A 57,671-nucleotide genomic window follows, 5' to 3' on the forward strand; every position below is an offset into this window, starting at 1 on the left:
CATTTTTTGACACGCTAGCTGAGATGCCACATATAGGGAGGGAATACCCATCTGTCCCAGGTGTAATGCGGGTTGAGTTTCACCGCCACACGGTTTTCTATACTATCCGGGATACCGATATTCTGATTGCGCGTATCCTTCATCAACAGATGAATCACCCCCGTTATCTCCCTTGAGCGGGCGGGAGCTACGTTGTGCTATGCATCAAGCCAGCGTAGCTGTCTCGTCCTGCGAGTTGCCATTGCTGATCGCAATGCTTTGTTGTTAGAACAAGCATTTTATATTACAGGAGAAGTGAAAATAACGTCCCAGCAGGGGATTAGACCGGGTTAATGAGGAAAATGGAGACATTAATGAAAGAAACAAACCCCGTTATTTTCAACGAAGTTTGTCAGCAGTTTGAAACCCTTCATATATGTATGAGGGGTTATAAGCCCTTTACGGGAAAAATTTTTAACAAAGCCCCTCGGCCATGCCAATATACAACAAACTATGGCGTATGCTCATCTGGCACCCGACTATTTGCAATTTGCAATCACGTTAAACCCACTGAATGGCGGCATGGAAATTTAGCAATCCTAAGCAACCGTAGCACTCAAAAGTGTCCACACTAGTGTCCACACTTGAAAATTTCCACGCTACTTACAGTTGCTTGTAAAACTTTTATCTGATTGATTTTAAAGTGAATTAATCTTAGCCAGATAAAAAAATCCCGCCATAAGGCGGGGGAAAAGACAGGGATGGTGTCTATGGCAAGGAAAAATTCTCGTTTGCTACTACTCTACTGCTATGGGTATTACAAATCAGTTCGGTAACTGGGACATACGCTGCCGATAATGCTGTTCCAATTGTGCTTGTTGCTCAGGCGTCAACAGTTGGTACATCAGATGATGGATACGGACCATTTCTACCTGACGTTCCACATTACATCTGAGCATCTTTTCAATCAGGGCTTTTACTGCTACCTCGTCAAAATCTTTCGCAGTGACTAGCTTGCGCATCTCTTCTCGCTCTGCGCGGCTCATTGACATCGATGAACGCGGTTGGTGTTTCTGCCCTACCAAATCACGCATCTGTTGACGCTGCTGCTCAGTTAAAGTGATACCGCTGAACATATGGTCGTTGTCACCAATATCATTACGATAATGATAGTTTCCTACATTTTTATAATCGCAAGGTGCACAATTGTCGGGTACCGTAGCAGCGTGTATTGTACTTGCTGTCCCAGCTAAAGATGCTACTGAGCCAAGAACAAACATTGACGCTAAAACTAACGCTGCTATGTTACGCATTAAACAACTCCTCGTTTCCCCGAACGATGCTATTAGGTCCAATGTGGACAACTATACCTACGCGGCTGCAAACTAGCGTCAAAGGCTTGTAAAAGAACGTAAAGTCGTGGAATAGCAAAGTTTGTTATCGTATTTTTGTTCTTGGAGGAAGTAATCGATGCATAAAATCCTATTAGTTGATGATGACCGTGAACTGACATCACTATTAAAAGAATTACTTGAAATGGAAGGATTTAACGTTGTGATCGCTCATGACGGAGAGCAGGCATTAAAATTCCTTGACGACTCAATCGACTTACTACTACTCGATATTATGATGCCACGTAAAAATGGCATTACGACATTAAAGGAGCTTCGTCTGCACCATCAAACTCCAGTCATTATGCTGACAGCGCGAGGAAGTGATTTGGATCGTGTTCTGGGCCTAGAATTAGGGGCGGATGACTATCTTGCCAAACCATTTAATGATCGTGAGTTAGTGGCGCGTATACGTGCTATTCTTCGCCGCTCAAACTGGAGTGAGCAACAACAAACAGACAGTGGCTTACCTACGCTTCAGGTCGATAACCTGCAATTGAACCCTGGCCGACAGGAAGCCAGCTTCGCTAATCAGATCCTCGATTTAACCGGTACTGAATTTACCTTGCTCTATTTATTAACCCAACATTTAGGCCAAGTTGTTTCCCGCGAACATTTGAGCCAGGAAGTATTAGGTAAGCGGCTCACCCCGTTCGATCGAGCAATCGATATGCATATCTCTAACCTACGCCGTAAATTACCTGAGCGGGAAGATGGTCAACCTTGGTTTAAGACTTTACGTGGACGAGGATATTTAATGGTGTCTGCGACATGATAAACAGTTTAACGGCACGCATCTTCGCAATTTTCTGGTTTACTCTGGCATTAGTCCTCATGTTGGTATTAATGGTGCCGAAACTGGATTCCAGACAACTAACCTCTCTGCTGGAAAATGAATACCGGCAGGGAGTTATGCTGGAACAACATATCGAAGCAGAATTAGCTCAAGATCCCGCTAACGATTTACTTTGGTGGCGCCGTTTATTTCGCGCGATTGAAAAATGGGCTCCCCCAGGTCAGCGCCTGATACTAGTCACCAGCGAAGGGCGAGTTATTGGTGCACAAAGAAGTGAAATGCAAGTTGTCCGCAACTTTATTGGACAATCAGATAACGCCGATCACCCGAAAAAGAAAAAATATGGCCGCTCTGAAATGTTAGGGCCCTTTTCCATTCGAGATGGTGAAGATCACTATCAACTTTATTTAGTACGTCCAGCGAATAGTCCACAATCAGATTTTATTAATCTGATGTTCGACCGGCCACTATTACTATTAACTGCCACGATGTTAATCAGTGCTCCCCTCCTATTATGGCTGGCATGGAGTTTGGCTAAACCTGCCCGCAAATTAAAAAATGCCGCCGACGATGTTGCTAAAGGTAATTTACGCCAACATCCAGAACTGGAAGCCGGCCCACAAGAGTTTCTGGCCGCCGGTAACAGCTTCAACCAAATGATCAGTGTATTGGAAAGAATGGTCACTGCACAGCAACGGCTAATTTCTGATATCTCCCATGAACTACGTACACCTCTCACCCGCCTACAACTTGCCACAGCATTACTCCGTCGACGTTATGGTGAGAGTAAAGAGCTGGAAAGAATTGAGACAGAAGCCCAACGGCTAGACAGCATGATTAATGATCTGTTAGTGCTCTCCCGCAGTCAGCATAAAAATGAACTGTTGAGAGAAAACATCAAAATGACAGATTTATGGAACGATATTCTTGATAATGCCCGCTTCGAAGCTGAACAGATGGATAAAACCCTTGAAGCAACCTTACCACCGAGTTCTTGGGCAATTTACTGCAATCCATTAGCACTTGGCAGTGCTTTTGAAAATATCGTGCGTAATGCCTTACGCTACTCCCACCACCATATTGCGGTCGCATTTCACACTGATAATCAAGGGATCACCATTACCGTTGATGATGACGGTCCGGGCGTCAACCCGGAAGACCGCGAACACATATTCCGCCCTTTCTACCGTACAGACGAAGCCCGTGATCGGGAATCCGGCGGTACTGGCCTTGGTTTAGCAATTGTTGAAACCGCGATTAACCAACATCGCGGTTGGGTACGTGCTGAGGACAGCCCACTCGGTGGCTTACGCTTGGTTATTTGGCTACCGCTTCATGGCCGGTAATACAGATTTCCACTAAGCTTATTATTAAAATTTATTAAATAAATAAACTTTATTTATGCTTGACCCAATAAGTCTGACGGTTTAACCTCCCCTATTATTCATTAAAAACATTTATCTTTAATTGCTTTTCTATTACAACATACAAAAGCACTGACAAATCAAAACAGTAGATAAAATTATAAGATTCTATAGAGTTCTGGGAACCAATAACCTAGTGCGGTAGCTTTGTTATTACCTTATTTATTATTTCAGAAATATATCTTACACAATCTATTTAAAATAGCCTGTTAAAGTTTCACTTGCCAAATAAAACTTATGAAAATAGATAGCATACTATTAAAAACCAAATGTAATGTATTTTCACAATTTCATTTTTAAGTCATCATCTTAAAAGGCAAAATATGTCCTCACTCAACATTCTCACCGAGAAATTTGATAATAAAACCGCCACCATTGCCATTGTTGGTCTGGGTTATGTTGGCTTACCGTTAATGCTCAGATATAACGATATCGGTTTTAACGTCATTGGTTTCGATATCGATCAAGAAAAAACAGATAAATTAAATCACGGCCAAAGTTACATTGAACATATTCCCGCGGCCAAAATCAGCAAAGCGATAAAGACCGGTTTTGAAGCCACCACGGATTTCACCAAAATCGCGCAATGCGACGCCATTATTCTTTGCGTTCCAACGCCGTTAAATAAATACCGTGAACCCGATATCAGTTTCGTGATTAACACCACGGACAGGGTGAAACCGTATTTAAGAGCCGGACAAGTCCTCTCCTTAGAAAGCACTACCTATCCGGGCACCACGGAAGAAGAGTTACTCCCCCGGGTTGAAGAAAGCGGATTAAAAGTAGGTGAAAATATCTTTCTGGTCTATTCACCCGAACGGGAAGATCCCGGCAACCCCGATTTCGAAACCCGCACCATTCCTAAAGTCATAGGCGGTCATACTGAAAACTGCTTAAAAGCCGGTATCGCCGTTTATCAACACGCCATTGACCAGGTTGTTCCCGTCAGCTCAACCAAAGCCGCCGAGATGACAAAACTCCTGGAGAATATTCATCGGGCGGTCAATATCGGCTTAGTCAACGAAATGAAACTGGTTGCCGATAAAATGGGGATTGATATCCACGAAGTGATTAGAGCCGCGGCAACCAAACCCTTCGGCTTCGTTCCCTATTATCCCGGCCCCGGATTAGGCGGCCACTGTATTCCGATTGATCCCTTCTATTTAACCTGGAAAGCCCGAGAATATGGTATCAATACCCGCTTTATTGAACTCTCCGGTGAAGTCAATTCCTCCATGCCCGATTATGTGGTCAATAAAACCGTATTAGCCCTTAATAAAGCGAATAAATCCATTAATGGCAGCCGCATTTTAATCCTCGGCATCGCCTATAAAAAGAATGTGGATGATATGCGAGAAAGCCCCTCCGTGCATATTATGGAAAAATTAAGAGGATTAGGAGCCAATATTGAATATGCCGATCCGCATGTTCCGGTCTTCCCAAAAATGCGGGAACATCATTTTAATTTAATCAGCCACCCTGTCACTGAAAAGAGTCTCAAAGACTTCGACTGCGTTATTTTAGCCACCGATCACGATAAATTTGATTATGAATTAATTATTAATAACGCCAAATTAGTCGTCGATACCCGTGGCAAATATGCACCCCATCACAGAAACATTATCAAAGCTTAACTTAGGAAAAGATATGCTGAGTATTATCAAAGACAGAAAGATAAGATTTGCTTTAGTCGGTTGTGGGCGGATCGCTAAAAATCATTTCAACTCTCTGGAAATACATCAAGACACGGCTGAATTAGTGGCCGTCTGTGATAACAATCAAAACGCATTAAATGCGGCGGTAGAAAAAACCGGTGTTCCGGGTTTTAGCGACTTAAATACGATGCTGGATAACATCACCGCCGATATCATTATCCTGACCACCCCCTCCGGCCTGCATCCAGAACAGGCGATGGCCTGCTTTGATAAAGGCTTTCATGTTGTCACCGAAAAGCCGATGGCCACCCGGCTGGCTGAGGGGGAAAACATGGTTAAAGCCGCGGACAAAGCCGGAAAACACCTCTTTGTCGTCAAACAAAACCGCTTAAATGCCACCCTGCAATTACTGAAACGGGCGGTTAGTGAAAAACGGTTTGGCAAAATTCATCTGGTCCACCTCAATGTTTTCTGGACCCGTCCCCAAGCCTATTACGACCAGGCCGCCTGGCGGGGCACCTGGGAATTTGATGGCGGCGCCTTCATGAATCAGGCGAGCCACTATGTGGACTTAATTGAATGGTTAATCGGCCCGGTCAAAGATGTTCAGGCCATGACCTCGACCCACTTAGATATCGAAACGGAAGATACCGGGGTACTCAATATCCGCTGGCGGGATGGCACATTAGGCTCAATGGCTGTCACCATGTGTACTTATCCTCAGAATCTTGAAGGCTCCATCACCATCTTAGGGGAAAAAGGCACAGTCAGAGTGGGGGGATTAGCCGTCAATGAAATCCAGGCATGGCATTTCGCTGACGAAAAAGAGTATGACCAGCAAGTCAAAACCGCCAATTACGAAACCACTTCGGTGTACGGATTTGGTCATCCGCTTTATTATAAAAATGTCATTGAGGTGATGAAAGGCGAAGCCAAACCGATAACCGATGGCCGGGAAGGACTAAAATCATTAGAACTGCTTATCGCGGCCTATCTCTCAGCCAGAGATAATAAAACCGTTTCTTTGCCTTTAACCTATTAAACCTGTGGAACCGGTCTCATGTCAGCGGAACACGTAATGATACATCCCAGTGCCATTGTCGATGCCGGGGCACAAATTGGGAAAAACAGCCGTATCTGGCATTTCACCCATGTTTGTTCTGGCGCCCAAATTGGCGAGGGTTGCTCCTTAGGACAAAATGTCTTCATTGGCAATCGAGTCACCATCGGCAATCACTGCAAAATACAAAATAACGTCTCGGTTTATGACAACGTTCATCTGGAAGACGGGGTATTTTGTGGCCCCAGCATGGTATTCACCAATGTTTATAATCCGCGTTCATTGATTGAAAGAAAAAGTGAATATAAAGATACGCGAGTAAAAAAAGGCGCCACCTTAGGCGCCAACTGTACCATTGTTTGTGGCGCCACCATTGGCGCCTATGCCTTTATTGGCGCCGGCGCAGTAGTGAATAAAGATGTTCCCGATTACGCCCTGATGGTCGGTGTGCCGGCCAAACAAATTGGCTGGATGAGTGAATTTGGCGAACAATTAGATTTACCGCTACACGGACAAGCCACCGCCACCTGCCCGCACACCCATCATATTTATCAACTCAATAACAACATTGTCGTGCGCATTAAATAATCAAGGACCAAGGCATGCAATTTACCGATCTGGCAGCACAGCAGCTTAAAATTAAAGATAAAATTGACGCGAATATCCAGAAAGTATTAGCACATGGAAAATATATTTTAGGGCCCGAAGTCGCCGAATTAGAAGACAGACTCATTGAATACACCGGGGCGCCATATTGCATTACCTGCGCCAATGGCACCGATGCGCTACAAATTGCCTTAATGGCGATTGGCATCAAACCGGGCGATGAAGTGATTACCCCGGGCTTTACCTACATTGCCACCGCCGAAACCGTTGCGCTACTGGGCGGGGTTCCGGTTTATGTTGACGTCAAACCCACGACGTATAACTTAGATCCGGCGCTACTTGAAGCGGCGATTACCCCGAAAACCAAAGCCATCATCCCGGTTTCCTTATTTGGTCAATGTGCCGATTTTGACGAAATCAATGCCATCGCCGAAAAATATCACCTGACCGTAATAGAAGACGCGGCCCAGAGTTTTGGCGCCACGTATAAAGGGAAACGCTCCTGTAACCTCACCACAATTTCCTGTACCAGTTTCTTCCCCAGCAAACCGTTGGGCTGTTACGGTGATGGCGGGGCGATTTTCACCCACGATGAAGAACTGGCAAAAACTATTCGTCAAATTGCCCGTCATGGCCAAGACAGACGATACCACCATATCCGAATCGGGGTGAACAGTCGTTTAGATACCCTGCAAGCGGCTATTTTACTGCCCAAACTGGAGATATTTGATGAAGAAATGGCAATGCGTCAGCAGGTGGCAGAAAACTATAATCAAGCGTTAAACAACATCGGCATCATGACCACGCCGTATATTGAGCCCCACAATCTTTCGGCCTATGCGCAATATACTCTCCGGGTTAAAAACCGCGATGAATTGCAACGCAGATTAAAAGAACAAGGCATTCCAACCGCAGTGCATTACCCAATTCCCCTGAATAAACAACCCGCGGTGGCGAGTAATATTACCCTGCCTATAGGAGACGAAATCGCACAAGAAGTCATTAGCCTGCCCATGCACCCCTATTTATCCATAGATTTAATTAATAAAATTGCTAGTTCAATTTAAAATCTATGAATTACAAACTATTGAGGAATATATCTGGCTTATTACTCTCATCATTATTCAGCCAGATATTATTATTACTATCAACGCCGATATTAACCCGACTATTCTCACCTGAAGAATTAGGTACTTATGCTTCATTTTCATCGCTTTTAAGTGTTTTTGCCGTCGGTGCTTGTCTTCGTTATGAATTTTCAATCAGTGCATCAGGAAAAACACGTGAAATTAATTCCTTAATTACATTATCTTGCATTATTCCAATAACCATTAGCTTAATAGTTATCACTGCTTTTGCGATATCTAATATCTCAGAAAAGATAATTATAGGAAACTATATATACTATATCCCACTGGGTATTATCACCTATGGGTTTTATCGTGCAGTGAGTTTCAATAGTATAAGAGACCGGCAATACCATGCACTCTCTATCACTAAAATAACACAAACCGTCGCCATGATTAGCACTCAAATCATGGGTGGCATTACTCATTTAGGCGCAAGCAGTCTCATCTTAGGTCAAATATTAGGCCAATCATTAGGTGTTCTATTTCTAAGCAAAAGATCCAAATATCGTTTAATTATTAACAAACATGAATTTAGAAAAATAAAGCTGCTTGCTCATAAATATTATAAATTTCCTGTTTATGATTTTCCTGCATCTCTAATTAACACATTGAGTAATGAACTACCTCAATTATTTATCATGTCCACTTATGGGCTAAGATCCGCAGGATTTTATTTAATTGCCTCTAGAATATCAGGCGCCCCCATTACATTATTAACCCAAACCGTTTCGTCTATATTACAAGGATATTTAAAAGACACGATTACATCACCTTTTTTAAAGATAAAAAAAACATTTTATTGCCTAACACTCATTGCTGTTTTATTTGCTATAGTGACATATTTCACAGGCATACCCATCATAACCTTTATCTTCGGTGAAGAGTGGCATGAATCAGGAAAATATCTATTATGTTTAATACCGCACTTATGCGGGCAAATAATATATTCATCGTTATCGATATATTTATCCATTTATGAACATCAGAAAAGCAATTTATTTATTCAAACAATATCGATTATATTAAGATTAATCGCTCTCCTTGCCGGATATCTATTAGGCGATATTTATCTTACCCTGTTATTATTTTCACTCACAAGTTTTATTCTTTATATGACAAGTACGGCTTATATTTTAAAATTATCTTTCATACGTAAAGAAGGTTAAAATGAAGAAAAGCAAAAATATAATAGAAATAATTCCCTATATCATTATTGTAATGATTGTAAGCTATACATTTAATAAATATGCTTATGAGCTGGATGAATTCAACGGTAATGTGAGAACTTTCGTCATGAAAGGTAAATTCACTCAACGCGAATTTAATAGCAATGGTTTTCCTTTATCACACTCACCTCATATTCCAGAGCCATTCTTATCCCCATTTTATGTTGTCCACTATGGCCTGATATACTCTTCTTTAGGCTTAAATAAAGATAATATCAATATATTATGGCGAACTGATTCATCTTTACCCGGATGGAATATACCGCCTCCGAAATTCAGTCAAAAAGAATTGGTCGCTAACTTTAAATTTTCAGCCGACTGGTTATTAAACAATATAAAATTATTTCATGGTGAAAGTCATTACTTATATGATTTTGACTGGTCATATAAAGGCTACAAAAATAATAAACTCTTTGCCCCCTGGTGGTCTGGGCTAACAGATGCCTATGCCATTATTCTCTTATTAAGAGCTTATGACTATTTTGGTGATGATAAATATTTGCTAACTTCGAAACGACTCTACCAATCATCACTAGCACCTATCCATAAAGGCGGCAGTTTAACAACGTTAGACAATATGCCGTGGATTGAAGAATATGTTGATCCTCAAGCCAACTCAGACCAATTGGCTTTTGTATTAAACGGCATGATCTACTCTACTTATGGCATTGAATCCTTTGAGAATTATTTAAATATAGATGAAAATGCCAGAATATCCGATAAATTATATAAATCAATCAGTCACAATATATTTAAGTTCGACATAAAAAATGAATGGTCCAGCTATGATTTAATTGGTAATCCAAATAACATTAAATATCATAGAATACATACCCTTCTTTTAAAAGATTTGATAGAGAGAAATCAAAATTTCAAAAACAAAGAAATAATAGATTTATATAATAATTGGAATAAATCCGTCGTTAATAGTGGGTATTATTACATAAAACATGGCCCTACGAGTTGGGCATACTATCAATTTATCACTATGTATTTCTTATCTATCTTAGTATTATCACTCATTTACTTCTTTATCAGAAAAAATGCAAAATAATATTAAAATAATCCTGAAAATATTTATCTATCAGGTTATTATCTACCTGAATTCAGTGCTTATATTAGACACATTCCATGAGGTAAGAGGCTATAATATTACCCCTCAAGGTTACTTAAGTATTTTTTTCTGCTGGATATCATTCTTACCGCTCATTTTACTCAACAACCAAAAAAATCCCGTGATGGTCTTTTTATGGTTAATCTATATCACTTACATTATACCGGTATCAATTATATTTCCATTGATTAATTCAGCCTCTATCAACTCAATCATTTTCGTCTGCACAATAAACATATTATTTTTCTCATCAATATTATTCTTTCGGATAATAGATAGAATAACGATGCCAAAACTAAAAATCCCGTGGGATTTATATAAAATACTGATAATAGGGTGTGGTATTATTGTACTCTTATTCGTTTTGAGTAATCCTGGATTAAGTTTAATACCCCCTAACATATTTAAAGTTTATTCGGTGAGACAGCACTTTAAAGACAACACACCGCTGCTCACTATGTACATCATCACCAATGGGGGATATGTTATCTCACCATTACTACTATTAGCTTCACTCTATATAAGAGGTCCAATTAAATATCTCCTCATTACAATAAGTATTTTTATTTCCTATTTAATCTACAGCTCCTCAGGATTAAAAAGCATCGCATTCATGAATCTCGCGGTTATCATTCTATACTTCTATATAAAAGGAACAAAATCGATAAGCAATTCGGTGATAAATATCATTCTCTATTTATTTCTTGCTGCCGGGGTATTATATTTTATTTTCGATTTTTATGATCCACTGATACATTGGCTACGCAGAGTATTCTTCACACCCACATTAAATACCTATTACTTTTACGATTATATCTACAATAACAATAGTGAATTTACGACAGAAGCGCCTCAAATAGTGTCTCAATTATATTATGGTACATCAGGTTCGGCTAATACCGGCTTTATTGGAGATGGCATCGCCAGATATGGCACACTGGGTTTAATCATAAACTTTTTTATATTTAATATATTACTCTTTGCCATGAACCTGAGCTCAAAAAAGGTTCCATTTGAATTTTCAACGACACTCTATTTACCCTTTGTATACACAATATCAAACTCAGCGATTACAGCATTACTACTGACCTATGGGCTGCTGGCATTAAGCATATTATTATTTTTATTCCCGACAAAAACTAACAAAATATCCTTATGAAAATCACACACATGACCTCGGTACATCCACGTTTCGACACTCGTATTTTTCTAAAAGAATGTTCTGCCTTACAAAAAGAACAGGAGGTCTCCCTTATTGTCGCAGATGGTAAAGGTAATGAAACCAAGAATAACATTGCTATCATTGATGTCGGTATATTACCCGGCCGATTAAACAGAATTTTTAAAACAACCGATAAAGTTTATAAAAAAGCATTAGAATTAGACGCCGACATATATCATTTTCACGATCCAGAACTCATTCCTGTTGGACTAAAACTGAAAAAGAGAGGTAAAACAGTCATTTTTGACTCCCATGAAGATGTCCCTAAGCAAATTTTTAGCAAACCTTACTTAAATAAATTTACCCGGGTTATTATCTCTAAACTATTCGCCCTCTACGAAAAATATTCTGCGCCTAAATTTGATGGGATTATTACAGCCACTCCATCAATAAGAGACAAATTCTTAAAACTCAATAACAACACCATAGACATTAATAATTATCCCATATTAGGCGAATTACATAATAAACATGCCAACTGGCATGAAAAAGAAAAACAAGTCTGCTATGTCGGCGGTATTTCTGATATTAGAGGTATAGCCGAGATGGTTGAATCTCTCTCTTACCTCACAACAAATACAGCAATGAAATTAGCGGGCAATTTTTCTGAAAAAACTTTAGAGAATAAAATAAAAAGTATGAAAAATTGGCACAAAATAGATGCGCTGGGATTTTTAAACCGCATAGAAACCAAAGAACTTTTATCTCAATCTATTGCAGGTATCGTGCTATATCACCCACTCCCCAATCATATCGATGCCCAACCCAATAAGATATTCGAATATATGAGTGCGGGTATCCCAGTCATCGCTTCAAATTTCACATTATGGAAAGATATTGTTGTAAAAAACCATTGTGGCATTTGTATCGACCCATTAAACCCTAAAGAAATAGCTAATGCGATAGATTACTTGTCAAATAACCCTGATATCGCGGAAGAAATGGGTCGCAATGGGCTTATAGCAGTCAATGAAAAATACAATTGGGATATTGAACAAAATAAACTTCACAAATTCTACCAACACATTGGACGTTAATCGATATGAAAAAAATCATTACCGTATTAGGCGCCAGACCACAATTCATTAAAGCCAGCCCAGTCTCTCGCGCTTTAAAAAATCATAATAAATTTAAAGAGATTATCATTCATACAGGTCAACATTTTGATGCTAATATGTCTGATATATTTTTTAATGAATTAGCTATTCCCAAACCGGATTACACCCTCAATATTCATGGCGGCTCGCACGGTGAAATGACCGGAAAGATGCTAATCGAAGTTGAAAAAGTACTTATCACAGAAAAACCGGATGCCGTTATGGTATATGGTGATACAAACTCGACTTTAGCTGGTGCATTAGCCGCATCTAAATTATATATTCCCATTATCCATGTTGAAGCCGGTCTACGCAGTTTTAATATGCAGATGCCAGAAGAGATCAATAGAATATTAACCGATAATGTGAGTTCAATTTTATTCTGCCCAACAGACACCGCCGTCAATAATCTACAAGCAGAAGGCTTCGGCTCAAAACCCGTTCATATCAGAAAAGTCGGTGATGTCATGGAAGATGCGGCTTTATATTTTAGCCAAATGGCCAAAAAACCCGATGGGCTGGATTCCATACAAAACTTCATATTAACCACACTCCATCGTGCTGAAAATACCGATAACCAGGCACGTTTAACTGAAATAGTCAACGCATTGAATGATATACACAGAAGAATTGCTACTGTTGTTATACCGATTCATCCAAGAACTAAAAAAATGTTAGCACAATACGGCTTGCATTTAGATGTCCACTTAATTGAGCCCGTGGGATATTTAGAGATGATCTGGCTACTCAAAAACACCGCTCTGATTATTACCGATAGCGGCGGATTGCAAAAAGAAGCTTTCTTCTTCCGTAAACCTTGTATCACCGTGAGAGATCAAACTGAATGGATAGAATTAGTTGCAGCAGGCGTAAACAAACTATCAGAGGCTGAAAGTAACAAAATAACCCAATCAGTTCATGACATGATGGGTATTGATATAGGTTCGGTTCAATCCATGTATGGCGGCGGTATTGCCGCGACAAGCATTGCTAACGAATTAGAAAAATTACTATGAACATAGTCTATATAAACCATTATGCGGGTTCGCCGGACTTGGGTATGGAATTTCGCCCATATCATTTAGGGCAAGAGTGGATTAAATCGGGCCATAATATTACCCTACTCGCAGCCTCTTACTCTCATGTCCGAACAAAACAACCCAAGCTGATAGATAATAAAAAAACCACCGAAAATATTAACGAATTAGAATATATCTGGTATCCAACCCCGCGCTATAACGGAAATGGATTATCCAGAGTCAAAAATATTTTCTCTTTTTTACGGCAAATTTGGTTTGATAGTCACAACTTAGTCGAAAAATATCGACCTGATGTTGTCATTTCTTCAAGTACCTATCCGATGGATATCTGGGTGGCAAAACGTATTGCTCAAAAAGCTAACGCTAAACTGGTCTTTGAAATCCATGATTTATGGCCGCTTTCACCCATAGAATTAGGGGGAATGTCACCTAAACACCCATTTATTCAATTATGCCAACTTGCTGAAAACTCAGCTTATAAACATGCTGATGTGGTTATTTCCATGCTCCCAAATGTACAAGAACATACGAAAGCACATGGATTAGACCTCAGCAAATTACATATTATTCCCAATGGTGTAGTTATAGATGATTGGGTAAATCAACTCACGCCATTAAACAGTTCACTGGAAACATTAATTACAATCGAAAAAAATAAAGGACACAAAATTGTATGTTATAGCGGCGCTCACGGGCGGCCAAATGCGCTAGAAAAACTACTCAAAACGGCTTCACTTCTTCGAGATAAACCAATGACTTTCTTATTAGTCGGCACTGGCCTTGAAAAGTATAACTTAATAAAGGAATCTCAATCACTGGGAACAAATAACGTTATATTCTTTGAGCCGATCCCTAAAACTCAAATCCCGACGCTACTCAATAAAATTGACATTGCCTATATAGGGTTACAAAAACAATCATTATTCAGATTTGGCATCAGCCCCAATAAACTTATTGATTATATGATGGCGGGCAAACCGATTTTATGTGCAATTGATGCCGGTAATGATCCTGTTTCCGAAGTGAATTGCGGTATTACCGTTAAATCAGGCAAGCCAGAAGAGATTGCTCATGCCTTATTAAAACTCAGTGAGTTATCAACTGACGAATTAAACCAAATAGGGCAAAAAGGTAAAATTTATGCTTTAGAAAATCACGCCTATTCCATATTAGCAGACAATTTCATCAAGGCCATTATCAATCATGAATAATAAATCCCTCTCTTTTATATTACCTGAAATTGTGCATTCTGAAATTGTTGAAGTCATTGACTCACTTAAAACAGTGGTGGATAACTATCCTACTTAAAACAGAAATATTTTTAATAAAATATAGGGATTATATTTAAATAGCTATCATTACTATCCAAATAGAGTGATTATTAAACCATGATAAACATATCAGTTATTTGCCCTATATTAAATGAAGAAAAATATATAGAATTATGTATTGAATCACTGCTAAAACAAGATTATCCTACCGGGCAATTAGAGATTATATTTATAGATGGTTGTAGCTCAGATGGTACTTTAAAGGTAATTCAGAGTTATACTGAAAAATATGATTTCATAAAATTACTGTATAACCCAAAGAAACATGTTCCTGCTGCCCTAAATATTGGTATAAAAAACTCATCAGGGGAATATATAGCCAGAATCGATGCTCACTCTAGCTATCCCAGCAACTATTTATCCAAACTATATAATTTATCAAAAAAACTTGATGCCGATAATATAGGTGGAATTGTTAATACAAAACCATGTAGTTCTACAACCATCGCCCATAATATTGCATATTCCTTAAGTAGTCGCTTTGGAATGGGTAATTCCTATTTTCGAATTGGCATTAATGATATAAAGAAAGTTGATACAGTACCTTTCGGCTTTTTCAAAAGAACAATATTCGATAAAATAGGGCTATTTGATGAAGATTTAATTAGAAACCAAGATGATGAATTTAACAACAGAATTATAAAGCATGGAGGTAATATATATCTTTCCCCAGATATTATTATTGATTATTATCCCAGAGATTCAATTAAAAAAATCTGTTCTATGTTCTACCAATACGGATTATTTAAACCACTAGTCAATGTCAAATTAAAAAAAATAACATCATACCGGCAATTAACACCACCTATTTTTGTCTTAGGGTTAATCCTAGGGTTAATCCTCTCATTCACTAACTCAATATTTTTATATCTATATATAGGTTGTATTTTCATCTATTTCTTCTTAACTTTACTGGTATCAATAAGAGCCTATTTTAAAAATAAAAAAAACTATATTTTCTTACCATTAATATTTCTGTGCATACATTTATCTTATGGATCAGGGTATCTCATTGGAATAATGAAAATTATATTCAATAAGAAATTCCACGTAAAAAACAAAAGATAAGGATTATATCATGAACACTTCTTTTCTCCCTTTTGCACTCCCTGAAATCAGCCAAGAAGAAATTGATGAAGTCATTGACTCACTTAAAACAGGCTGGATAACTACCGGACCTAAAACCAGAAAATTTGAACAAGATTTTGCGCAATATTTAGATTCTGATGTTGAAGCCATTGCGGTAAATTCAGCAACAGCGGGATTGCATTTAGCGTTGGAAGCCATTGGTATTCAGCCGGGTGATGAAGTTATCGTTCCAACCTATACCTTTACGGCAACCGCAGAAGTTGTCCGTTATTTGGGAGCTCACCCTATTTTTGTTGATTCTTTACCTGACAGCCTGAATATTAATCCAATAGCAATAGAAAAGGCCATAACTGCTAAAACTAAAGCGATTATGCCGGTACACTTTGCAGGCTTATCTTGTGATATGGATGCCATCATTGCGATAGCTAAAAAATTTAATCTGCGAGTCGTTGAAGATGCCGCCCATTCATTTCCGACTTTATACAAAGGAAAGAAAATTGGCACGCTAGACACCGATGTCACCGTATTCAGCTTCTACGCGAATAAAACCATGACGACAGCAGAAGGTGGCATGCTCGTCTCCAGACATCCAGATATCATAAAAAGAGCAAAAATAATGCGTCTCCACGGCATTAGCAAAGACGCCTTTGATCGATATCAATCTAAAATACCTGCCTGGTATTATGAAGTGATTGAGCCAGGCTATAAATATAACATGCCAGATATTTGTGCATCCATCGGCATCCATCAATTGCAGAAAATAGACACTTTCCACAAGAAAAGAGAGGAGATGGCTAAACTCTATGATGATGAATTAAAAGATCTGCCTATTATCTTACCGACTAAACCTAAAGAACCTAATAGCCAACACGCCTGGCATCTATATACCATTCGATTAAATGACAAAGCCAAAATATCCAGAGATGACTTTATTATAAAAATGGCAGAAAAAAATATCGGCTGTTCTGTCCATTTTATTCCACTGCATAAACAACCCATCTGGAAAAATACCTATTCTCTTAATGAAAACAACTTCCCTGTCGCAGAAGAAAATTTTAAAAGAATTGTATCGATCCCTTTATATACAAAAATGACAAAAGAAGACCAAATCTACGTTATCAAAACAATTAAAGAGATCTTGGCATAAATGATGACATATTATTTAGCTATAAAAAGGCTTTTTGATTTTATTTCTTCCCTCATTGGACTCATCCTATTACTCCCTATTTTAATCACTATTGCTATTTGGATAAAAATAGATTCAAAAGGACCTATTTTTTTCCGACAACAACGAGTGGGCCAATATAATCAAGACTTTTATATTCACAAATTTAGGAGCATGACGACGGGATCGGAGCAAAAAGGACAGCTCACTATTGGTAATGACCTCCGTATTACCAACTCAGGAAAATTTATCCGCAAATATAAAATTGATGAATTAGCACAACTGATTGATGTTATTCGAGGAAAAATGAGCTTAGTCGGACCAAGACCCGAAGTACCACAATTTATGGACAAATATCCAGATGATATCAGAAACAAAATATTGTCGGTAAAACCCGGCATAACCGATTTGGCTTCCATAGAAATGATCGATGAAAATCAGATATTAAGCCAATATAAAGATCCTCATCAAGCTTATATCGATATTATTATGCCGATAAAAGCCAAGTATTACTTAGAATATATTGATAAAAAGTCATTTTTCTATGACCTGAAGATTATTTTTAAAACAATTTACAAAGTAGTTTTTAGGTAATTAACCATTATGAACAAGAGAATGTTTTTCAATCAAGATAGATTAATGAAGACCATCGTTCTTCTGATTGTAGATATATTTATTATCATTATTTCATACTGGCTAAGCATGTGGCTACGCCTCGATAGAGAAGTACCCATCTACAGCTTAAAACATTGGTTAACTATTATATTCACCATACCTTTCACGCTATTTATTTTCTTAAGAATTGGCTTTTACAGATCTATATTAAAATATGTCAACATGAGTATATTAAAATGGACCATTGTTGGTTCATTTCTATCTACTCTACTATTGACCGCAATTTCTTTATACCAACAAGCATTTTTGCCCAGAACTGTACCGATTATCTATTTTTCTTTTCTGGTTATCTCACTCTGCGGCCCAAGATTTATCTATAGAACGCTGCGTAATTTAATAAAATATAAAGGCGCTCCTGTTATCATATACGGAGCAGGAGAGTCTGGCAGACAACTCTTACCCATATTAAGAGAACATAGAGAATTCAACCCAATTGCTTTTGTTGATGACAATATTAAATTACACAATTTGTCCATTCATGGAATTTGTGTTTTTCCTCCAGAAAAGATAACGCTCTTAGTAGAAAAATATCATATAAAAAAAATATTATTAGCCATACCCAGTGCATCAATATCCAATAGAAAAAAAATACTTGAAAGACTCCAAAAAGAGCATTGTGAAATCCTCACCATCCCAAGCTTCAATGATCTGGTTGAAGGAAAAGCGCAAATAAACTCACTGAAACGTGTTTCCATTAACGATCTACTAGGAAGAGAACCCGTTAACCCATTACAAAGTTTACTCAGTAAAAACATCAAAAACAAAAATGTGCTTATTACTGGCGCCGGAGGTTCAATTGGCTCAGAGTTATGCAGGCAAATCATCACTCAGTCTCCCTCTCAACTGGTCTTATTTGAATTAACCGAATATTGCCTTTACTCAATAGAAAAAGAGTTACAAAAGATAAACTCAGATAAAGATTTGAATATAACGATTACAGCAATCCTAGGTGATATAAAAGATTCAGATAAAATAACTAGAATAATAGATAAATTTAACATTAATACCATATATCACGCTGCGGCATATAAACATGTTCCACTGGTAGAAATGAATACCATCGAGGGCATTAATAACAATATTTTTGGCACCCTCTCACTGGCTAAAGCCGCAGTTAACCAAAAAGTTGAAAAATTTGTATTAATCTCTACTGACAAAGCCGTCCGCCCAACGAATACAATGGGCGCGACAAAAAGATTTGCCGAACTGATACTACAAGCTTTTGCTAAAGAGCACAGTTATACCAAATTCTCAATGGTTCGCTTTGGCAACGTCCTTGGTTCATCCGGTTCCGTTGTCCCCCTGTTCGAGAAACAGATAAAAAGTGGTGGACCGATAACCCTCACTCACAAAGACATTACCCGTTACTTCATGACAATTCCAGAAGCCGCCCAATTAGTCATCCAGGCAGGGGCTCTGGGCAATAATGGCGATGTTTTTGTTCTGGATATGGGAGAATCAGTAAAAATTTATGATCTCGCCCGGAAAATGATCCACCTCTCCGGACTGACTGTAAAAGATGAAACCAATCCTCATGGCGATATCGAAATCAAAATTACCGGATTAAGACCCGGTGAAAAACTTTATGAAGAGCTCTTAATTGGTGATAACGTTTCTGGCACCAATCACCCAAGAATCATGACAGCCAATGAAGTTTTTCTCACTTGGGATAAATTAAACCCATTATTAAACGACTTAAAAACATCTTGTGAAAATTACGATTTTGAAAATATTAGGAAGATCCTTACCAATGCTCCTATTGATTTTCACCCTAAAGATTACATTTACGATCTTCTAAAATAATATCTATAAATACATTCATGCCATGAAGATAGCTGAAAATTATATTGCCGACATTAGCCTTCTGGATAAACAATAATCCTATGAAATTTTTAACACACGAGCAATTAAGAATCATATAATTCGAAAATTAAAATAGCAAGCCAACAAAAATCCCATTATTAGATATATCATATGCATTATACTTCCTTCATTTCTTCCTTCAACAAAGGAAAATGGTTAAACATCTGGAAATTATAAAACCAGCTTCTTAGCATGAGTCTATAAACTTATGAAACAGTACCCAAATGGCTATATTCATCAACCGTAAAATAACAGCCAATGCCTATGGACTCTCCTCTGGTATCTTCTGGGGACTAAGTGGCGTGCTTTTCGCATTATTACTAAAAAACACCGCACTTTCCTGTTGTTTCTTCATTCCCATCATACTCGCTTTCCTAAATGATACGATTTCATGCGGATATATGCTTATATATCTTGTAGTTAAAGGAAAATACCGAGCGATACGCCTTATCCCAAAAAACAAGGAAAATGGAATAATTGTACTGGCAGCTATATTTGGCGGCCCAATAGGCATGTCTTGTTATATTTTAGCTATTCAATACATTGGTATTAGCTACACAGCAACTATTTCGGCAACTTACCCTGCTATTGGCGCACTAATTTCTTTTTTCCTACTTAAAGACCGCATTCACCTTATCGGAATATTGGGATTAATATTAGCTGTTATATGTACCATGATACTCGGTTATTCGGCATCAACTCAGACAATATCTGGCTGGATAGGTTTTCTATTCGCTTTTATATGCGCACTAGGCTGGAGTTCCGAAGTTGTTATCAGCTCTTATGGCATGAACAAAGATATACCTGCTGATATTGCTTACTTCATCAGGCAATTATCATCCTCAGTGGGCTATTTAATTATTATCATATTATTCATTCACTCTTTTCCTGGTATTGTAAACATATTCTCAAATATAGAATTATACCCCCTATTATTTTTCACTTCTCTGGTAGCCACGCTATCATACCTCTTCTACTACAAAGCAATCTGCATGCTTCAACCCATCCGTGCTATGAGTTTAAACATCACCTATGCTATCTGGGCAGTGATTTTTGCTTGTTTGCTGGTAGATGAACCCATCTCTATGAAGCTATTACTCCTATGTGTAGGAGTCTCTGCTGGATCATTCCTGACTGCTGTAAATCCACTTAACATCAAAAAATTGATTCTGACACTGAAATGAGTGCGATTCTATTCGCAACAAGTTTAATCTCGTTTTAATGCTATAGCTAAAGAAAACCACTAAAACTCTACTGGCTATCAATCATATATTGCCAAGTATTCCTGAATCTACACCAACCACTCCTCCCCTTCTTTGGCCTTTTAGATAACAATTACCACTGGATTTATCTATACCTTACCTTCAAAGATTGCGGATTGCAGAATCAGGAACATCGTTACCCCACCGATCACAATGCCAAGTAAATGTCACAATTAAGCTTTACTACCGAATGGATATCACGGAAATATTGCCACATCCCGAGACGAATGGAATAGCAGCAAACCTATTGAAAAATAAGGCATCATAGTACGTTGTTGGTAAGATCTAACTACCATTCCATGAACAGTAATACAGGTTTCAGCTAACTGTATTCTACCAATTAGCTAAACAAGTGGTTTGTTAAACTTGACCCAGAAGAGTTTACAGTCTAATCTCCCCGCAACTAGTTACAAAATCTTATCCCCCATTACTTTTTGTTAAGACAGACAAAAGTGTTGTAAAATCAGTGGAGTAGATAAGATTCCCGAATATTACAGGCACTCTGGGAGCCAAAAACCTAGTGCGGTAGCTTTATCTAATGACTCTTAATATGTTGATTTAGATTTTTCTTGCATATGCAAATTACAAAAATTTTTATATGTTAAGCAAGAATCATTAAGCAACTTCACTTAGTGATTTTCGTAAAATTAACCCATACCCAAAACAATATATTATTTGATCAAATTAATCTGAAAGGCATCATCTTAGCCGGTGGTTCCAGTCCCTATAACAATGTGTATATCTAAACAGCTTCTCTCTGTATATGACAAACCAATCATGCATTATCAGTATTGATGCTAACAAGGATACAAGATTTTCTTATATTACAATTCCTTGAAGATCAAATAAGCTTCAAATGCCTTTTGGGTAACAGAAGTAGCTTAGGAATAAAGATTAGTCACACGGCTTAGAACAAATTTGAAGGATCAACCCAAACATTCATTAATTCGTGATGACCAAGGAAATGATGTAAAAGTCTCTTCTATATAATGGCCTGAGCACACTTGGATAATGAAAAAACATTTAAGACAGGGTTCAATAAGGAAAGCCGTAATATAAATACATGCTATCTGTCAAATGCTCTTGTTGCTACACACAATGTTTCGTAGCCTTTCCTTAGATAACAACAAAGCCAAAGTTGTTAGCATAAGATTTTGCCGCTTTGGTCAAGGATGAGAATAACAACACGTTATCTATCGGCTATCGGCATTATGAATATGCCACATTAACTTTAAGTAAAAGAGATATATTTAGTGAAAATACTCGTCACTGGTGGTGCAGGATTTATTGGTTCCGCAGTTGTGCGCTATATAATCAATAATACACAAGATAGCGTGGTTAACATTGACAAACTGACTTATGCCGGCAATCTGGAATCTCTTATCGAGGTCCTCAACAGTGAACGTTACTCATTCGGACATATCGACATCTGTAATCGAGTAGAAATGGACCGAATACTTGCTCATCATAAACCGGATGTAGTTATGCACTTGGCCGCTGAAAGCCACGTTGATCGTTCAATAAATGGACCTGCTGACTTTATCAAAACCAATATTGTAGGAACTTATATCCTCCTTGAGGCCATTCGCGCCTACTGGTCTGGATTGGATGAGGTACGAAAAGCCACATTCCGTTTCCACCACATTTCGACCGATGAAGTATATGGAGATCTTCCACATCCAGATGAAATCGTTCAGGATGAGAAATTACCACTATTTACTGAGACAACCCCTTACACTCCAAGCAGCCCTTATTCTGCTTCCAAAGCATCCAGTGACCATCTAGTTCGTGCTTGGCATCGTACCTATGGTTTACCAACCATAGTCACCAACTGCTCTAACAACTATGGCCCCTACCATTTTCCAGAGAAATTGATTCCGTTGGTTATCCTCAATGCGTTGGAAGGGAAACCTCTGCCTATCTACGGTAAGGGCGACCAAATCCGAGACTGGCTCTATGTCGAAGATCATGCTCGAGCCCTCTACAAAGTTGTCACTGAGGGAAAAGTTGGGGAAACCTATAATATCGGTGGTCACAACGAAAAGAAAAACATTGAGGTAGTTCATATCATTTGCAACCTCCTTGATGAAATCAAACCAAAAGCTCAAGGCTCCTACCGCGATCAGATTGCGTATGTAACAGATCGTCCGGGACATGATCGCCGTTATGCTATCGATACCAGCAAGATTAGCCATGAGTTGGACTGGCAGCCACAAGAAACCTTTGAGAAAGGGATCCGCAAGACCGTTCAATGGTATTTGGACAATCAAGCATGGGTCAACAATGTGAAAAGTGGTGCTTACCAATCCTGGATTGCCGAGCATTATGGGGAGAACAAATAATGCATATACTACTGTTTGGTAAAAATGGTCAGGTGGGTTGGGAATTACAACGTGCGTTAGCACCTTTGGGAAGAATTACAGCACTTAACGTTACTGCCAGTGATTACTGCGGTGATTTCAGTAATCCGGCTGGGATTACTGATACCGTTCGGTTACTCAAACCTGATGTGATTGTAAACGCTGCTGCACATACGGCGGTAGACAAAGCAGAATCAGAACGAGAATTCACCGAACTACTTAATACCCGCAGTGTGGAGGCTATCGCCAAAGAAGCCCAAAAATTGGGGGCCTGGCTGGTTCATTATTCTACTGACTACGTGTTTGATGGCAGTGGCGAGCAGCCTTGGCGTGAAAATGACATACCAGCTCCTATCAATGTCTATGGCGAAACTAAACTAGCCGGTGAAATTGCGGTACAGGCTCATTGTAAGAAGCATCTTATCTTCCGAACCAGTTGGGTTTATGCGGCTCGTGGAACCAACTTTGCCAAGACTATGCTGAAACTGGGCAAAGAACGCGAGACACTCTCCATCATCAATGACCAATTTGGTGCACCGACTGGTGCAGAATTACTGGCTGATTGTACGGCTCATGCGATCCGCGTGGCACAACAGAAACCAGAAGTGGCTGGACTCTATCATTTGGTAGCATCGGGTGAAACTACCTGGTTCAACTATGCTCAGCATGTGTTTGAACAGGCTCGATGCGCTAGTGTTGAATTGGCTATCAGAGAAATTAAGCCAGTATCTACTTCCGCATTCCCTACTCCTGCACAACGCCCATACAATTCGCGGCTCAATACCGACAAGTTTCAGCTGACTTTTGATTTAATACTTCCTGACTGGAAGGCAGGAGTAGACCGCATGCTGACCGAAATTCTGGGGCAGTAAGCCAGTACTGACGATATTTTTATTTACGATAATCAATTAAACAGTATGACAACACGTAAAGGTATTATCCTTGCGGGAGGATCGGGTACCCGCCTTTATCCCGTTACTATGGCGGTAAGTAAGCAGCTGCTGCCTATCTACGATAAGCCCATGATCTATTATCCGTTAAGTACGCTGATGCTGGCAGGGATCAGAGATATTCTTATCATCAGCACACCACAGGATACACCTCGATTCGAACAATTACTGGGAGATGGTAGTCAGTGGGGGCTCAATCTTCAGTACAAAGTACAGCCAAGTCCCGATGGTCTGGCACAAGCCTTTATCCTTGGCGAGGAGTTTATTGGTGAAGACGCTTGCGCTCTAGTGCTAGGGGACAATATCTTCTACGGTCATGACCTACAAAAGCAACTGGAACAGGCAACTGAAAAAACAAATGGCGCAACAGTCTTTGCCTATCATGTACTCGATCCAGAGCGTTATGGTGTAGTAGAGTTTGATTCTGAAGGGAGAGCTATTTCCCTGGAAGAGAAGCCCCTAGAGCCGAAAAGTAACTATGCGGTTACCGGCCTCTATTTCTATGATAATCGTGTGGTGGAGATGGCTAAGGAGCTTAAACCTTCCAAGCGTGGTGAACTTGAAATCACCGATATTAATCGTCTCTATCTTGAGCAAGGCAATCTATCTGTAGCCATGATGGGGCGGGGCTATGCCTGGCTTGATACGGGGACTCACCAGAGTCTGATCGAGGCGAGCAACTTTATCCAGACTATTGAAATCCGTCAGGGGCTTAAAGTTGCCTGCCCTGAAGAAATTGCCTATCGTAAAAAGTTTATCAGTGCTGATCAAATCATTGATCTAGCCACTCCATTGGCCAAAAATGCCTATGGTCAATATCTACTAAAAATGGTGGAAAGAGATAAACAATAAATTATCAAGAGAAATAACATATTCCCCCATACTCATACTTAAAGATATATCCGATGAATGTAATCAAGACAGCTATACCCGACGTATTAATATTCGAACCCAAGGTATTTGGAGACGAACGCGGTTTTTTCTTCGAAAGTTTCAACCAAAAAGTATTTGAAGAGGCAGTTGGACGTTCCATAACGTTTGTTCAGGATAACCACTCTAAATCTAGTAAAGGAGTGCTACGTGGACTTCATTATCAATTGCATCCCTACGCTCAGGGTAAATTGGTGCGTTGTATCGCGGGTGAAGTTTTTGACGTGGCTGTTGATATTCGTAAGAGTTCTCCCACCTTTGGGCAATGGGTAGGTGTTCATCTGAGTGCAGACAACAAACGTCATCTTTGGATTCCAGAAGGATTTGCGCATGGCTTCTTCACTTTGACTGAAACAGCAGAATTTTTATATAAAGCAACCAATTATTATGCACCTCAGTACGAAAGAAGCATAATGTGGAATGATGAGAATCTTGCGATTGACTGGCCTTTAGAAATAGCACCTCAACTTTCCGCGAAAGACCAAACCGCTCCAGCATTTACAAGTGCACAATATTTCGAGTAAATGATGGGTACCATAGTTAAATTGACTCCCTCTCAGGTTAAATTCAGCGCAGTAAAAAATAAAACAATCCTTGAATCTGCGCTGGAATCTAACGTAGTACTAGAATATAGCTGTAGGAATGGTTCATGTGGCATGTGCGAATCACTTCTACTTGCTGGTGAAGTTTCCGATGAACAAGAGCGTGTATACAAGGCTGGCGAATGTTTCTTGACTTGCCAATGTAAGCCTAGCTCTGATGAGATTGTCATAGAAGCTGAATACTATCCAGAGCTTGCTGAGCTAACGAAAAAGATTGTGCCCTGCAAAGTTAGTTCAACCAGCATAGCGGCAGATGAATATATGGTCATTAAATTCAGGCTACCGCCCACTGCATCTTTTGCATTCTTACCCGGCCAATATATTAATCTTCATTATCAAGGTGTGGTACGAAGCTATTCCATTGCCAATGCTGCGGTTTCAGAAGGGATCGAATTACATATCAGACAGGTCGCTAATGGGGTTATGAGTGGTCTTTTATTCAATGATCTGGCTGTGAATACCCTGATGAGACTGGAGGGACCATTGGGAACATTCTTCGTCAGAGACGATACTCGACCAATTATCTTTCTCGCTGGCGGCACTGGGTTTGCTCCAGTTAAAGCCATGGTGGAAAAACTTATCGAACAAAATTCCAAACGTGATATTCACATCTATTGGGGAATGAACAACGGAGCTGATTTCTATTTAGACCTTCCAATAGAGTGGGCTATCAAGCATGAGAATATACATTATGTACCCGTGGTATCTGGTGAAGATTCTCAATGGTCAGGAAGAAGAGGATTCGTCCATAAGGCGGTAATGGAGGATTTTGATAATCTCTCAGCATTTGCCGTTTATGCCTGTGGATCTCCAATTATGATAGAAGCAGCAAGAGCTGATTTTGTAAAAAATGGATTGCCTGGGAAGCACTTCTTCTCTGATGCATTCACCGTATCTAAATAAATGAGGAAATCATGAAGGCAGTAATTTTGGCCGGGGGCTTGGGTACCCGTCTGAGCGAAGAGACAGTGGTAAAACCGAAGCCAATGGTGGAGATTGGTGGAAAGCCCGTCTTATGGCATATCATGAAAATGTACTCTGCTCACGGTATTAATGACTTTATCATCTGTTGTGGTTACAAGGGATATGTTATCAAAGAGTATTTTGCCAACTATTTCCTGCATATGTCTGACGTAACATTTTATATGGCAGAGAATCGGATGGAAGTACATGAGAAACGAGCTGAGCCTTGGAATGTCACCTTAGTTGACACCGGGGATACCTCTATGACAGGAGGACGCCTGAAGAGAGTAGCAGATTATATAAAGGACGATGAAGCTTTTCTATTTACCTATGGTGATGGTATTTCCGATGTAAATATTCAGGCCACTATCGATTTCCATCGCAATCATGGAAAACTGGCTACCCTTACTGCTACCTTCCCACCGGGACGTTTTGGTGCGCTTGATATCAACAAGAATAAACAAATCCGTTCGTTCCAAGAAAAGCCAAAAGGTGATGGTGCCATGATCAACGGTGGTTTCTTTGTACTTAACCCAAAAGTGATTGATCTCATCGATAATGATGCTACTACTTGGGAACAAGAACCACTAATGACCCTGGCAGAACAGGGCGAATTGATGGCATATGAACATACAGGCTTCTGGCAGCCCATGGATACTCTGCGCGACAAACATTATCTCGAAGCATTATGGGAGAAGAGACAAGCTCCGTGGAAGATTTGGGAGTAAACACTGTGATTGAAGCGAACTTCTGGCGTGGAAAACGTGTTTTTCTCACGGGGCATACCGGTTTTAAGGGGGGATGGCTCTCCTTGTGGCTTGAAGAGATGGGAGCAATTATTCGCGGTTATTCACTCCCTGCACCAACTGAACCCTGCCTATTTGAAGTGGCGAGCGTTCATAGAAGTCTGCTCTCTGAAGAAGGGGATATCCGTGATTTTTTTCATCTGCGTGAAGCCATAACCGACTTCAAACCCGAGATAGTCTTTCACATGGCTGCTCAACCACTAGTAAGACTTTCCTACGATAATCCTATTGAGACCTATTCCACTAATGTGATGGGTACAGTCTATTTGCTGGAAGCTATCAAGCAGGTTGGCGGTATTAAGGCAGTTGTCAACATTACTAGTGACAAATGCTACGAAAACAAAGAATGGGTTTGGGGCTATCGTGAAAACGAGGCTATGGGCGGCTATGATCCCTACTCCAACAGCAAAGGATGTGCAGAACTGGTAGCTTCTGCCTACCGTAACTCTTTCTTTAATCCCAAAGATTATGAGCATCATGGAGTCGCGCTGGCATCGGTACGTGCCGGTAATGTGATTGGGGGAGGTGATTGGGCCAAGGATCGACTGATCCCGGATATTTTACGCTCTTTTCAAAATAGCGAACCTGCTGTGATCCGTAATCCGCATTCTATTCGTCCGTGGCAGCATGTATTGGAGCCACTTTCCGGCTATCTGCTATTAGCTCAGCACCTTTACCGGGACGGATGCGCCTTTGCTGAGGGATGGAACTTTGGCCCCAATGATAATGATGCCAAACCGGTACAGTTTATTGTTGAAACGATGGCTCAACTATGGGGGAAGAATGCCACTTGGCAACTCGATGGCGCAGAACACCCGCATGAAGCTCATTACCTAAAACTGGACTGCTCCAAAGCTAAGATGAGAATGGGCTGGCATCCCCGCTGGGATCTGGTCAACACACTGGAACGTATCGTCAACTGGCATAAGGCATGGTTGGCAAGTGAGGATATGCGTGAAACCTCGCTACGCGAAATTCGTGATTACATGGCCGCGCAATAAAATGAATCTGCTACGGTCACATGACTTTTGAGGTTTGTAGCCGTAACATATCGCCCCTTTATATTTGTTTGTCTGCCGCCCTGAGGCCAGCAAAAACAGGTAATACAACCCATTGACAGGAATGAATTAATGAGTTCTCAAGCATTACGTGAACAGATCTCCTCGCTGGTTGCCCAGTATGCAGAGGAAGCGATGGCTCCTAAACCTTTTGTAGCCGGTACTAGCGTAGTACCTCCTTCCGGCAAAGTCATTGGTGCCCGAGAACTACAACTAATGGTTGAAGCTTCTCTGGATGGCTGGCTGACCACTGGGCGTTTCAATGATGCCTTTGAAAAAAAATTGGGGGAGTACATTGGCGTACCCCATGTGCTGACCACCTCCTCAGGTTCATCTGCCAACCTGTTGGCGTTAACCACTCTGACTTCCCATAAACTGGGTGAACGTGCACTTAAGCCGGGTGATGAAGTTATTACTGTCGCGGCAGGTTTCCCGACGACTGTTAACCCGTCTATTCAGAACGGCCTTATCCCCGTCTTCGTCGATGTGGATATTCCCACCTACAATATCGATCCGACACTGATCGAAGCAGCGGTGACCCACAAGACCAAAGCTATCATGATTGCTCATACTCTGGGTAACCCGTTTAACCTGGCCGAAGTGCGCCGTATCGCCGACAAGTACAATTTGTGGCTTATCGAAGACTGCTGTGATGCATTGGGTACCCGTTATGATGGCAAAATGGTCGGCACTTTCGGTGATATCGGTACCGTTAGCTTCTACCCTGCGCACCATATCACGATGGGTGAAGGCGGTGCCGTGTTTACCAAGTCAAGTGAACTGAAAACAATTATTGAATCTTTCCGAGATTGGGGCCGTGATTGCTACTGTGCACCGGGTTGCGATAACACCTGTGGCAAGCGTTTTGGTCAGCAACTTGGATCTCTACCTCAAGGTTATGATCACAAGTACATCTATTCTCATCTGGGTTATAACCTGAAAATCACCGATATGCAGGCAGCTTGTGGTCTGGCTCAACTAGAGCGCGTTGAAGAGTTTGTCGAGCAGCGTAAGGCGAATTTTTCTTACTTAAAAGCCGGTCTATCTAGTTGCTCTGATTTTCTTGAATTACCAGAAGCAACTGAAAATTCTGAACCTTCTTGGTTTGGTTTTCCTATTACCTTAAAAGAAACATCCGGTATTACCCGAGTTGAACTGGTCAAATTCCTTGATGAGGCTAAAATTGGTACGCGTTTGCTGTTTGCCGGCAACCTGACCCGCCAACCCTATTTTGCTAACCGTAATTATCGTGTGGTTGGCGAGTTGACCAATACCGACCGCATTATGAATCAAACTTTCTGGATTGGTATTTATCCTGGCTTGACTAAAGATCACCTGGATTATGTCATTGCTAAGTTTGAAGAGTTTTTTGGGTTGAATTTCTGACAATAAATAGATGGTAGCCAGTAATGGCTACCTTAAAAATAATGAATAGCATATTAAGAGATGATTTACAGAGGTTAATTTCAGGTAATCGAAACTTATTTTCATCCTTTCGTGAGCAAAAAATATTTATTACAGGAGGAACTGGATTTATTGGTAAGTGGTTATTATATAGTTTCTGTTATGCCAATGATGAATTAAAATTATCATGCGAGCTCATTGTTATTAGCCGAAATCCAGAAAAGTTTATTCAAGATAATCCTTATTTTAAATTACGTCAGGATGTTTATTTTATTAAATCTGATGTGGTTTTATTACATCCAAATGAACCACCTAAATGTGATTATTATATTCATGCAGCAACAGATGTGGCAGATCCGTCAGGTGCTACAGATTATCTGAGTATAATGGATGTAAATACTAAGGGTACAACAAATATTTTGGAAGCGGCGCGATTAGCTGGCGCTAAGTCGGTTTTACTTCTTAGCAGTGGTGCTGTTTATGGTGTTCAGCCTACTCAATTGAATTATTTTACTGAAGAATATAACGGTGCCCCTTCTTCAACTGATGTTAAGTCAGCTTATGGGTTAGGGAAACGCTATTCAGAATGGTTAAGTTCTTTATATCATTCTAAATATTCATTAAACGTTATCAGTGCTCGTTGTTTCGCATTTATTGGTCCATTTCTGCCTTTAGATAAACATTTTGCAATTGGTAATTTTATTAATGATGCGATACATGGACGAGATATTAATATTGGCGGAGATGGAACACCTCTGCGTTCTTATATGTATGCAACAGATTTAGTGAAATGGCTATTAGTATTAATGCTCAATGGTAAAGGTGCAACTGCATATAATGTAGGTTCTGATCAAGCTATTTCAATTGCAGAACTTGCGCAGTTGGTCTCAGATGTTGTAAATCCATCATCCAAAATTCATATAGCTAAAACCCCCGTCCCAGGCACTCCTCCTGCGAGGTATATTCCCTCTATCCAAAAATCTTATCAAGAACTGGGGTTATCAATTGATACTACGTTGACAAATGCTATTGAAAGAACTGCACATTGGGCAATTGAGGAAAAAAAATGAATTCAGTTATCTTAGGCAATCAGATTAGAAAGTCTGTACTTGAATTGTGCCATAAAAAAAGGGCATCACATATAGGTGGTGCTTTCTCAATCGCAGATGTTCTTGCAGTATTATATAGTAATGTAATGAATGTAAAAGTTGATAATCCCGGTTGGCCTGAACGTGATCGCTTATTTTACAGTAAAGGGCACGCATGCACAGCTTTATATGCGGTTCTTCAGGAAAAAGGGTTTTTCAAAGAATTAAATCTATTCGAAGATTACACATCAGATAGTTCATACTTTACATCTCATGTAAACCATAAGTTACCAGGTATTGAACTATCAACAGGTAGTCTTGGTCATGCTCTCGGTGTAGCTTGTGGTGTTGCTCTAGCGGCTAAACGCCAAAATAAGAAATATCATATTTATACTATTGTCAGCGATGGTGAGTTGGATGAAGGATCGAATTGGGAAGCTATATTATTTGCTCCTCATCATAAATTGAACAATATGACATTGATTGTTGATTATAATAAAATCCAGAGTTTTGGTCGGATTGAAGAAGTTCTTGCACTTGAGCCACTGAAAGATAAATTTGAGGCTTTTCAATGGAATGTTATAGATATTGATGGTCATGATCACCGAGCAATCAAGAATGCGTGTGGTATTAAATTTGATAACCTTAAACCTAAAGTGATCATTGCTCATACAGTTAAAGGAAAAGGGGTTTCTTTCATGGAGAATGAGTTGCTCTGGCATTATCGTTCACCAAGTGATGAGGAATATATTAAAGCACTGGGAGAACTGGAGGCGAATAATGCGTAATACTTTTATAAAATCTTTGTGCGAGCAGGCAGAAAAAAACGACAAAATATTTTTACTCTGTGGTGATTTAGGTTTTTCTGTTCTTGAACAATTTGCTGAGCGTTTTCCTGACCGCTACTTAAATGTGGGAATTGCAGAACAGAATATGCTACAAGTTGCATCAGGTCTTGCTTTAGAAGGTTATAAAGTATTTGTTTATTCGATAGGTAATTTTCCTACATTAAGGGCAATGGAACAGATCCGTTATGATGTCTGCTATCATAATCTAGATGTGACAATAGTTGCTGTAGGTGCAGGCTACGCCTATGGACCACTAGGAACATCACATCATACAACTGAAGATATCGCGATGATGAGAGCCATTCCTAATATGTTTGTGTGTGCTCCGGGAGATCCTGCTGAAGCTGAATTAGTGGCAAAAGAATTGTGTGAACGGCATAATGGCCCGGCTTATGTAAGAATTAATAAGGCTGGTGAAAAACGAATACATATTGAAAAATTAGAATCAGAAAAGGAATTGCCAATCTTTATTAAAAAGAAAGGAAATGATTCAACTGTTGTATTTTCTACCGGAGCAGTCCTCTCCTACTCACTAAGCCAATTAGAATCTGAATATGATGATTATGTGTTATATTCAGTTCCTTTTATCTCAGGTTTAAAAAAAGAAGCGATTTTGAAATCAATATTATCTGCCAATAATGTCATTACAATTGAAGAGCATCAGCTTAATGGTGGTTTTGGTAGCCATATTCTTGAGTTATGTAACGATTTATATTTATCCGGACAGTTATCTGTATTCCCCAAAATAAGGAGAATTGGAATAAATAATCAATTTGCTGGTGTTGCTGGCTCTCAGGATTATTTGAGAAAAATATCGGGCGTTCATTTTTAATGCTCATAATTATATTGGAAATATATATCCAATAATAGATGATTATTGCTTGTGAGATATTCCTTATGTTTCTTACATGCCCATTAAAGTCTAATTATTGGTTTGTGATTTTTTAATGGACTATCTATGGTGGCTAATCCAGAGCTTTCTATTAGTCCATTCTTTTATGCTTATGCCTATCTTTAAATACGGTTTTTCGTGATCGAAATGTACATTATATAGCTGATGTTGGTAATAACCAAATGTGGGCTGCGACACTCTATGTTACTGACTGGAAAACAGGTTATGCATCATTCTGGTGGCTTGGGAGCAATGGGATTTGTTATCCCTACCGCAATCGGAGTTTCATATGCAAGCCAATTACCTGCGGTAGTTCTAACTGGTGATGGTGGAGCACAACTCAATATCCAAGAACTAAATAACAATTCGTAATAGTGGATCACTTCGCACAATACCTTATGCGGCAAGGCTTTAGAAAGCTTTTTAGTAGAATCATAAACTGATGCGACCTGTTAAGCATTAAATTTGACTTATACATTTATCAATCAAAAGGTCAGGCTGTATCACTATTATGAAAGCTTATTTAGACATTATCGCTCGTGAAAATTTACCTATATTGACGATAGTATTTAATAATGATTCCCTTGGCATGGTTCGATCATTTCAAGAAATGTATTTTGATGGTAAAAATAAATCAACATATTGGAATGGTTATAGTTCTTCTTTTTGCAGAGTGGGCAAGGCTTATAATATTACTTCTTTTTCAATATTTGATATAGATGAATTCACAATCTTGGTAGAAAAATTTTTGAATCAGCCTACGCCAATGTTAATTGAAATTTTAATGAGTAATGCCCGAGAATGTCGTCCAGGATTAGCTTTCGGTAACCCGATTGATAAACAGTTTCCAATTAAAGGATGAATAAAATGAAAATAGCTATATTGAGTGCAACAGACCAAATTTTTAAATATATACTTTGCCAATAGAGAAAACTACAATATTCTCATGAACTCTTTTTATTTCCACATAACTTACAGAGAGTATTTGAGATATTTTCCTCTATTAAATACTACGGTGATTGTTATATCTTAGATATTAACGGTTTTTGTAAATTAGAAACTAAACTTGATGCAATAATTAATTTCATTGGTGTTGGAGATCCCGCCAAACTGAAAAAATATGGCAATAAAATACTTCAAGGATTATTATGATTCAATTTTATAAATTTATATGTAAAATATATGTATTAAATGATTAACATTATTGAGATAATATAATGTATGCAGATAAATTTGGATTAATAAAATCACTATATTGACAACAATAAAATTTAAAAAATTATTTTAAAAAACACTGGATCTTATGATCAAAGAGGATTTTTATTAATATGCTTGATAAAATAAAAGCATGGAAAACATTTTTATTGAAAAAAACCTCCATCGATTATCATGTTGGTTACAGCCTTACACTTCGCCTTTGGAATATATTAGCTGGTGGAATTTTAATGTTGTCAATTCCGTTTGTTTTTAGCCTAGAAGAACAAGGATATTATTTTACATTTACAAGTATCATTGCATTACAAGTATTTTTTGAGTTAGGACTTAATTATGTCATTGTACAACTTGTAGCACATGAAATGGCATACTTAAAATATGATAAAAAGGTCTCATTATTAATAGGTGATTTAATTCATATAAAACGAGTTCACTCCCTTATTAAAATGTTAAGAAAATGGTATTCTATAGTATCAATTTTATTTTTATTAGTTGTTTTTATTATAGGTTTTTATTTTTTTATAAGAAATGGAAGTCTGAATTCCGATAAGTGGGTTATTCCATGGGGAATGCTTGTTTTCTTTTCATCAGTAAATTTATTCATAAGTCCATTTCTTTCTGTATTAGAAGGAATGGGATTCGTTGGAGAAGTAGCTAAAATAAAGCTCTTTCAATCAATTCTAGGATATAGTACTCTAATATTATTTTTTATTTTTGGTTTTAAGTTAGGCGCTATATCAGCCATTCCAGGTATAGCCGCAATATGTTCTCTATTATGGATTTATAAAAAGTATAAAAATTTATTCTTCTTAAGTAATAGCGACCATATTTGTAATGAATTATCATGGAAAAGGGACATTTTCCCTTTCCAATGGAAAATAGCGATTAGCTGGTTAAGTGGATATTTTATATTTCAGGCCATTATACCTTTGATATTTGCACATCAAGGAGAAAAAATTGCGGGTCAAGTTGGGTTGACTATGACCGTTTTTTCAGCCCTTCTTTCTCTATCCATGAGTTGGGTCTCAGCTAAAATAAATGTAATGGGAAGATTAGTCGCATCGAAAGACAGAGAAACACTTAATCATATTTTTATTGATATAACCAAAAAGTCAGGAATCTTAAATATATTCATTATTCTCTCATTTATCTTTACATTATATTTTTTAAAGAGTTTTAATTTTAATATAGTAAACCGATTTGCTAGTTTAGATATTATTTTTATTTTATCTATTGTTGCTATATTTAACCACTTAGTATTTTGCTTTGCTGCATATATGAGATCTCATAAAGAAGAACCTATGTTAACATGCTCTGTCATAGTTGCGTTATTAACCTTTTTTGCAGTATATTTCACTTCTTATCATAGTGCTACCACAACTATATTATCATATTCTATAATAATAGTTTTTATTAGCTTTCCTTGGTCTCTTTGGTTATTTAAAAAATATTACTTCAGTAACAAATAGTTTATTAAACAGTTAAAATAACTAAGTATCACTTATAGGCAACACTATGTCATTTGATAAAAAATTTTGCATAATTATACCTACATATAATAGAAATGAAGTTTTGAAAAAAAACATATCTATATTAATGGATATTATCAAAAAACACTCTCATACAATTAAAGTAATAATTCTAGATAATGCATCTCCAATACCTGTATCTATTACATTGTCAAAGTTATTATCAGAACATACTGAAGATGAATTACAAATCATTAGACATAAATATAATATTGGAGGAAATGCTAATATACCATTAGCATTTCAATATAGCGATTCGGATTATGTTTGGGTACTTAGTGACGATGATATCCCGGCAGAAGATAGTATTAATACCATAATAAGAACAATAAATAAAAATCCTGAATGTGCTCTTTATAATTTTGATTCATGCGAATATGGATCCAAGCAAGATACTTCTATAATTACAATAGGTACTCATGAATTTATCAAAAACATGGTACCCATAAATAAAGTTATGTTTATTTCCGACTGCGTCTGGAATTCCCAAATTATTGGAAATAATTTACGTTTTGCATTCTTTTATCAATCTACTTGTGCACCGATTCTATGTGCTCTGATTACTTCACTAGGAAATGATGGAAGGGTTGTTTTTTCATCAGAAAAACTGGTCAAATATGGTTCAGAAGAAAGCCCTGAATCGACACACTTTCCCCTTATTCCTATTGCGTTAGGTTTACCATCAATAAGAAATTTACCTTTAGATTCAACATCCATAAAATTATTAGATTCTAATATAGCAAAAGCACTTAAAATCTGGATTAAACCACATAATATTATCCACCAACTTCTATTACACGCTATAAAAGATAATTCTTGGGCTGAAACTAGAATTACATATAATTCTTTATTGAAAGGTATATTCTCGATGAAATATACTGGCTTTAAATATTTTGCTTTATACTTATTCAAACTATCATTATTTTTCCCAAGAACAATTAAATTGTCATACCCCTATGTATATAAAATGATTAAAAAGAAAAAATTAAAAACTCAATTCTCCAGAGATATTCGGTTTCTTTAAATATATGGGTATACGGGTAAGTTAAATGAAAGTTATTTTTCTAGGTGTGAAAAAACGAAATAAAAAAACAGGCGTAGGCAAATACAATAAAGATCTTATTGAAATGTTAAATGAAAACCCATTGATAAATGCTGATTTTTATTATGTTCCAGACTCGAAATATAAAATAGGACGTTTTCTTATTAACTATATATACTATCCATTTTCTTTACTATTTTTTTCTAAAAAAAACTTTTACATAATTTCTAATGAATCTTGCGCATTTTACTCATTATTTCTATTTTCTAAACGGTATGCATTGATTGTTCATGACCTACGAAACCATGATTTATTTAAGGCTCATCTATCTTCATTCATCGATTATTTAAGTTATCTTCAAGTTAAATTTCTAAGAGTAAAAAACTGTATAGTTCCTTCTAAATTTACTAAAGAAGCTGTTATAGCTCTTACAGATAAATCTAAGCCAATATTAATTCCAAATGTCTTTGATAGTTCTATGTATAAAGCTGAAGGTAGAAAATTCTCTCATACTAATCCCCTAGATAAGGGAAATAGTGAAAATTATATTTTATATGTCGGAAGTGGAGAGCCGAGGAAGAACTTTAAAACTGTATTAAAAGTTGCACAAGAGGCATACATTAACTTTGGATTAAAATTATATACAGTTGGTATTAGTGAAGATGTTGTATCAGGGTATGAATTTTGTATTTCATATTATAATATCTCTGATATTGAACTTTCCCGATTGTATGAAAATGCATTCTGCTTAATTAATGCTTCACTCTATGAAGGATTTGGAAGGGTTATCATTGAAGCTCAGAGTCAAGGTTGTCCCGTTATCTCAACAAAGGAGTCTGCCCTTGCTGAAATTCTTGGTAATTCTGGACTAAAAATAAATAACCCACTATCATTAAACGAATATTTGAGTGCAATTGAAAAACTATTTGACTTTGCTTACAGACAAGAAATGATTAAAAATGGATTTGAAAATGCCTTAAAATACAAAAATAATAGCTCACGAGTTAATGAACTTTATAAACTGATTTTATCGAAGTAAAACTATTGAGGTGTCTCTAACACTTCAAGGAAAAATCACAAAACCGACTAAAAAAATTATATTAGAATATCAGCAACAAGGTACAGTTCTTTCTCCTTGGTTTTAGATCGAATCCTATTTGTTTTAGAGAAGAATAAATGGCGACGAGAAAATAAGCATTAAGGACATTACTTGAGCATATTTTTGTCACGCATGAGTCACGCCAAGAATGGAAAGTTGAGCATAAACTAGTAATATCTTTTATTGACAACATACACAATAAATAATTTCTGACGATAAAGGCAGGGAAGAAAAATACATATTCATATCGTAAGATTCAGTGATTTTGGTTTTTAATGGACACAATTTAAATAAATTATGTATAACTCCTTCTTCCCACCAGAAAAAGAATGAGAATGAACCGGAAATTTCGAAATATTTAAGCACCAATAAATTTATAAAGGTAAATAAGAAGTCACTGAAATATTGAATGAACTCTGCGCTGTGAACCAGATGTAGTGATGACTAACAACTATCTGCCCAAAGTCTTTGTAAGACAGAAGCTTTCGTAATCTTTTCCTGTATTAAATTAATAAGTGAATGATGTATCACTTATTAATGAACTAGAAATACTCTTTTAAGTAGATAATGAAAATGCCAAATATTGATTCCATAGTAATAATATCTTTATTTTCGCTTTTGTGGTGCTTGATATATTTATTTATTTCTTGGCATGAAAAGAATGTAGTTAACTTTTTAACTCCTGAACTACTAAGTACTTTCCCTACTTATTATATTTTTGAATTAATTAGTGTAATCCAATCAAATGAGAGTGTAAACTCAGTTGCATATTTTTATATATTCTCTCTATATTTTACATCCTTATTTTCTGTTGTGCTTGGATATATTTTCGTAAAACAAGGTAATTATATAATAAGTAGTTCAGTGCCTTTTAAAGGACGAAATATAAAATCGGCTTACTTATTTTTCTCTATAGTGTTTTTAGTATTTGCATTTTTCTTATACCTACCGATATTAATTGACTTTCGCGAGTTTATTTTCCAACCGAGAAGAATATACGAGTTAACCAGAAGTGGGTATGGGTTATCATTCTTTCTGTCAATTTTTTTCTCTTTACTGTCGATACTATTTCTTTTTTACGTAAGAAAGTCGCATTACTTTATTTTTACATGCCTGTTTTTATTTAATGTAGTCTTGTTAGTATTGCATGGTACAAAATCTACTTTACTTACAGTTGTATTTATGTATATTCTATTTTCGGTTAAAGTTGAAAGAAAGAAATATAATTTTAAAAAAATATTCATCTTTGGTATGCTTGTTTCTTGTTTTATGTTTTTCTTCTTTAAAACCACATACGGGATAGATTATTCTCAAGTTTTAGGTGCTATGGCTGCTTATTCTGATTATACAAGAAATGCGATCATTCTCTTTAACAAAAATTATTGCTGTCAATACGGTTACTTGTTGTTAGAGACTGAGATTTATTCAAGAATCCCACGGTTCATTTGGGAAGCAAAACCAGCAGATTTCGGCTATCTTCGTATTGCTAAAGATATTTTTCCTAAACTATTCTATATGAATCAAGGTGCACCAGCATTTGGTTTCGGTTCTTATTATGCCGACTTCGGATATTTTTCTCATCTATTTATATTTGCTATTTTTTCTATAAAAGGATGTCTACTTGCTCTTTTTACAAATCAGCTGAAAATTGATCGCAATATTTATGTACTAATCCCATTCTTATTTTTATGCGGTGTAGGATTTATTCCTACAGGTTTGGGGTGGTTATTCTGGGAGCACATTGCTACAGCAATTATTATTCTTTTCATTCTCATATTATGGAAGCAAGTTTTTCATGCTAATAATTAATCTCTCTAGATTAGGTAAATCTGGTACAGGTATGTGGCGATATTCACTAAATTTTTTAGATGCATTATCAAGTCAAGGTTTAGTATCTGGAATCATTTGTGCTAGAGAACACGTTGATAAACTCGAAAAATATGGTGTTAAACTAATCGCAGTTCCTAACTGGGTTGCAAATTCATCTCATATTTCCCATATAAGGCCTGTGCTTTGGTTTTTATATAGTTATTGGCTGGCATTTCTACTTCGCACAAAATTTGGTAAGGAAACTATTGTTTCTACAACTCACCATACGCTTCCATTTTTGAGTAACCAAGTGATCACTGTACATGACCTGCGTCCATATCACTATCCAGATTCATATTTGCAACAGTTCTATTTTCGATGCTTATTACCGCAAGCTTTACCACGTTGTAAGCATCTTTTGACTGTGTCAAATACAGTACGTCAACAGATTTCTAATACCTTTGATTTTCCACAAGATAAGATATCTGTTATTTATAATTCCGTTGATACCAATGCTTTTAAACCTTACAGTGAGAAAAAAGGCTATCTACTAGCTGTTGGGGCCAGTTGGCGGCATAAAAACATTGATTCATTACTCAAAGCACACCAGATATGGTTCAAACAGTTTCGTTTGGTTATTGTCTGCGGTCACACGGATTATGTCGATGAGATGAAACAATATGTTGTGGACTCTCAATTATCTAATGCTGTTTCCTTTCATCATAATGTACCCTTCAATGAGTTGCAGAAATTATATGCTGAAGCTTCAGCATTGGTTTATCCATCTCTGGATGAAGGATTTGGCATTCCACCAATTGAAGCTCTAGCATGTTTAACTCCAGTTATCGTCTCAGATATACCCGTTTTTCATGAGGTTTTGGGAGATGCTGCCATTTATGTTAAACCTGATAACTTGGAAAGTTGGAAACAGGCATTCTTACAGCTAAACTCTCATCAAGATTGGTACGAAAAGGCAATGTTCTGTGCAAATAAATATAATTTAAATATGATGAAAATGGCGATTCGTAATTGGATATCGAGGATGGATCAATGAATGTTACGTTGATCGTACCCACTTATCAGGCAGGGAAAATGTGGCCGCAATGGTTATCTCTGTTACAGTCACAAACTTTGCAACCTGTTAAATTGATTATGATTGACTCTAATTCCACTGATAATACTGTGCCGTTATCAAGAAAGTATGGAATTGAACCAATTATTATATCTCCGCAAGAATTCAATCATGGTGGTACTAGAAATCTGGCTGCTAGATATACGCCGGAAGCAGATATATTAGTTTTTTTAACACAAGATGCGTTGTTTGACAACTCAAACTCATTATCAGCAATAATTGACTGCTTTAAAGATCCTGCTGTTACCGCTGTTTGTGGACGCCAACTACCTCATCTGGATGCTAACCCTCTTGCTACACATGCACGTCTTTTTAATTATCCAGATAAAAGTTGCATCAAATCATCAACAGATATCCCGATGTTGGGATTAAAAACAGCTTTTATGTCAAACTCGTTTGCAGCCTATCGTCGAGATGTTTTTGAAAAATTAGGAGGGTTCCCAGAGAATACGATTCTGGCCGAAGATATGTATTTAGCTGCAAAAATGATTTTAGCTGGCTATAAAGTCTCTTATTGTGCAGAAGCAACTGTAAAACACTCTCATAATTATAGCCCATGGGAAGAATTTCGTCGTTATTTCGATACAGGCGTCTTCCATGCCTGTGAACCGTGGATTCAGCAGCAGTTCGGAGGGGCTTCTGGTGAGGGAATGAAGTTTGTAAAATCAGAACTAAAATATTTATGGCACCATGCTCCCTTGTGGATTCCGAGATCTTTATTAACAACGGCTTGTAAACTAATTGGCTATAAGCTTGGGAAGAATTACCGCATCCTCCCCAAAAAATGGCGACCTAAATTTAGTATGTATAAAAGCTATTGGTCTCAGCAAAGATAATAAGTTTCTAAGGATAAAAAGATGACTATCTTGCCCGTCATCATGGCCGGTGGTTCCGGCAGTCGGTTATGGCCCCTTTCCCGCGAGTTATACCCGAAACAGTTTCTTAAACTTGATGGTGAGTTCACCATGCTGCAAACAACAGTGCTGCGTTTAAGTGAACTATCAACAGAATCTCCTTTAGTGATTTGCAACGAGGATCATCGTTTCCTCGTGGCTGAACAGTTGCGTCAACTAGGCAAGCTAGCACACAACATCATTCTCGAACCAATAGGGCGTAATACGGCACCAGCAATTGCACTGGCAGCACTCACCGCTCTTCAAACCGCAAGTGAAAGAGAAGACCCACTATTATTAGTGTTAGCTGCCGATCATGTGATTCGGGATGAGGAGACCTTTATTGATGTGGTAAGACAGGCGATCCCTTATGCAGAGGCCGGTAAACTCGTCACCTTCGGTATCGTACCTACCCATGCAGAAACTGGATATGGCTACATTCTCCGTGGAGCCAAACAGGAGGATGCCTTCGACGTGATGCAGTTTGTCGAAAAACCTGATGCAATGACCGCAGAACAATATTTGCAGAGTGGTGAATATTATTGGAACAGTGGCATGTTTCTGTTCCGTGCCAGCCGGTTTCTAACCGAGCTCAAAACGTTCCGACCCGATATTCATTCAGCCTGTGTGGCGGCAGTGGGGACCGTCAATCCCGATCTCGATTTCGTGCGAGTTGATAAGTCGGCATTTCTCGCCTGTCCAAATGAATCGATTGATTATGCAGTTATGGAAAAGACGGCTGATGCCGTTGTCGTTCCTCTGTCTGCTGGCTGGTCCGATGTCGGTTCTTGGTCTTCCTTGTGGGACATATCAGAAAAGGATGATGATGGTAATGTATTCAGAGGGGATGTATTGCAACACAATAGCAACAGCAATTACGTTTACTCTGAAAACAGCTTGGTTAGTCTTGTCGGCGTAAAAAATTTGGTTGTGGTTCAGACCAAAGATGCTGTTCTGGTTACAGATCAATCTCAAGTACAAGATGTAAAAAAGATTGTCGAGAATCTGAAAGACTCCGGACGTTCAGAGCATCGTTTACATCGGGAGGTCTATCGCCCTTGGGGAAGATACGATGCCATTGATAAAGGGCAACGTTATCAGGTCAAGCGCATTACTGTAAGGCCAGGAGAAAGCCTATCCACCCAGATGCATCATCATCGTGCAGAGCACTGGATTGTGGTCGCAGGGACGGCCCGAGTAACTCAAGGAGATAAATCTTATTTGGTTACCGAGAATGAATCTACTTATATACCTGTGGGCGTTGTTCATACTCTGGAAAATCCGGGTAAGGTTCCGCTGGAATTGATAGAGATCCAGTCCGGTTCTTATCTAGGGGATGACGATGTTGTCCGCCTCAGTGATCGTTATGGCAGAGTGGAAATAGAAGAAAATGAATAACAAAAAACTGAATAGCCAAGAGGTCATTGCCACCAGCGGCGTCGTCTTTGGTACCAGTGGAGCCCGTGGACTGGTTGTTGATTTTACCCCGGATGTATGCGCCGCTTTTGCCCACGCTTTCGTATCGGTAATGCAGAAGCAATATAAAGTAGCCCAAGTTGCATTAGCTATCGACAACCGTCCTAGCAGTCCTGATATGGTCATGGCTTGTGCTACAGCCCTTCGCCAGGTTGGCATTGAACCTGTCTATTATGGAGTGATCCCAACGCCTGCGCTTGCCTATAAGGCAATGCAGGATGGTATGCCATGCATCATGGTTACCGGCAGTCATATTCCCTTTGACCGTAATGGACTCAAATTTTACCGCCCCGATGGAGAAATCACTAAGGCAGACGAAGAAGCTATCCTCTCGGCAGAGGTTATTTTTGCCCCCCTTACTGAAATGACGTCGCTGACTGTTTTATCAGACGCCTCAGAAGCATATATAAATCGTTATCATTCTCTGTTTTCCGCAGATTTGCTGGCAGGAAAACGTATTGGTATCTATGAACACTCTAGTGCTGGGCGTGATCTTTATGCCCCTCTCTTCAGATCATTGGGTGCGGAAGTTATTTCCCTTGAGCGTACTGATCAATTTGTTCCCATCGATACGGAGGCTGTCGCTGAGGAAGATCGGCTTAAAGCTAGAAACTGGTCGGATAAACTTGCTTTGGATGCCATCTTCTCGACCGACGGCGATGGGGATCGCCCGTTGCTGGCGGATGAGCACGGGGAATGGCTGAGAGGTGACATATTGGGACTGCTGTGTGCCGATGCATTAAACATTGAGGCTCTAGCCGTCCCCGTAAGCTGCAACAGTGCAGTACAGAGTTGTGGCCGTTTTTCCAGTGTTGTCTTGACCAAAATCGGCTCTCCCTATGTTATTGCGGAGTTTACGCCTCTTTCACATCAGTTTAAACGTATCGCTGGTTTTGAAGCTAATGGCGGCTTCTTACTCGGCAGTGATATTGATGTAGGAAATAAAGTACTGACAGCTCTGCCTACTCGCGATGCACTTTTACCCGCACTTATCACATTGAGTGCAAGCAAAGATAAAGGGATTGCTTCATTAGTGGATGATCTGCCTTCTCGTTATACACATTCTGACAGGCTTAAAGAATTTCCCACAACATTGAGCCGCACTATTTTGAATAAAGGGACTCAGGCTCCGGAGCAATTACTAACTTTATTGGGGCTTGATAACCATCAAGTTATTCATCTCGATCTCACTGATGGTTTAAGAATAACCCTTGATCACAATATTATTGTCCACTTGCGCCCATCCGGTAATGCACCAGAACTGCGCTGTTATGCTGAAGCCGAAAATGTAGATAGAGCAAAAGAGATTGTCAAAACCTGTCTAGACTCACTTGCAACCCAAAAATAATTGCAACTTACGGCAGAGTGCTTATTTGGCGCTTTGCCGAATACTCTTTCGAATTTAGGTAAATATTATATGGATTCAAAAGAAATGATCCGGCACTCTAAGGACGGACATCTCGAATATGGAAACTATTCAGCATCTGTTAACCATTTTTCTCTAATGGCAAGTGATCTTCTAGCTATGGCTGGTGCTTTTGCTCTTTCATGGTGGTTTGAAAGTATTCGTACCGATGTTTCATTCTCCCTTGTTTTTAAAAACGGATCAGATGAGGCCAGAGCATGGAGTTTTCTGGCAATTACCTTAGTTGTGCTTCTCTGGTCTTGGGGACATTTACGACATTACACTTATCACAAACCATTCTGGAATGAGCTGAAAGAAACTCTATTGATGATCATCGGACTGGCTGTGGCCGATTTGGCGATAGTAGCTATCTCTAAGTGGAATTTTTCTCGCTACCAGTGGGCAATATTCTGGTTGATTGCCATATTTGCCCTACCATTTTGCCGATGGCTGACTAAGTTGTTATTAGTTAAGCTTAGATACTGGAGTATGCCGACTATCATCATCGGCAGTGGAAATAATGCTCGTGAAGCTTATCTGGCTATATGCAGCGAACCTTTACTTGGCTTTGGGGTTATAGGCTTTGTTGCCCCAGACAATAATTGTGCTGTTAGTCCAGTGGAAACTCTTCCGCTCTTTCATCTCACTCCTGAGCAGTTGCTTGAAAAGTACCATCAACATAAGATCTTCATCGCTCTTGAATATGAACAAAACGAACTACAGGACGAGTGGCTGCGTTACCTCTCTGCACATGGTGTTCGTAACATCTCAGTGATCCCAACCTTACGTGGAGTACCACTCTATGGCACAGATGTCTCTCACTCTTTTAGCCATGAACTTTTGATGTTAAGGGTTAAGAACAATCTGGCCAAGCGGTCGTCGAGTATTCTGAAGCGTAGTTTCGACATTGTCGTTTCTTCCCTTCTGTTAGTGCTCTTTTCCCCTCTATTTCTTTTTATCGGCTGGAAAGTTTCCCGTGATGGTGCATCTCCTTTCTATGGTCATGAACGTATAGGGCAAGGAGGGCGTCGATTTAAGTGTTTGAAGTTTCGCTCCATGATTATCAATTCTAAAGAAGTGCTGGAAAATCTGCTCAAGACAGATCAGAACGCTATGGAAGAATGGAAGAAGGATTTCAAACTCAAGAATGACCCAAGAATCACCCCTATCGGCCACTTTCTGCGTAAGACCAGTCTTGATGAGCTTCCACAGTTGATCAATGTACTAAGAGGGGAGATGAGTCTCGTTGGTCCAAGACCCATCGTTCAGGAAGAACTTGAACGTTATGGAGATGACAAATCATATTATCTCATGGCGAAACCGGGTATGACAGGGCTATGGCAGGTAAGTGGACGTAACGATGTTGACTATGCGACGCGCGTATATCTTGATAGCTGGTATGTAAAAAATTGGGCTCTTTGGAATGATATCGCGATTTTATTTAAAACAGTCAATGTAGTACTTAAACGAGATGGTGCCTATTAATTGAGAAGTAGAATTGTGCGCCATAATACTATTGGAAAAGCAGGTTTCAAACCTGCTTTTTTATCTGCTCTTTTGACAAGGAACAGTTTATTTTCAAGTTTTTTGATAATAACATTTGAAAAATAAACTTTTAAGCTCACATACAGCCTAATTAAACACTATGGCTGAAAATTCACGGAGATATTCAAATGATTACCCTAATCACCGGCGGAGCTGGCTACATCGGTTCCCATACAGTATTAGCGCTTCTGGAAAAAGGAGCAGATGTTGTTGTTATCGATAACCTTTGCAATTCATCACCAGAATCTCTTCGTAGAGTTGAAAAACTTACTGGCAAATCCGTGAAATTCTATCAAGGCGATGTACTTGATCTAAATTTACTTAATACAGTTTTCCAAGAAAACAAAATAGACACGGTTATCCATTTTGCCGGTTTAAAAGCCGTTGGTGAATCTACCAGAAAGCCACTTGAATATTACCAGAACAATGTTACTGGCACTTTAGTTTTGTTGCAGGCTATGCGTACCAACGGTGTGTATCAATTGATTTTCAGTTCATCGGCGACAGTCTACGGTGATCCTGAATTTGTACCACTCACGGAAAATGCGAAAGTAGGCGGCACTACCAATCCTTATGGCACTTCTAAACTGATGGTTGAGCAAATTCTAAAAGATTTTGCCGCAGCCGAGCCAAATTTCAAAATCACTAGTCTAAGATATTTCAACCCTGTTGGTGCACACCCATCAGGTATGATTGGTGAAGACCCTAATGGTATTCCCAATAATCTATTACCTTATATCACTCAGGTTGCCATTGGCCGTCTGGAATGTTTGTCAGTGTATGGCAACGATTATCCAACCAAAGACGGTACCGGTGTTCGTGATTATATTCACGTAATGGATTTGGCTGAAGGCCATATTGCCGCCATTGATTATCTAGATAAACAGCAATCCTATGAAGTTTTTAATCTAGGTACCGGTGCTGGTTATTCTGTACTTGAACTACTTCACGCTTTTGAAAAGGCATCAGGTAAAGATATTCCATATAAAATTACAGATAGACGTCCTGGGGATATTGCTGAGTGTTGGTCTGATCCATCCAGAGCTCTCAATATCCTTGGCTGGCAAGTGACACGCAATATTGACGATATGATGCGTGATAGCTGGAATTGGCAGAAGAATAACCCTCATGGTTTCCATTCAGAGGAGAAACGCTAAAAGCCTTTTTACGATTGATTTAGCAACCACTCGGTTACTCATAATCCTAGTCAGATCAGCAAATAATTATAAGCTAACAGATATTCTGTCGTTAACAATCAGTGCCGTAATTGCCGACATCAAAGACTGAGAAGAAATTGAAAACTTTGGTGTTGGACATCAAACTGACAAAAAGCTCAGGGGTGCCACAGATGGAAAAACCGTCAGGCGTTCCCAATTCAGTGCGGTAACTCAGGGAAATTGTTATCTCAGATAAAACACATTGCAGTGAATGTACTGAATAACACTAAAATATTTAAGGATAAGATTGAAACAAAAGTAACGATGAGCACAGCCTATCTATCTGAAATTCTTGCTAAGCAAGCCCTCCCGTAATCTTTTCCTAAAATACCGTCATTAAAAAATAATCTATCACTAGATCATAATAATTCACTATAAAAGTATTATCAAAATAATTAATTCATTGGTCATTTTATGAAAACAGAGAACTCAAGAGAGCTACTCAATGATGTAATAGAGTGGGATATATGTAATTGGAGTCATGCTTTAAAATATTGGCAAGACCATTCTAACCTAGAATTAAAGTCAGCTAATATTCTAGAACTAGGCAGCCGCGATGGTGGATTATCACTGTGGGCAGCATTACATGGAGGTAATGTTTTATGTACGGATTTAAATGGTCCTACTTCAAAAGCACAGGAGAAACATAAGCGTTATAATATAGAAAATAGAATTCGATATGGTAAATTAAGTGCATTAGATATTAAATATAGAAACTATTTTGATATCGTTATGTTTAAATCAGTATTAGGTGGTATTGGTTATAATTCAAATAAAGCAGCACAAAAAGAAGCAATTAATCAGATTTTCCATTCATTAAAAGAGGGGGGTGAATTTTGGTTTGCAGAAAATTTAATCGCATCACCATTGCATAAGTTTCTCAGAAAAAATTATGTTAATTGGGGAAATGCCTGGGGCTATGTTACTGTCAGCGAAATGACTGAGTATCTATCAGCATTTTCAAATGTTAATTATACAACTTTAGGTTTCCTTGCTACGTTTGGCAGGAATGAATCTCAAAGAAAATTTTTAGGAATGTTAGATAATAAAGTTCTAAATAAGGTCGTTCCTAAACATTGGCACTATATTATAATCGGTGTGGCAAAAAAATAATTCAGAGAATTTCTAGAAAATTTAGTATGTTAGATTATATACAGTGATCTTTTTTCACTTTTAAGTTTGCTGGCAATACAATCAAGCCCCCAACAGGGAAAGATCTTTTAACAGATAAAATAAGAATATCGATGAAGATCCCCCTGCATCCCCTCCTGATTTCTGCTAACCTGTGCCCCTTGTTTTTGGGGGGCATTATGCTAAACATCGTCTTATTTGAACCTGAAATCCCACCTAATACCGGTAATATTATTCGTCTTTGTGCTAACACCGGATTTCAATTGCATTTGATTCAACCTCTGGGTTTTACCTGGGATGATAAAAGGCTACGTCGAGCCGGGCTGGATTATCATGAGTTTGCCAATATTAAACAACATCATGATTATTTTGCTTTTTTAGAGGATGAAGGATTAACAGGAGAGTCTTCTGCTCGTTTGTTTGCTCTCACAACCAAAGGAACTCCGGCACATAGCGCCGTAGGTTATCAAGCAGGAGATTATTTAATGTTTGGGCCGGAAACCAGAGGATTACCACCTTACGTACTGGATAATATGCCACCACAACAAAAAATTCGTATTCCAATGCTCGCAAACAGTCGCAGTATGAATCTTTCCAATTCAGTTGCCGTTGTTGTTTTTGAAGCCTGGCGGCAACTAGATTATCAGGGCGCTATCATCAGAAAATAGTGCGTCAATAAATATGCCTAATATCGATACACATTCCGGCAATGGTTCAACGTGTTGTTGACCATATCACGGCAGTTTTTTCCTCTTTGCGTGGGTCACAGAAAAATGCAGTATAGAAACTGCTCTGTACCAGACCCACGGTGAGAACCAAACAACCATTTTCGTCATGTGTTCGGATCAAGCATGGTACGGCCACGATGGTTATCAGCTCAGTACTCTAGGGCAGAGTACAATAGGTTTTATGATGTAAGTGGCAGAATGACCATAATGTATCGTTAGGAAAACAGTAAGACATCAAGGGTATAGTTTTTATTCTAAGTTTTATGAATAAGTTTTTGCGTTAAATCATAATTCATCACAAGAAGTAGGTGCTATGATTAGTATAAATTAACCCTATTGGGGAATTTTTTCCCTTTAGAAGTTGATTCATATAACTTAATCAGGGTTGATTCCCTTAAATGATCTTCTATTTTATAAAACTATTTAGATCATAATAATTTAATAAAGTTATTATTAAAACACCTCACCTTCATTGATATATATTGGTTACGCTATGAAAGCAGAAAATTCAAAAGAATTTCTCCATGATGTCATAGAATGGGACATATATAATTGGAGCCATTCCTTAAAATATTGGCAAGATCACTCTAGATTAGAATTAAAGTCAGCTAATATTCTAGAACTAGGTAGTAGAAATGGTGGTTTATCATTATGGGCAGCATTGAATGGAGCCAATGTCTTATGCACTGATTTAGATGGCCCTACGCCAACAGCACTGGAGAAACATAAGCATTATGATATAGAAAATAGCATTCAATATGATAAATTAAACGCATCGGATATCAAATATAAGAACCATTTTGATATTGTTATGTTTAAATCAGTATTAGGTGCTGTCGGTTATAATTTCAATAAAACAGCACAAAAAGAGGCTATTAATCAGATCTTTCATTCATTAAAAGAAGGGGGTGAACTTTGGTTTGCAGAAAATCTGGTTGCATCACCATTGCATAAATTTCTCAGGAAAAATTATGTTAATTGGGGAAATACTTGGGGCTATGTTACCGCCAAGGAAATGACAGATTATCTATCAGCATTTTCAAATGTTAATTATACAACATTAGGCTTCCTTGCTACGCTTGGTAGGAATGAATTTCAAAGAAGATTTTTAGGAGTGTTAGATAATAAAGTTCTAAATAAAGTCGTTCCTAAACATTGGCACTATATTATAATAGGTGTAGCAAGAAAATAATTTATAAAAGCTCTAATAAATTAAACGTGCAAAATCATATTTCCACATTTGACATGTGAAAATATGATAGTGATTATTAATATCCAGATTTCGATAAATCAAATCCCATCACCGTACTCAAAGCCATGATTGATACCATTAAAATGTTGGTTCATATCCAATGATGGCTTTTCGCTTTCAGGTTTACCGACAATACGGGCAGGCACCCCAGCGGCTGTGGTGTGTGGTGGAACAGAACGAAGTACAACTGAACCGGCGCCAATTTTGGCTCCACGACCAATTTCAATATTACCAAGTATTGTCGAACCGGCGCCAATCATCACCCCTTCCCTGACTTTCGGATGACGATCACCCCCTGTTTTACCAGTACCGCCAAGGGTGACGGATTGCAGAATAGAAACATCATTTTCCACTACCGCCGTTTCACCAATCACAATACCTGTAGCATGGTCAAGCATAATGCCACAACCAATCTTTGCTGCCGGATGAATATCAACGCCAAAAGACATCGAGATTTGGTTTTGCAGATAAATAGCCAATGCCTTACGCCCTTCTCCCCAAATCCAATGGGCAATACGATAGGCTTGTAGAGCATGAAATCCTTTAAGATACAGTAGAGGAGTTGAATATTTATCTACAGCAGGATCACGTAGACGTACCGCTATGATGTCGCGGGCAGCAGAGACAATCATCTTTTGATCTGAGCTATAAGCCTCTTCTACAATCTCTCTAACCGCAATAGCCGGCATAATCGGTGTAGCCAGCTTATTAGCCAACATATAACTTAGGGCACTGCCAAGATTTTCATGCTTGAGTAATGTTGCATGAAAAAAACTGGCCAACATCGGTTCACATTCAGCCAGCGCTCTCGCCTCTGTTTTTATGTTCTTCCAAACTTCGTCCAATTCCTCTAGCGACATATTTTTTACTCTCACATTTAGAACCTATTTCATTAGATTTTTATTTAAGAGCGCACATCATCGCTCTCATCCTTTCTGGCTCTTCCTAATAATGCCTGAGCAGCTTCTATCACATTTTTATTGCAATAGAGTATCTGATAGATTTGTTCTGCAATCGGCATTTCTACATTGACACGATCAGCCAATGCACGTACTTCTTTGGTATTGCGATAACCTTCAACAACCTGCCCAATCTGATTCTGGGCGTCTTCGACACTAATTCCCTGCCCTAGCATCATGCCAAAACGACGGTTGCGTGACTGGTTATCAGTACAAGTTAAGACCAAATCACCCAATCCCGCCATGCCCATAAAGGTTGAAGGATCAGCACCAAGCGCTGTACCAAGGCGACTCATTTCCGCCAACCCACGAGTAATCAAGGCAGTACGAGCATTAGCGCCAAAACCCATTCCATCAGATATTCCCGCACCAATGGCAATCACGTTTTTTACGGCGCCACCGAGTTGAACTCCAATAAAATCAGGATTTTTATAAACCCGGAAGCTTTTGCCACAGTGGAACAATTGCTGAAGTTCATCGCCAAAAGCAGATTCCGTCGCGGAAATAGCAATCGCAGTGGGCAAACCAGCCGCTAACTCTTTGGCAAATGTTGGTCCAGAGAGCACCGCTAGCGGTATTGTATTGCCTAATATCTCGCGGGCCACATCCTGTAATAACCGACCGGTATTCGCTTCCAAGCCTTTAGTTGCCCAGACGATACGTGAATCAGCCCGTAGATGTGGTTTTACCCGCTCTAACACTTCACCAAACACATGGCTAGGTACCACAACAAGAATATCGCGACTCGCTGTTAGCGCTTTTATTAGGTCTGTTTCAAGCAATAAACTATCAGGAAAGGAAACATCCGGCAGAAATTCCTGATTACAACGCGTCTGTTGCAATGCCCTAACATGTTCTGGATTATGTCCCCAAAGTACAACATTATGACCATTACGAGCCAGCGTAATGGCTAATGAGGTGCCGTATGAACCGGCACCGATAACTGTCATAGAAACAGTACTATTCATTAAGCTTCCTGTTCAGTTTGTTCTCCGCCCTGAGACTGTTCTGCCTGCTGTTGCAGGTAGTTCATGAACAGGGCATCAAAGTTTACTGGAGCCAGATTCAGTTGTGGGAAGGTACCACGACTAACCAAGTTAGTGATGCATTCACGAGCATATGGGAACAGGATATTCGGACAGTATGCACCCAAGCAGTGAGCCAGCTGAGTTCCTTCGATACCTTCAATAGAAAAGATACCCCCTTGCTGTACTTCACACAGGAATGCCGTCTCTTCTCCCAAAGTCGCCGTTACAGTCACACGCAGAACAACTTCATAAACCCCTTGAGCCAACTCACTGGAAGCTGTATCCAGATCCAGTTTTACTTCCGGCTGCCATTCCTGCTGAAACACTTGCGGTGCGTTCGGTGCTTCAAAAGAGATATCTTTGGTGTAGATACGTTGGATCTGGAAAGCCATTTCTGTATTGCTTTGTTCTGACATAATAATTGTTACCTTTAGATGTCCTTATTAAATTTTTTATGTGAATGTCTCCATTCACGCCCAAAATGATTACTTTTTACCACGCGCCAATGGCAAGTTTTCACCAGTCCAACCCGCCAAGCCCTCTTTCAAGGAACATACGCGTTCAAAACCGGCACGAATAAGATTTTCTGCCGGAGTACGAGATTCAGTACCATTCGCAGAAACAACAATTACAGGCTGCTTTTTATGTTTTTCCAACTCAGCAAAATTGTTGTCTTTAATTTCAGAGGGAGTCAGGTTTACTGCACCAATAATATGCCCTTTGCGGAAATCTTCACGGGAACGTAAATCCACGACGATGGCTTCTTCTTTGTTGATCAGATTAATAGCTTGAGCACGAGTTATCTCTTTGGTTTTAGAGAAGAAACCTCTCGTTGTAGTCACAATAACGGCAACCAGCAGTGCAATCCAAATGAGGCTTAAGGTCATATGCTGGTTAATAAATTGCATGATTTCTTGCAGCATGGGGGCAACAACTCCCGTTGGTTAATAACAAATTTCTAAGGTTCCAGAGTATACCTTTGTGCTGCGTCAATTACAGCCAAATAGCACAAGCTCAATGCAAATTTTGCGGAGAGTTTCGAGAAAAAATAAAAATATCCTGAAAATGAAGCATCTTAAGTACATTACCAACATCTGCCCTGCCACACTAAATGCATGCAGGAATTTCAATGATAAGTAAGCTAATATGTTTATTATTATTCGATTTCGATGTTAAGACAGCATTATCTGAAAGTGTAAAAAATCAGCGTAGCATCTGGTAACTCTTTGTTCATCATGGAATAATCTAGTGCATACAGTAGCAAGGTATATTTACAGAAATGGCTGACAACCAGGAAATACATAGCCGTAATTATCGGCGCAATCAGAACTCACGGCGGAATAATATCTTTGCCTCGTTGTTCTATGCTTTCCTGTTGGTTATTTTCAGCTTTAATACCTTCGCAAATCAAATTATCGCCAATAAAAATCAGCTGAAAGATCTCCAACAAGACATCGCGGAGAAAGAGAAAAGTGTGCAACAACAGCAGCAAAAACGTAGTTCTTTGCTAAATCAGCTAAAAGATCAGGAAAATACCATTTCCAAAATTGGTCAATCTCTACACAACACTCAAACTCAACTCAGTAAGCTGAATAAAGAGATTACCGCTCTAGTCTCCAACATCAAAAAATTAGAAAAACAACAAAAAGCACAACGAGATATGCTGGCACGCCAATTGGATGCTGCATTTCGTCAAGGGCAACATCAAGGGCTTGAACTGATGTTCAGAGGAGAAGAGGGCAAGAGAGGTGAGCGCATACTCGCTTACTATAGCTACCTTAATCAAGCCCGTCAGGACACCATTGTTAAGCTTGAACAAACAGCCGTTGATTTAACTGAACAAAAAAAACTTGAGCAGCAGAAACAGGAAGAGCAAAAACAAGTTCTAACTGAACAACAACAACAAAAGCAGCAAATGGAAGTAGCCCGCAACGCCCGGCAGAAAACCCTGACTGAGCTGGAATCTTCCTTAAAGAAAGATCAGAAAAATCTCGCTGAACTAAAACAAAATGAAACCCGTCTGCGAGATAAAATTGCTAAAGCAGAACGGGAAGCGAAAGCGCGTGCTGAACGAGAAGCCAGAGAAGCTGCCCGTGTTCGTGCTCAGATTGCAGTGAAACAGAAGCAAGCGCAGCAAAAAGGTTCCAGCTACAAGCCAACTGAGGATGAACGCGCATTAATGGCGCGTACCGGTGGCCTTGGCCGTCCGGCAGGTCAGGCAATCTGGCCTGTCCGCGGTAAAGTGATACATGAGTTTGGTGAAGCGCTGCAAGGCGAATTGCGCTGGAAAGGCATGGTGATTTCTGCCCAAGAAGGTACTGAAGTTAAAGCGATATCCGATGGCCGGGTGCTGCTGGCTGATTGGTTACAAGGCTATGGGCTGGTTGTCGTGATAGAGCACGGTAAAGGTGATATGAGTCTCTACGGCTATAATCAGAGCGCTCTGGTCAATGTCGGCCAGCAAGTTCGCGCAGGACAACCTATTGCATTGGTCGGTAACAGTGGCGGTCAGCAACAACCCGCACTCTATTTTGAAATTCGCCGTCAAGGAAGAGCGGTAAACCCACAACCGTGGCTTGGGAGATAATCAGGTGAGACAACGCAAATTAGCAAAACTCATTGGTACTACCGCCCTGTTACTTTTAAGCCTACAAACCAGTGCAGCTCGTCTGGCAATTGTTATCGACGACTTCGGCTACCGTCCTCACAATGAAAATAAAATATTGCAGATGCCTGTTGCAATCTCTATCGCCATTCTGCCGGATTCACCGCATGGCAGGGAAATGGCTGAAAAAGCCTATAAACAAGGACGGGAGATCTTAATCCACCTGCCAATGGCGCCTTTAAGTAAGCAACTGCTAGAGCCGGATACTCTCCAGCCAACCATGAGCAGTGAAGAAATTGACCGCATCATCCAGCATGCAATACAAAAAGTCCCTTATGCTGTAGGAATCAATAACCATATGGGCAGCGCTATGACTTCAAGCTTGCCGGGAATGCAAAAAGTGATGCGCTCACTTTCTCGTTATAACCTCTATTTTCTCGACAGCGTGACGATTGGCAATACTCAGGCAACAAAGGCAGCGCAAGGCACACCTGTTCGCGTTATCCGCCGTAATATTTTCCTGGATGATGTGCAATCAGAAGCAGAAACTCGCCATCAGTTAAATCGTGCGATTTCCATTGCTCGTAAAAATGGTTCCGCTATTGCTATCGGTCATCCTCATTCAACAACCATTCGCGCATTACAACAGATGCTGCCAACGCTTCCCGCTGATATTGAGTTAGTCAACCCAAGTAGGTTGTTAAGTGGTAAACCTGTTGGTGATAATCAGCATAAATGGGGCAAGCTGTGTGAAATAAAAGAGGCCCCCATTACAGTTACCAGCCAAGATTATCTGACAGTTATCGGCGATACTCTGGTTGATAATCCTATTGTGAACACGGTAAGCCGATATATCCAGAAACTGGCCGGAGATAAATCTCAGGATAAAACAGAATAGAAATTCATTTTAAAAAATAGCCAATCACCTTGTTATTTCTATTTATTCGATGATAGCTTGCAATATTGCTAATGCCTCAAATAGGCGCTTAAGAACTAAAAGCGCCTGTTAATTTTAGTGATAACTCAATCGATTGGTTAATCCCAGTTCAGAATAACTTTACCAGACTGCCCTGAACGCATGATGTCAAAACCTTTCTGGAAATCATCAATAGAGAACCGGTGGGTGATAATGGGTGTCAGATCCAAACCAGATTGAATTAATGTAGCCATCTTGTACCAGGTTTCAAACATTTCACGACCATAAATACCTTTGATAAACAAGCCCTTGAAAATCACCTGATTCCAATCAATCGCCATATCTGATGGAGGAATGCCCAACAGTGCAACACGGCCGCCGTGATTCATGGTATTTAATAAGGTACGAAACGCCGCCGGGGCGCCGGACATTTCCAAACCAACATCAAAACCTTCGGTCATGCCCAATTCTGCCATGACATCGGTCAGATTTTCCTGACTGACGTTCACCGCACGGGTGACGCCCATTTTACGTGCCAGCTCAAGGCGATATTCGTTAACGTCGGTGATAACAACATGACGCGCGCCAACATGTTTACACACTGCCGCAGCCATAATACCAATTGGGCCTGCACCAGAAACCAGCACATCTTCGCCAACCAGATCAAACGAAAGCGCGGTATGAACAGCATTGCCAAATGGGTCAAAAATAGAAGCCAACTCATCAGAGATGTTATCTGGAATTTTGAACGCATTAAATGCAGGAATAACCAAGTATTGAGCAAAACAACCCGGGCGGTTTACCCCTACGCCAATGGTATTACGGCATAAGTGAGTACGGCCACCCCGACAGTTACGGCAGTAACCGCAAGTAATATGCCCTTCGCCAGACACCCGATCACCAATTTTAAAACCCTTTACTTCCTGACCAATAGCGACAACTTCACCGACATATTCATGACCAACAACCATTGGCACAGGAATGGTTTTTTGCGACCAGTCATCCCAGTTATAGATGTGCACATCCGTACCACAAATCGCTGTTTTACGGATTTTGATCATCACATCATTGTGCCCCAACTCAGGTTTAGGCACATCGACCATCCAAATGCCTTCTTCTGCTTTTAACTTTGACAATGCTTTCATAGAGATGCCTTATGCAATTACATTTAATTGCTTACCAATTCGCGTGAACGCCTCAACTGCACGTTCAATTTGCTCTTCCGTATGCGCGGCTGACATTTGCGTGCGGATACGGGCCTGATTTTTAGGGACTACCGGATAGAAGAAGCCGGTAACATAAATACCTTCTTTCAGTAATTCTGCGGCAAACTCCTGTGCCAATTTTGCATCGCCTAACATGACAGGAATGATAGCGTGGTCAGCCCCTGCTAAAGTGAAACCTGCTGCTGTCATTTTTTCACGGAACAGGTTAGCGTTCTTCCACAGACGATCACGCAATGCATCCCCCTCTTTCAGCATATCGAGCACCTTAATAGATGCCGCTACAATCGCCGGAGCCAGTGAGTTAGAGAACAGATATGGGCGTGAACGTTGGCGCAGCCACTCAACAACTTCTTTACGGGCCGCAGTATAGCCGCCGGAAGCCCCACCCAATGCTTTACCTAAGGTACCGGTAATGATGTCAATACGATCCATTACATC

General features: G+C 39.1%; 54 protein-coding genes and 1 pseudogene (2 of these 55 cut by a window edge). 48 read left to right on the forward strand and 7 right to left on the reverse strand.

Annotated elements, in window-relative coordinates; translation table 11 throughout:
* The 3 genes and pseudogenes from EAE90_RS06130 to EAE90_RS23660 all read left to right on the forward strand — a co-directional run.
* A protein-coding gene (locus tag EAE90_RS06130) for a type II toxin-antitoxin system RelE/ParE family toxin (RefSeq protein ID WP_214052749.1) crosses the window boundary here: on the forward strand, positions 1-176 show its 3' portion. 97 nt of this gene lie to the left of the window's left edge; only the last 176 of its 273 coding nucleotides appear in the window; its start codon lies off the left edge, out of view; the stop codon is at positions 174-176.
* A gap of 16 nt (positions 177-192) precedes the next feature.
* On the forward strand, positions 193-333 hold the full coding sequence (locus EAE90_RS06135; RefSeq protein ID WP_214052750.1) for a hypothetical protein: 141 nt from the start codon (positions 193-195) through the stop codon (positions 331-333).
* A 120-nt stretch (positions 334-453) separates the two neighbouring features.
* Positions 454-573 (forward strand): annotated as a pseudogene (locus EAE90_RS23660) (site-specific integrase); the annotation flags it as partial.
* 230 nt (positions 574-803) lie between these two features.
* Here EAE90_RS23660 and cpxP read toward each other — a convergent pair.
* A complete protein-coding gene (gene cpxP, locus EAE90_RS06140) occupies positions 804-1,292 on the reverse strand; it encodes a cell-envelope stress modulator CpxP (RefSeq protein ID WP_214052751.1) in 489 nt (162 codons plus the stop codon).
* 157 nt (positions 1,293-1,449) lie between these two features.
* Between cpxP and cpxR the strand changes: the two genes are divergently transcribed.
* The 43 genes from cpxR (at position 1,450) to EAE90_RS06355 (ending at position 50,439) form a co-directional block, all read left to right on the forward strand.
* Positions 1,450-2,145, forward strand: a complete 696-nt coding sequence (gene cpxR / locus EAE90_RS06145; protein ID WP_214052752.1) for an envelope stress response regulator transcription factor CpxR — start codon at positions 1,450-1,452, stop codon at positions 2,143-2,145.
* Positions 2,142-3,512 (forward strand): envelope stress sensor histidine kinase CpxA, encoded by a 1,371-nt coding sequence (gene cpxA / locus EAE90_RS06150; RefSeq protein ID WP_214052753.1) that lies wholly within the window; start codon positions 2,142-2,144, stop codon positions 3,510-3,512. Before cpxR ends, cpxA begins: the two co-directional genes overlap by 4 nt.
* A gap of 401 nt (positions 3,513-3,913) precedes the next feature.
* Positions 3,914-5,224: a nucleotide sugar dehydrogenase gene (locus EAE90_RS06155; protein ID WP_214052754.1), complete on the forward strand. Its 1,311-nt coding sequence runs from the start codon at positions 3,914-3,916 to the stop codon at positions 5,222-5,224.
* A gap of 13 nt (positions 5,225-5,237) precedes the next feature.
* The gene (locus tag EAE90_RS06160; RefSeq protein ID WP_214052755.1) at positions 5,238-6,287 is read left to right on the forward strand and encodes a Gfo/Idh/MocA family protein; all 1,050 of its coding nucleotides are present in this window, start codon (positions 5,238-5,240) and stop codon (positions 6,285-6,287) included.
* A gap of 18 nt (positions 6,288-6,305) precedes the next feature.
* Complete coding sequence (locus EAE90_RS06165) at positions 6,306-6,893, forward strand: acyltransferase (protein WP_246550408.1); 588 nt, start codon at positions 6,306-6,308, stop codon at positions 6,891-6,893.
* A 14-nt stretch (positions 6,894-6,907) separates the two neighbouring features.
* On the forward strand, positions 6,908-7,978 hold the full coding sequence (locus tag EAE90_RS06170; RefSeq protein ID WP_214052756.1) for a DegT/DnrJ/EryC1/StrS family aminotransferase: 1,071 nt from the start codon (positions 6,908-6,910) through the stop codon (positions 7,976-7,978).
* 20 nt (positions 7,979-7,998) lie between these two features.
* Entirely contained in the window at positions 7,999-9,207 is a 1,209-nt protein-coding gene (locus EAE90_RS06175) for a lipopolysaccharide biosynthesis protein (protein WP_246550410.1), read from the forward strand.
* A 1-nt stretch (position 9,208) separates the two neighbouring features.
* Positions 9,209-10,321, forward strand: a complete 1,113-nt coding sequence (locus EAE90_RS06180) for a D-glucuronyl C5-epimerase family protein (RefSeq protein ID WP_214052758.1) — start codon at positions 9,209-9,211, stop codon at positions 10,319-10,321.
* Between the two features lie 736 nt (positions 10,322-11,057).
* Positions 11,058-11,540, forward strand: a complete 483-nt coding sequence (locus EAE90_RS23665) for a hypothetical protein (protein ID WP_246550412.1) — start codon at positions 11,058-11,060, stop codon at positions 11,538-11,540.
* 11 nt (positions 11,541-11,551) lie between these two features.
* Positions 11,552-12,640, forward strand: a complete 1,089-nt coding sequence (locus EAE90_RS06190) for a glycosyltransferase family 4 protein (protein ID WP_246550415.1) — start codon at positions 11,552-11,554, stop codon at positions 12,638-12,640.
* 5 nt (positions 12,641-12,645) lie between these two features.
* Positions 12,646-13,716, forward strand: a complete 1,071-nt coding sequence (gene wecB / locus EAE90_RS06195; protein ID WP_214052761.1) for a non-hydrolyzing UDP-N-acetylglucosamine 2-epimerase — start codon at positions 12,646-12,648, stop codon at positions 13,714-13,716.
* Entirely contained in the window at positions 13,713-14,951 is a 1,239-nt protein-coding gene (locus EAE90_RS06200; protein ID WP_214052762.1) for a glycosyltransferase family 4 protein, read from the forward strand. Before wecB ends, EAE90_RS06200 begins: the two co-directional genes overlap by 4 nt.
* 177 nt (positions 14,952-15,128) lie before the next feature.
* Complete coding sequence (locus EAE90_RS06205) at positions 15,129-16,139, forward strand: glycosyltransferase family 2 protein (RefSeq protein ID WP_214052763.1); 1,011 nt, start codon at positions 15,129-15,131, stop codon at positions 16,137-16,139.
* 10 nt (positions 16,140-16,149) lie between these two features.
* Entirely contained in the window at positions 16,150-17,307 is a 1,158-nt protein-coding gene (locus EAE90_RS06210; RefSeq protein ID WP_214052764.1) for a DegT/DnrJ/EryC1/StrS family aminotransferase, read from the forward strand.
* A complete protein-coding gene (locus tag EAE90_RS06215) occupies positions 17,308-17,919 on the forward strand; it encodes a sugar transferase (RefSeq protein ID WP_214052765.1) in 612 nt (203 codons plus the stop codon).
* A gap of 9 nt (positions 17,920-17,928) precedes the next feature.
* On the forward strand, positions 17,929-19,803 hold the full coding sequence (locus EAE90_RS06220) for a polysaccharide biosynthesis protein (protein ID WP_214052766.1): 1,875 nt from the start codon (positions 17,929-17,931) through the stop codon (positions 19,801-19,803).
* Positions 19,804-20,087: 284 nt separating this feature from the next.
* On the forward strand, positions 20,088-21,047 hold the full coding sequence (locus EAE90_RS06225; RefSeq protein WP_214052767.1) for a DMT family transporter: 960 nt from the start codon (positions 20,088-20,090) through the stop codon (positions 21,045-21,047).
* Positions 21,048-22,378: 1,331 nt separating this feature from the next.
* Positions 22,379-23,467, forward strand: a complete 1,089-nt coding sequence (rfbB, locus tag EAE90_RS06230; protein WP_214052768.1) for a dTDP-glucose 4,6-dehydratase — start codon at positions 22,379-22,381, stop codon at positions 23,465-23,467.
* Positions 23,467-24,357, forward strand: coding sequence for a dTDP-4-dehydrorhamnose reductase (gene rfbD, locus EAE90_RS06235; protein WP_246550418.1), 891 nt, complete (start codon positions 23,467-23,469; stop codon positions 24,355-24,357). Before rfbB ends, rfbD begins: the two co-directional genes overlap by 1 nt.
* 45 nt (positions 24,358-24,402) lie before the next feature.
* Positions 24,403-25,287 (forward strand): glucose-1-phosphate thymidylyltransferase RfbA, encoded by an 885-nt coding sequence (gene rfbA / locus EAE90_RS06240; RefSeq protein WP_214052770.1) that lies wholly within the window; start codon positions 24,403-24,405, stop codon positions 25,285-25,287.
* A 53-nt stretch (positions 25,288-25,340) separates the two neighbouring features.
* The gene (gene rfbC, locus EAE90_RS06245) at positions 25,341-25,889 is read left to right on the forward strand and encodes a dTDP-4-dehydrorhamnose 3,5-epimerase (RefSeq protein ID WP_214052771.1); all 549 of its coding nucleotides are present in this window, start codon (positions 25,341-25,343) and stop codon (positions 25,887-25,889) included.
* 3 nt (positions 25,890-25,892) lie between these two features.
* A complete protein-coding gene (locus tag EAE90_RS06250; protein ID WP_214052859.1) occupies positions 25,893-26,870 on the forward strand; it encodes an FAD-binding oxidoreductase in 978 nt (325 codons plus the stop codon).
* Positions 26,871-26,881: 11 nt separating this feature from the next.
* The gene (gene rfbF / locus EAE90_RS06255) at positions 26,882-27,658 is read left to right on the forward strand and encodes a glucose-1-phosphate cytidylyltransferase (protein WP_214052772.1); all 777 of its coding nucleotides are present in this window, start codon (positions 26,882-26,884) and stop codon (positions 27,656-27,658) included.
* 5 nt (positions 27,659-27,663) lie between these two features.
* The gene (rfbG, locus tag EAE90_RS06260; RefSeq protein ID WP_214052773.1) at positions 27,664-28,737 is read left to right on the forward strand and encodes a CDP-glucose 4,6-dehydratase; all 1,074 of its coding nucleotides are present in this window, start codon (positions 27,664-27,666) and stop codon (positions 28,735-28,737) included.
* A gap of 129 nt (positions 28,738-28,866) precedes the next feature.
* Complete coding sequence (rfbH, locus tag EAE90_RS06265) at positions 28,867-30,180, forward strand: lipopolysaccharide biosynthesis protein RfbH (RefSeq protein WP_214052774.1); 1,314 nt, start codon at positions 28,867-28,869, stop codon at positions 30,178-30,180.
* A gap of 23 nt (positions 30,181-30,203) precedes the next feature.
* Complete coding sequence (locus tag EAE90_RS06270) at positions 30,204-31,268, forward strand: NAD-dependent epimerase/dehydratase family protein (RefSeq protein ID WP_214052775.1); 1,065 nt, start codon at positions 30,204-30,206, stop codon at positions 31,266-31,268.
* Positions 31,265-32,074, forward strand: a complete 810-nt coding sequence (locus EAE90_RS06275; RefSeq protein WP_214052776.1) for a transketolase — start codon at positions 31,265-31,267, stop codon at positions 32,072-32,074. Before EAE90_RS06270 ends, EAE90_RS06275 begins: the two co-directional genes overlap by 4 nt.
* Positions 32,067-32,966 carry a transketolase family protein gene (locus EAE90_RS06280; RefSeq protein WP_214052777.1) on the forward strand — a complete coding sequence of 300 codons (900 nt, stop codon included), beginning with the start codon at positions 32,067-32,069 and terminating at the stop codon, positions 32,964-32,966. The genes EAE90_RS06275 and EAE90_RS06280 overlap by 8 nt, the downstream gene beginning before the upstream one ends.
* A gap of 261 nt (positions 32,967-33,227) precedes the next feature.
* Entirely contained in the window at positions 33,228-33,398 is a 171-nt protein-coding gene (locus EAE90_RS06285; protein WP_214052778.1) for a thiamine pyrophosphate-dependent enzyme, read from the forward strand.
* Positions 33,399-33,537: 139 nt separating this feature from the next.
* Positions 33,538-33,888 carry a thiamine pyrophosphate-dependent enzyme gene (locus tag EAE90_RS06290; RefSeq protein WP_214052779.1) on the forward strand — a complete coding sequence of 117 codons (351 nt, stop codon included), beginning with the start codon at positions 33,538-33,540 and terminating at the stop codon, positions 33,886-33,888.
* Between the two features lie 466 nt (positions 33,889-34,354).
* Positions 34,355-35,710, forward strand: coding sequence for a hypothetical protein (locus tag EAE90_RS06295; RefSeq protein WP_214052780.1), 1,356 nt, complete (start codon positions 34,355-34,357; stop codon positions 35,708-35,710).
* A 46-nt stretch (positions 35,711-35,756) separates the two neighbouring features.
* Positions 35,757-36,794 carry a glycosyltransferase family 2 protein gene (locus EAE90_RS06300; protein WP_214052781.1) on the forward strand — a complete coding sequence of 346 codons (1,038 nt, stop codon included), beginning with the start codon at positions 35,757-35,759 and terminating at the stop codon, positions 36,792-36,794.
* A 25-nt stretch (positions 36,795-36,819) separates the two neighbouring features.
* Positions 36,820-37,851: a glycosyltransferase gene (locus EAE90_RS06305; RefSeq protein ID WP_214052782.1), complete on the forward strand. Its 1,032-nt coding sequence runs from the start codon at positions 36,820-36,822 to the stop codon at positions 37,849-37,851.
* Positions 37,852-39,093: 1,242 nt separating this feature from the next.
* Entirely contained in the window at positions 39,094-39,720 is a 627-nt protein-coding gene (locus EAE90_RS06310; protein WP_214052783.1) for a polymerase, read from the forward strand.
* A complete protein-coding gene (locus EAE90_RS06315; protein ID WP_214052784.1) occupies positions 39,707-40,774 on the forward strand; it encodes a glycosyltransferase family 4 protein in 1,068 nt (355 codons plus the stop codon). Before EAE90_RS06310 ends, EAE90_RS06315 begins: the two co-directional genes overlap by 14 nt.
* Complete coding sequence (locus EAE90_RS06320) at positions 40,771-41,688, forward strand: glycosyltransferase family 2 protein (RefSeq protein WP_214052785.1); 918 nt, start codon at positions 40,771-40,773, stop codon at positions 41,686-41,688. Before EAE90_RS06315 ends, EAE90_RS06320 begins: the two co-directional genes overlap by 4 nt.
* Before the next feature lie 21 nt (positions 41,689-41,709).
* Positions 41,710-43,143 carry a mannose-1-phosphate guanylyltransferase/mannose-6-phosphate isomerase gene (locus EAE90_RS06325; protein ID WP_214052786.1) on the forward strand — a complete coding sequence of 478 codons (1,434 nt, stop codon included), beginning with the start codon at positions 41,710-41,712 and terminating at the stop codon, positions 43,141-43,143.
* Positions 43,136-44,569: a phosphomannomutase gene (locus EAE90_RS06330; RefSeq protein ID WP_214052787.1), complete on the forward strand. Its 1,434-nt coding sequence runs from the start codon at positions 43,136-43,138 to the stop codon at positions 44,567-44,569. Before EAE90_RS06325 ends, EAE90_RS06330 begins: the two co-directional genes overlap by 8 nt.
* 69 nt (positions 44,570-44,638) lie before the next feature.
* Positions 44,639-46,111, forward strand: coding sequence for an undecaprenyl-phosphate galactose phosphotransferase WbaP (gene wbaP, locus EAE90_RS06335; protein ID WP_246550422.1), 1,473 nt, complete (start codon positions 44,639-44,641; stop codon positions 46,109-46,111).
* 188 nt (positions 46,112-46,299) lie between these two features.
* Positions 46,300-47,328 carry a UDP-glucose 4-epimerase GalE gene (galE, locus tag EAE90_RS06340; protein WP_214052788.1) on the forward strand — a complete coding sequence of 343 codons (1,029 nt, stop codon included), beginning with the start codon at positions 46,300-46,302 and terminating at the stop codon, positions 47,326-47,328.
* A 474-nt stretch (positions 47,329-47,802) separates the two neighbouring features.
* Positions 47,803-48,501, forward strand: a complete 699-nt coding sequence (locus EAE90_RS06345; protein ID WP_214052789.1) for a class I SAM-dependent methyltransferase — start codon at positions 47,803-47,805, stop codon at positions 48,499-48,501.
* A gap of 197 nt (positions 48,502-48,698) precedes the next feature.
* Positions 48,699-49,187: a tRNA (uridine(34)/cytosine(34)/5-carboxymethylaminomethyluridine(34)-2'-O)-methyltransferase TrmL gene (gene trmL, locus EAE90_RS06350; protein ID WP_214052790.1), complete on the forward strand. Its 489-nt coding sequence runs from the start codon at positions 48,699-48,701 to the stop codon at positions 49,185-49,187.
* Positions 49,188-49,740: 553 nt separating this feature from the next.
* Positions 49,741-50,439: a class I SAM-dependent methyltransferase gene (locus EAE90_RS06355; RefSeq protein WP_214052791.1), complete on the forward strand. Its 699-nt coding sequence runs from the start codon at positions 49,741-49,743 to the stop codon at positions 50,437-50,439.
* Between the two features lie 98 nt (positions 50,440-50,537).
* On the opposite strand, the gene cysE is transcribed toward EAE90_RS06355, so the two are convergent.
* The 4 genes from cysE to EAE90_RS06375 form a co-directional block, all read right to left on the reverse strand.
* Positions 50,538-51,359: a serine O-acetyltransferase gene (gene cysE / locus EAE90_RS06360; protein WP_214052792.1), complete on the reverse strand. Its 822-nt coding sequence runs from the start codon at positions 51,357-51,359 to the stop codon at positions 50,538-50,540.
* Between the two features lie 44 nt (positions 51,360-51,403).
* On the reverse strand, positions 51,404-52,426 hold the full coding sequence (gene gpsA / locus EAE90_RS06365) for an NAD(P)H-dependent glycerol-3-phosphate dehydrogenase (protein ID WP_214052793.1): 1,023 nt from the start codon (positions 52,424-52,426) through the stop codon (positions 51,404-51,406).
* The gene (secB, locus tag EAE90_RS06370; RefSeq protein WP_036811245.1) at positions 52,426-52,902 is read right to left on the reverse strand and encodes a protein-export chaperone SecB; all 477 of its coding nucleotides are present in this window, start codon (positions 52,900-52,902) and stop codon (positions 52,426-52,428) included. The genes gpsA and secB overlap by 1 nt, the downstream gene beginning before the upstream one ends.
* Positions 52,903-52,971: 69 nt before the next feature.
* Positions 52,972-53,409, reverse strand: coding sequence for a rhodanese-like domain-containing protein (locus EAE90_RS06375; protein WP_036778558.1), 438 nt, complete (start codon positions 53,407-53,409; stop codon positions 52,972-52,974).
* A gap of 356 nt (positions 53,410-53,765) precedes the next feature.
* Between EAE90_RS06375 and envC the strand changes: the two genes are divergently transcribed.
* A complete protein-coding gene (envC, locus tag EAE90_RS06380; protein WP_214052794.1) occupies positions 53,766-55,073 on the forward strand; it encodes a murein hydrolase activator EnvC in 1,308 nt (435 codons plus the stop codon).
* A gap of 4 nt (positions 55,074-55,077) precedes the next feature.
* On the forward strand, positions 55,078-55,989 hold the full coding sequence (locus EAE90_RS06385) for a divergent polysaccharide deacetylase family protein (RefSeq protein ID WP_214052795.1): 912 nt from the start codon (positions 55,078-55,080) through the stop codon (positions 55,987-55,989).
* A 137-nt stretch (positions 55,990-56,126) separates the two neighbouring features.
* Here EAE90_RS06385 and tdh read toward each other — a convergent pair whose 3' ends face one another.
* Both tdh and kbl read right to left on the reverse strand, forming a co-directional pair.
* Positions 56,127-57,152 (reverse strand): L-threonine 3-dehydrogenase, encoded by a 1,026-nt coding sequence (gene tdh / locus EAE90_RS06390; RefSeq protein ID WP_214052796.1) that lies wholly within the window; start codon positions 57,150-57,152, stop codon positions 56,127-56,129.
* A 9-nt stretch (positions 57,153-57,161) separates the two neighbouring features.
* Positions 57,162-57,671, reverse strand: partial view of a glycine C-acetyltransferase gene (gene kbl, locus EAE90_RS06395; protein WP_214052797.1) — the final stretch only. Its footprint extends 687 nt past the window's final position; only the last 510 of its 1,197 coding nucleotides appear in the window; its start codon lies beyond the right edge, outside the window; its stop codon occupies positions 57,162-57,164.

Source organism: Photorhabdus caribbeanensis, from assembly GCF_018448885.1.
In the GTDB taxonomy this organism is placed as follows: Bacteria; Pseudomonadota; Gammaproteobacteria; order Enterobacterales; family Enterobacteriaceae; genus Photorhabdus; species Photorhabdus caribbeanensis.

Bases quoted from the DNA above. Each gene is read 5' to 3' on its own strand.
- EAE90_RS06325 (WP_214052786.1), top strand. From the start codon at position 41,710: ATGACTATCTTGCCCGTCATCATGGCCGGTGGTTCCGGCAGTCGGTTA.
- EAE90_RS06205 (WP_214052763.1), top strand. From the start codon at position 15,129: ATGATAAACATATCAGTTATTTGCCCTATATTAAATGAAGAAAAATAT.
- cpxP (WP_214052751.1), bottom strand. From the start codon at position 1,292: ATGCGTAACATAGCAGCGTTAGTTTTAGCGTCAATGTTTGTTCTTGGC.
- EAE90_RS06155 (WP_214052754.1), top strand. From the start codon at position 3,914: ATGTCCTCACTCAACATTCTCACCGAGAAATTTGATAATAAAACCGCC.
- secB (WP_036811245.1), bottom strand. From the start codon at position 52,902: ATGTCAGAACAAAGCAATACAGAAATGGCTTTCCAGATCCAACGTATC.
- wecB (WP_214052761.1), top strand. From the start codon at position 12,646: ATGAAAAAAATCATTACCGTATTAGGCGCCAGACCACAATTCATTAAA.
- EAE90_RS06165 (WP_246550408.1), top strand. From the start codon at position 6,306: ATGTCAGCGGAACACGTAATGATACATCCCAGTGCCATTGTCGATGCC.
- EAE90_RS06275 (WP_214052776.1), top strand. From the start codon at position 31,265: ATGAATTCAGTTATCTTAGGCAATCAGATTAGAAAGTCTGTACTTGAA.
- trmL (WP_214052790.1), top strand. From the start codon at position 48,699: ATGCTAAACATCGTCTTATTTGAACCTGAAATCCCACCTAATACCGGT.
- EAE90_RS06270 (WP_214052775.1), top strand. From the start codon at position 30,204: ATGGCTACCTTAAAAATAATGAATAGCATATTAAGAGATGATTTACAG.
- EAE90_RS06355 (WP_214052791.1), top strand. From the start codon at position 49,741: ATGAAAGCAGAAAATTCAAAAGAATTTCTCCATGATGTCATAGAATGG.
- EAE90_RS06225 (WP_214052767.1), top strand. From the start codon at position 20,088: ATGGCTATATTCATCAACCGTAAAATAACAGCCAATGCCTATGGACTC.
- EAE90_RS06330 (WP_214052787.1), top strand. From the start codon at position 43,136: ATGAATAACAAAAAACTGAATAGCCAAGAGGTCATTGCCACCAGCGGC.
- rfbF (WP_214052772.1), top strand. From the start codon at position 26,882: ATGAAGGCAGTAATTTTGGCCGGGGGCTTGGGTACCCGTCTGAGCGAA.
- envC (WP_214052794.1), top strand. From the start codon at position 53,766: ATGGCTGACAACCAGGAAATACATAGCCGTAATTATCGGCGCAATCAG.
- wbaP (WP_246550422.1), top strand. From the start codon at position 44,639: ATGGATTCAAAAGAAATGATCCGGCACTCTAAGGACGGACATCTCGAA.
- rfbA (WP_214052770.1), top strand. From the start codon at position 24,403: ATGACAACACGTAAAGGTATTATCCTTGCGGGAGGATCGGGTACCCGC.
- rfbD (WP_246550418.1), top strand. From the start codon at position 23,467: ATGCATATACTACTGTTTGGTAAAAATGGTCAGGTGGGTTGGGAATTA.
- EAE90_RS06305 (WP_214052782.1), top strand. From the start codon at position 36,820: ATGAAAGTTATTTTTCTAGGTGTGAAAAAACGAAATAAAAAAACAGGC.
- EAE90_RS06170 (WP_214052756.1), top strand. From the start codon at position 6,908: ATGCAATTTACCGATCTGGCAGCACAGCAGCTTAAAATTAAAGATAAA.
- EAE90_RS06210 (WP_214052764.1), top strand. From the start codon at position 16,150: ATGAACACTTCTTTTCTCCCTTTTGCACTCCCTGAAATCAGCCAAGAA.
- EAE90_RS06300 (WP_214052781.1), top strand. From the start codon at position 35,757: ATGTCATTTGATAAAAAATTTTGCATAATTATACCTACATATAATAGA.
- EAE90_RS06250 (WP_214052859.1), top strand. From the start codon at position 25,893: ATGGGTACCATAGTTAAATTGACTCCCTCTCAGGTTAAATTCAGCGCA.
- EAE90_RS06280 (WP_214052777.1), top strand. From the start codon at position 32,067: ATGCGTAATACTTTTATAAAATCTTTGTGCGAGCAGGCAGAAAAAAAC.
- cysE (WP_214052792.1), bottom strand. From the start codon at position 51,359: ATGTCGCTAGAGGAATTGGACGAAGTTTGGAAGAACATAAAAACAGAG.
- rfbH (WP_214052774.1), top strand. From the start codon at position 28,867: ATGAGTTCTCAAGCATTACGTGAACAGATCTCCTCGCTGGTTGCCCAG.
- EAE90_RS06315 (WP_214052784.1), top strand. From the start codon at position 39,707: ATGCTAATAATTAATCTCTCTAGATTAGGTAAATCTGGTACAGGTATG.
- galE (WP_214052788.1), top strand. From the start codon at position 46,300: ATGATTACCCTAATCACCGGCGGAGCTGGCTACATCGGTTCCCATACA.
- EAE90_RS06320 (WP_214052785.1), top strand. From the start codon at position 40,771: ATGAATGTTACGTTGATCGTACCCACTTATCAGGCAGGGAAAATGTGG.
- EAE90_RS06215 (WP_214052765.1), top strand. From the start codon at position 17,308: ATGATGACATATTATTTAGCTATAAAAAGGCTTTTTGATTTTATTTCT.
- EAE90_RS06295 (WP_214052780.1), top strand. From the start codon at position 34,355: ATGCTTGATAAAATAAAAGCATGGAAAACATTTTTATTGAAAAAAACC.
- EAE90_RS06180 (WP_214052758.1), top strand. From the start codon at position 9,209: ATGAAGAAAAGCAAAAATATAATAGAAATAATTCCCTATATCATTATT.
- EAE90_RS06375 (WP_036778558.1), bottom strand. From the start codon at position 53,409: ATGCTGCAAGAAATCATGCAATTTATTAACCAGCATATGACCTTAAGC.
- EAE90_RS06310 (WP_214052783.1), top strand. From the start codon at position 39,094: ATGTATATTCTATTTTCGGTTAAAGTTGAAAGAAAGAAATATAATTTT.
- EAE90_RS06200 (WP_214052762.1), top strand. From the start codon at position 13,713: ATGAACATAGTCTATATAAACCATTATGCGGGTTCGCCGGACTTGGGT.
- gpsA (WP_214052793.1), bottom strand. From the start codon at position 52,426: ATGAATAGTACTGTTTCTATGACAGTTATCGGTGCCGGTTCATACGGC.
- EAE90_RS06220 (WP_214052766.1), top strand. From the start codon at position 17,929: ATGAACAAGAGAATGTTTTTCAATCAAGATAGATTAATGAAGACCATC.
- cpxR (WP_214052752.1), top strand. From the start codon at position 1,450: ATGCATAAAATCCTATTAGTTGATGATGACCGTGAACTGACATCACTA.
- EAE90_RS06345 (WP_214052789.1), top strand. From the start codon at position 47,803: ATGAAAACAGAGAACTCAAGAGAGCTACTCAATGATGTAATAGAGTGG.
- cpxA (WP_214052753.1), top strand. From the start codon at position 2,142: ATGATAAACAGTTTAACGGCACGCATCTTCGCAATTTTCTGGTTTACT.
- EAE90_RS06190 (WP_246550415.1), top strand. From the start codon at position 11,552: ATGACCTCGGTACATCCACGTTTCGACACTCGTATTTTTCTAAAAGAA.
- EAE90_RS06285 (WP_214052778.1), top strand. From the start codon at position 33,228: ATGTTACTGACTGGAAAACAGGTTATGCATCATTCTGGTGGCTTGGGA.
- rfbC (WP_214052771.1), top strand. From the start codon at position 25,341: ATGAATGTAATCAAGACAGCTATACCCGACGTATTAATATTCGAACCC.
- tdh (WP_214052796.1), bottom strand. From the start codon at position 57,152: ATGAAAGCATTGTCAAAGTTAAAAGCAGAAGAAGGCATTTGGATGGTC.
- EAE90_RS06290 (WP_214052779.1), top strand. From the start codon at position 33,538: ATGAAAGCTTATTTAGACATTATCGCTCGTGAAAATTTACCTATATTG.
- EAE90_RS06160 (WP_214052755.1), top strand. From the start codon at position 5,238: ATGCTGAGTATTATCAAAGACAGAAAGATAAGATTTGCTTTAGTCGGT.